59 protein-coding genes and 1 pseudogene (2 of these 60 running past the window's edge) are annotated in these 55,683 nt (G+C 71.5%); 22 read left to right on the forward strand and 38 right to left on the reverse strand.

All coding sequences use genetic code 11. The features are described 5' to 3' along the window. A protein-coding gene (locus AB4039_RS02930; protein WP_442269905.1) for an ATP/GTP-binding protein crosses the window boundary here: on the reverse strand, positions 1-69 show its 5' portion. It extends 2,301 nt beyond the left edge of the window; the window shows 69 of its 2,370 coding nt (coding positions 1-69); the start codon lies at positions 67-69; its stop codon lies beyond the left edge, outside the window. Between the two features lie 237 nt (positions 70-306). Here AB4039_RS02930 and gabT point away from each other — a divergent pair, with 237 nt between their 5' ends. Both gabT and AB4039_RS02940 read left to right on the forward strand, forming a co-directional pair. Continuing rightward, a complete protein-coding gene (gene gabT / locus AB4039_RS02935; protein ID WP_442269906.1) occupies positions 307-1,641 on the forward strand; it encodes a 4-aminobutyrate--2-oxoglutarate transaminase in 1,335 nt (444 codons plus the stop codon). Positions 1,642-2,053: 412 nt separating this feature from the next. Beyond that, the gene (locus tag AB4039_RS02940) at positions 2,054-2,551 is read left to right on the forward strand and encodes a phosphatase PAP2 family protein (protein WP_442269907.1); all 498 of its coding nucleotides are present in this window, start codon (positions 2,054-2,056) and stop codon (positions 2,549-2,551) included. A 57-nt stretch (positions 2,552-2,608) separates the two neighbouring features. Here AB4039_RS02940 and AB4039_RS02945 read toward each other — a convergent pair whose 3' ends face one another. From AB4039_RS02945 to AB4039_RS02975, 7 genes are all read right to left on the reverse strand, one after another. Continuing rightward, on the reverse strand, positions 2,609-3,082 hold the full coding sequence (locus AB4039_RS02945; RefSeq protein ID WP_266842662.1) for a hypothetical protein: 474 nt from the start codon (positions 3,080-3,082) through the stop codon (positions 2,609-2,611). A gap of 133 nt (positions 3,083-3,215) precedes the next feature. Beyond that, on the reverse strand, positions 3,216-4,634 hold the full coding sequence (locus AB4039_RS02950; RefSeq protein ID WP_266842660.1) for an FAD-dependent oxidoreductase: 1,419 nt from the start codon (positions 4,632-4,634) through the stop codon (positions 3,216-3,218). A gap of 30 nt (positions 4,635-4,664) precedes the next feature. Continuing rightward, on the reverse strand, positions 4,665-5,471 hold the full coding sequence (locus tag AB4039_RS02955) for an ABC transporter permease (protein WP_030227511.1): 807 nt from the start codon (positions 5,469-5,471) through the stop codon (positions 4,665-4,667). Next, on the reverse strand, positions 5,471-6,400 hold the full coding sequence (locus AB4039_RS02960; RefSeq protein WP_266842656.1) for an ABC transporter permease: 930 nt from the start codon (positions 6,398-6,400) through the stop codon (positions 5,471-5,473). Before AB4039_RS02960 ends, AB4039_RS02955 begins: the two co-directional genes overlap by 1 nt. Beyond that, entirely contained in the window at positions 6,397-7,545 is a 1,149-nt protein-coding gene (locus tag AB4039_RS02965; RefSeq protein WP_266842654.1) for an ABC transporter ATP-binding protein, read from the reverse strand. Before AB4039_RS02965 ends, AB4039_RS02960 begins: the two co-directional genes overlap by 4 nt. Before the next feature lie 83 nt (positions 7,546-7,628). Next, complete coding sequence (locus AB4039_RS02970; protein WP_266842652.1) at positions 7,629-8,879, reverse strand: polyamine ABC transporter substrate-binding protein; 1,251 nt, start codon at positions 8,877-8,879, stop codon at positions 7,629-7,631. A 46-nt stretch (positions 8,880-8,925) separates the two neighbouring features. Next, entirely contained in the window at positions 8,926-10,440 is a 1,515-nt protein-coding gene (locus AB4039_RS02975; RefSeq protein ID WP_442269937.1) for a gamma-aminobutyraldehyde dehydrogenase, read from the reverse strand. 182 nt (positions 10,441-10,622) lie between these two features. Between AB4039_RS02975 and AB4039_RS02980 the strand changes: the two genes are divergently transcribed. Together AB4039_RS02980 and AB4039_RS02985 are read left to right on the forward strand one after the other, a co-directional pair. Continuing rightward, on the forward strand, positions 10,623-11,180 hold the full coding sequence (locus tag AB4039_RS02980; protein WP_266842650.1) for an NADAR family protein: 558 nt from the start codon (positions 10,623-10,625) through the stop codon (positions 11,178-11,180). After that, entirely contained in the window at positions 11,177-11,596 is a 420-nt protein-coding gene (locus tag AB4039_RS02985) for an NUDIX domain-containing protein (RefSeq protein WP_266842649.1), read from the forward strand. Before AB4039_RS02980 ends, AB4039_RS02985 begins: the two co-directional genes overlap by 4 nt. 96 nt (positions 11,597-11,692) lie before the next feature. Here AB4039_RS02985 and AB4039_RS02990 read toward each other — a convergent pair whose 3' ends face one another. After that, positions 11,693-12,409 (reverse strand): DUF4190 domain-containing protein, encoded by a 717-nt coding sequence (locus AB4039_RS02990; protein ID WP_442269908.1) that lies wholly within the window; start codon positions 12,407-12,409, stop codon positions 11,693-11,695. 109 nt (positions 12,410-12,518) lie between these two features. Between AB4039_RS02990 and AB4039_RS02995 the strand changes: the two genes are divergently transcribed. From AB4039_RS02995 to AB4039_RS03015, 5 genes are all read left to right on the forward strand, one after another. Continuing rightward, the gene (locus AB4039_RS02995) at positions 12,519-13,544 is read left to right on the forward strand and encodes an adenosine deaminase (RefSeq protein ID WP_266842646.1); all 1,026 of its coding nucleotides are present in this window, start codon (positions 12,519-12,521) and stop codon (positions 13,542-13,544) included. 37 nt (positions 13,545-13,581) lie between these two features. Then, complete coding sequence (locus AB4039_RS03000) at positions 13,582-14,271, forward strand: glycerophosphodiester phosphodiesterase (protein ID WP_266842644.1); 690 nt, start codon at positions 13,582-13,584, stop codon at positions 14,269-14,271. Continuing rightward, positions 14,271-15,494: a sensor histidine kinase gene (locus AB4039_RS03005; RefSeq protein WP_442269938.1), complete on the forward strand. Its 1,224-nt coding sequence runs from the start codon at positions 14,271-14,273 to the stop codon at positions 15,492-15,494. The genes AB4039_RS03000 and AB4039_RS03005 overlap by 1 nt, the downstream gene beginning before the upstream one ends. Then, entirely contained in the window at positions 15,491-16,171 is a 681-nt protein-coding gene (locus AB4039_RS03010) for a response regulator (protein ID WP_442269909.1), read from the forward strand. The genes AB4039_RS03005 and AB4039_RS03010 overlap by 4 nt, the downstream gene beginning before the upstream one ends. A 149-nt stretch (positions 16,172-16,320) precedes the next feature. Next, positions 16,321-17,562, forward strand: coding sequence for a serine hydrolase domain-containing protein (locus tag AB4039_RS03015; RefSeq protein WP_442269910.1), 1,242 nt, complete (start codon positions 16,321-16,323; stop codon positions 17,560-17,562). Positions 17,563-17,579: 17 nt separating this feature from the next. On the opposite strand, the gene AB4039_RS03020 is transcribed toward AB4039_RS03015, so the two are convergent. Together AB4039_RS03020 and AB4039_RS03025 are read right to left on the reverse strand one after the other, a co-directional pair. Further along, on the reverse strand, positions 17,580-18,758 hold the full coding sequence (locus tag AB4039_RS03020; RefSeq protein WP_442269911.1) for a polyamine ABC transporter substrate-binding protein: 1,179 nt from the start codon (positions 18,756-18,758) through the stop codon (positions 17,580-17,582). A 115-nt stretch (positions 18,759-18,873) separates the two neighbouring features. Beyond that, positions 18,874-20,313 carry a gamma-aminobutyraldehyde dehydrogenase gene (locus AB4039_RS03025; protein WP_266844072.1) on the reverse strand — a complete coding sequence of 480 codons (1,440 nt, stop codon included), beginning with the start codon at positions 20,311-20,313 and terminating at the stop codon, positions 18,874-18,876. 170 nt (positions 20,314-20,483) lie between these two features. On the opposite strand from AB4039_RS03025, the gene AB4039_RS03030 reads away from it, so the two are divergent. The 12 genes and pseudogenes from AB4039_RS03030 (at position 20,484) to AB4039_RS03085 (ending at position 31,605) form a co-directional block, all read left to right on the forward strand. Beyond that, complete coding sequence (locus AB4039_RS03030) at positions 20,484-20,987, forward strand: Lrp/AsnC family transcriptional regulator (protein ID WP_007266859.1); 504 nt, start codon at positions 20,484-20,486, stop codon at positions 20,985-20,987. After that, positions 20,972-22,351: an aspartate aminotransferase family protein gene (locus AB4039_RS03035; RefSeq protein WP_266842636.1), complete on the forward strand. Its 1,380-nt coding sequence runs from the start codon at positions 20,972-20,974 to the stop codon at positions 22,349-22,351. Before AB4039_RS03030 ends, AB4039_RS03035 begins: the two co-directional genes overlap by 16 nt. Positions 22,352-22,519: 168 nt before the next feature. After that, complete coding sequence (locus AB4039_RS03040; protein ID WP_266842634.1) at positions 22,520-23,275, forward strand: ATP-binding cassette domain-containing protein; 756 nt, start codon at positions 22,520-22,522, stop codon at positions 23,273-23,275. Next, entirely contained in the window at positions 23,257-24,339 is a 1,083-nt protein-coding gene (locus AB4039_RS03045; RefSeq protein ID WP_266842633.1) for a hypothetical protein, read from the forward strand. The genes AB4039_RS03040 and AB4039_RS03045 overlap by 19 nt, the downstream gene beginning before the upstream one ends. 26 nt (positions 24,340-24,365) lie before the next feature. Beyond that, on the forward strand, positions 24,366-25,457 hold the full coding sequence (locus AB4039_RS03050) for an LOG family protein (protein ID WP_442269912.1): 1,092 nt from the start codon (positions 24,366-24,368) through the stop codon (positions 25,455-25,457). A gap of 90 nt (positions 25,458-25,547) precedes the next feature. Continuing rightward, the gene (locus AB4039_RS03055; RefSeq protein ID WP_266842629.1) at positions 25,548-26,453 is read left to right on the forward strand and encodes a hypothetical protein; all 906 of its coding nucleotides are present in this window, start codon (positions 25,548-25,550) and stop codon (positions 26,451-26,453) included. A 37-nt stretch (positions 26,454-26,490) separates the two neighbouring features. Further along, positions 26,491-27,042 (forward strand): hypothetical protein, encoded by a 552-nt coding sequence (locus AB4039_RS03060; protein ID WP_442269913.1) that lies wholly within the window; start codon positions 26,491-26,493, stop codon positions 27,040-27,042. Further along, the gene (locus tag AB4039_RS03065; protein WP_266842626.1) at positions 27,043-27,591 is read left to right on the forward strand and encodes a GNAT family N-acetyltransferase; all 549 of its coding nucleotides are present in this window, start codon (positions 27,043-27,045) and stop codon (positions 27,589-27,591) included. 54 nt (positions 27,592-27,645) lie between these two features. Beyond that, positions 27,646-28,560: pseudogene (locus AB4039_RS03070) on the forward strand (IS982 family transposase). A 112-nt stretch (positions 28,561-28,672) separates the two neighbouring features. Then, complete coding sequence (locus AB4039_RS03075; RefSeq protein ID WP_266842622.1) at positions 28,673-28,918, forward strand: ferredoxin; 246 nt, start codon at positions 28,673-28,675, stop codon at positions 28,916-28,918. After that, on the forward strand, positions 28,915-30,309 hold the full coding sequence (locus AB4039_RS03080; protein WP_266842620.1) for an FAD-dependent oxidoreductase: 1,395 nt from the start codon (positions 28,915-28,917) through the stop codon (positions 30,307-30,309). Before AB4039_RS03075 ends, AB4039_RS03080 begins: the two co-directional genes overlap by 4 nt. A gap of 48 nt (positions 30,310-30,357) precedes the next feature. Continuing rightward, positions 30,358-31,605 (forward strand): cytochrome P450, encoded by a 1,248-nt coding sequence (locus tag AB4039_RS03085; RefSeq protein ID WP_266842618.1) that lies wholly within the window; start codon positions 30,358-30,360, stop codon positions 31,603-31,605. 93 nt (positions 31,606-31,698) lie between these two features. Here AB4039_RS03085 and AB4039_RS03090 read toward each other — a convergent pair whose 3' ends face one another. From AB4039_RS03090 to rpsB, 9 genes are all read right to left on the reverse strand, one after another. Continuing rightward, complete coding sequence (locus AB4039_RS03090) at positions 31,699-32,724, reverse strand: ABC transporter ATP-binding protein (protein WP_442269914.1); 1,026 nt, start codon at positions 32,722-32,724, stop codon at positions 31,699-31,701. Continuing rightward, on the reverse strand, positions 32,724-34,340 hold the full coding sequence (locus AB4039_RS03095; RefSeq protein WP_442269939.1) for an ABC transporter permease: 1,617 nt from the start codon (positions 34,338-34,340) through the stop codon (positions 32,724-32,726). Before AB4039_RS03095 ends, AB4039_RS03090 begins: the two co-directional genes overlap by 1 nt. Before the next feature lie 56 nt (positions 34,341-34,396). Next, complete coding sequence (locus AB4039_RS03100) at positions 34,397-35,497, reverse strand: thiamine ABC transporter substrate-binding protein (RefSeq protein ID WP_266842616.1); 1,101 nt, start codon at positions 35,495-35,497, stop codon at positions 34,397-34,399. 253 nt (positions 35,498-35,750) lie between these two features. Further along, positions 35,751-36,863 (reverse strand): 23S rRNA (adenine(2503)-C(2))-methyltransferase RlmN, encoded by a 1,113-nt coding sequence (gene rlmN, locus AB4039_RS03105; RefSeq protein ID WP_266842615.1) that lies wholly within the window; start codon positions 36,861-36,863, stop codon positions 35,751-35,753. A gap of 93 nt (positions 36,864-36,956) precedes the next feature. Continuing rightward, positions 36,957-38,033, reverse strand: coding sequence for a phosphatidate cytidylyltransferase (locus AB4039_RS03110; RefSeq protein WP_266842613.1), 1,077 nt, complete (start codon positions 38,031-38,033; stop codon positions 36,957-36,959). Continuing rightward, on the reverse strand, positions 38,033-38,590 hold the full coding sequence (frr, locus tag AB4039_RS03115; protein WP_030227444.1) for a ribosome recycling factor: 558 nt from the start codon (positions 38,588-38,590) through the stop codon (positions 38,033-38,035). Before frr ends, AB4039_RS03110 begins: the two co-directional genes overlap by 1 nt. A 96-nt stretch (positions 38,591-38,686) precedes the next feature. Beyond that, positions 38,687-39,466 (reverse strand): UMP kinase, encoded by a 780-nt coding sequence (gene pyrH / locus AB4039_RS03120; protein ID WP_266842611.1) that lies wholly within the window; start codon positions 39,464-39,466, stop codon positions 38,687-38,689. Positions 39,467-39,628: 162 nt separating this feature from the next. Continuing rightward, positions 39,629-40,465 (reverse strand): translation elongation factor Ts, encoded by an 837-nt coding sequence (gene tsf / locus AB4039_RS03125; RefSeq protein ID WP_266842610.1) that lies wholly within the window; start codon positions 40,463-40,465, stop codon positions 39,629-39,631. A gap of 135 nt (positions 40,466-40,600) precedes the next feature. After that, positions 40,601-41,503 carry a 30S ribosomal protein S2 gene (rpsB, locus tag AB4039_RS03130; protein ID WP_442269915.1) on the reverse strand — a complete coding sequence of 301 codons (903 nt, stop codon included), beginning with the start codon at positions 41,501-41,503 and terminating at the stop codon, positions 40,601-40,603. A gap of 250 nt (positions 41,504-41,753) precedes the next feature. Here rpsB and AB4039_RS03135 point away from each other — a divergent pair, with 250 nt between their 5' ends. Next, entirely contained in the window at positions 41,754-42,242 is a 489-nt protein-coding gene (locus tag AB4039_RS03135; RefSeq protein ID WP_442269916.1) for a M23 family metallopeptidase, read from the forward strand. A 36-nt stretch (positions 42,243-42,278) separates the two neighbouring features. Here AB4039_RS03135 and AB4039_RS03140 read toward each other — a convergent pair whose 3' ends face one another. The 18 genes from AB4039_RS03140 to proS all read right to left on the reverse strand — a co-directional run. Further along, positions 42,279-42,836, reverse strand: a complete 558-nt coding sequence (locus tag AB4039_RS03140; RefSeq protein ID WP_266844069.1) for a TetR/AcrR family transcriptional regulator — start codon at positions 42,834-42,836, stop codon at positions 42,279-42,281. A gap of 63 nt (positions 42,837-42,899) precedes the next feature. After that, positions 42,900-43,736, reverse strand: a complete 837-nt coding sequence (gene whiG, locus AB4039_RS03145) for an RNA polymerase sigma factor WhiG (RefSeq protein ID WP_266842606.1) — start codon at positions 43,734-43,736, stop codon at positions 42,900-42,902. A 209-nt stretch (positions 43,737-43,945) separates the two neighbouring features. Then, positions 43,946-45,235, reverse strand: a complete 1,290-nt coding sequence (gene dprA, locus AB4039_RS03150; protein ID WP_442269940.1) for a DNA-processing protein DprA — start codon at positions 45,233-45,235, stop codon at positions 43,946-43,948. A 53-nt stretch (positions 45,236-45,288) separates the two neighbouring features. Next, positions 45,289-46,914: an ATP-binding protein gene (locus AB4039_RS03155; RefSeq protein ID WP_266842605.1), complete on the reverse strand. Its 1,626-nt coding sequence runs from the start codon at positions 46,912-46,914 to the stop codon at positions 45,289-45,291. Further along, positions 46,914-47,285: a YraN family protein gene (locus AB4039_RS03160; RefSeq protein ID WP_266842604.1), complete on the reverse strand. Its 372-nt coding sequence runs from the start codon at positions 47,283-47,285 to the stop codon at positions 46,914-46,916. The genes AB4039_RS03155 and AB4039_RS03160 overlap by 1 nt, the downstream gene beginning before the upstream one ends. A gap of 117 nt (positions 47,286-47,402) precedes the next feature. After that, complete coding sequence (locus tag AB4039_RS03165) at positions 47,403-47,711, reverse strand: DUF2469 domain-containing protein (RefSeq protein WP_003965949.1); 309 nt, start codon at positions 47,709-47,711, stop codon at positions 47,403-47,405. A 55-nt stretch (positions 47,712-47,766) separates the two neighbouring features. Further along, complete coding sequence (locus tag AB4039_RS03170) at positions 47,767-48,285, reverse strand: NUDIX hydrolase (protein WP_266842603.1); 519 nt, start codon at positions 48,283-48,285, stop codon at positions 47,767-47,769. Next, complete coding sequence (gene lepB, locus AB4039_RS03175; RefSeq protein WP_266842601.1) at positions 48,275-49,036, reverse strand: signal peptidase I; 762 nt, start codon at positions 49,034-49,036, stop codon at positions 48,275-48,277. The genes AB4039_RS03170 and lepB (AB4039_RS03175) overlap by 11 nt, the downstream gene beginning before the upstream one ends. A gap of 42 nt (positions 49,037-49,078) precedes the next feature. Beyond that, positions 49,079-49,981 carry a signal peptidase I gene (gene lepB / locus AB4039_RS03180; RefSeq protein ID WP_266842600.1) on the reverse strand — a complete coding sequence of 301 codons (903 nt, stop codon included), beginning with the start codon at positions 49,979-49,981 and terminating at the stop codon, positions 49,079-49,081. Between the two features lie 114 nt (positions 49,982-50,095). Then, a complete protein-coding gene (gene lepB / locus AB4039_RS03185) occupies positions 50,096-51,046 on the reverse strand; it encodes a signal peptidase I (RefSeq protein ID WP_442269917.1) in 951 nt (316 codons plus the stop codon). Then, on the reverse strand, positions 51,039-51,806 hold the full coding sequence (lepB, locus tag AB4039_RS03190) for a signal peptidase I (RefSeq protein WP_266842599.1): 768 nt from the start codon (positions 51,804-51,806) through the stop codon (positions 51,039-51,041). The genes lepB (AB4039_RS03185) and lepB (AB4039_RS03190) overlap by 8 nt, the downstream gene beginning before the upstream one ends. 44 nt (positions 51,807-51,850) lie before the next feature. Beyond that, positions 51,851-52,201: a 50S ribosomal protein L19 gene (rplS, locus tag AB4039_RS03195; RefSeq protein WP_030227407.1), complete on the reverse strand. Its 351-nt coding sequence runs from the start codon at positions 52,199-52,201 to the stop codon at positions 51,851-51,853. A gap of 133 nt (positions 52,202-52,334) precedes the next feature. Next, positions 52,335-53,156 carry a tRNA (guanosine(37)-N1)-methyltransferase TrmD gene (gene trmD / locus AB4039_RS03200; protein WP_280918388.1) on the reverse strand — a complete coding sequence of 274 codons (822 nt, stop codon included), beginning with the start codon at positions 53,154-53,156 and terminating at the stop codon, positions 52,335-52,337. After that, positions 53,156-53,773 carry a ribosome maturation factor RimM gene (gene rimM, locus AB4039_RS03205; RefSeq protein WP_442269918.1) on the reverse strand — a complete coding sequence of 206 codons (618 nt, stop codon included), beginning with the start codon at positions 53,771-53,773 and terminating at the stop codon, positions 53,156-53,158. The genes trmD and rimM overlap by 1 nt, the downstream gene beginning before the upstream one ends. A 167-nt stretch (positions 53,774-53,940) precedes the next feature. Continuing rightward, on the reverse strand, positions 53,941-54,180 hold the full coding sequence (locus tag AB4039_RS03210) for an RNA-binding protein (protein WP_007266827.1): 240 nt from the start codon (positions 54,178-54,180) through the stop codon (positions 53,941-53,943). A 2-nt stretch (positions 54,181-54,182) separates the two neighbouring features. Next, complete coding sequence (gene rpsP, locus AB4039_RS03215; protein ID WP_030162461.1) at positions 54,183-54,623, reverse strand: 30S ribosomal protein S16; 441 nt, start codon at positions 54,621-54,623, stop codon at positions 54,183-54,185. Positions 54,624-54,829: 206 nt separating this feature from the next. Then, a complete protein-coding gene (locus AB4039_RS03220) occupies positions 54,830-55,426 on the reverse strand; it encodes a hypothetical protein (RefSeq protein WP_266842595.1) in 597 nt (198 codons plus the stop codon). 204 nt (positions 55,427-55,630) lie between these two features. Further along, positions 55,631-55,683, reverse strand: the 3' end of a protein-coding gene (gene proS, locus AB4039_RS03225) for a proline--tRNA ligase (RefSeq protein WP_030227399.1). 1,360 nt of this gene lie beyond the right edge of the window; only the last 53 of its 1,413 coding nucleotides appear in the window; its start codon lies beyond the right edge, outside the window; it ends in the stop codon at positions 55,631-55,633.

Consider the following 55,683-nt stretch of genomic DNA (forward strand, 5'->3'; position numbering starts at 1 on the left):
AGGGCCCGCGGGTCTTGGCACGCGGCCCCCCTGGGTCGTCTGTCCGTCGTGCGTGCCCTCGGTGTCCATGAACCCCTGCCCCCTGCCCGTGCCAAGCGCTGCGGCGCTCAATCTAGTGCCCGGTACGGCCCCGCGACCCGTTGCCCACCGGGTTCCGCGGTACGCGTCCCCGTTCCTTCCTATGGCCGCCGCGGACAAGGACACGCGGGCACCACTCCCGAACGGCGCATGCCGTACTCCCTCCCCCGGGCCTAGCCTGCGGACAAAGACACAAGTGCGTCCGAAAACACCCCCCAGGAGCCCCCTATGACCGCTGTCCCGCAGGAGCGCCGCATCGTCACCGCGATCCCCGGCCCCAAGTCGCAGGAGCTGCAGGCCCGCCGCCTTTCGGCGGTGGCCGGCGGCGTGGGCTCCGTGCTGCCCGTCTTCACGGCCCGCGCGGGCGGCGGCATCATCGAGGACGTCGACGGCAACCGCATGATCGACTTCGGTTCCGGCATCGCCGTGACCTCGGTCGGCGCCTCCGCCGAGGCCGTCGTGCGCCGCGCCTCCGCGCAGCTCGCCGACTTCACCCACACCTGCTTCATGGTCACCCCCTACGAGGGCTACGTCGAGGTCTGCGAGGCCCTCGCCGAGCTGACCCCCGGTGACCACGCCAAGAAGTCGGCCCTGTTCAACTCGGGCGCCGAGGCCGTCGAGAACGCCGTCAAGATCGCCCGTTCGTACACCAAGCGCCAGGCCGTCGTCGTCTTCGACCACGGCTACCACGGCCGTACGAACCTCACGATGGCCCTGACCTCGAAGAACATGCCGTACAAGCAGGGCTTCGGTCCGTTCGCCCCCGAGGTCTACCGCGTCCCGGTCGCCTACGGCTACCGCTGGCCGACCGGCGCCGAGAACTGCGGCCCCGAGGCCGCCGCCCAGGCGATCGACCAGATCAGCAAGCAGATCGGCGCGGAGAACGTCGCCGCGATCATCATCGAGCCGGTCCTCGGCGAGGGCGGCTTCATCGAGCCGGCCAAGGGCTTCCTCCCGGCGATCGTGAAGTTCGCCAACGACAACGGCATCGTCTTCGTGGCCGACGAGATCCAGTCCGGCTTCTGCCGCACCGGCCAGTGGTTCGCGTGTGAGGACGAGGGCATCGTCCCGGACCTCATCACCACCGCGAAGGGCATCGCGGGCGGTCTGCCGCTCGCCGCCGTGACCGGCCGCGCCGAGATGATGGACGCCGTGCACGGCGGTGGCCTGGGCGGCACCTACGGCGGCAACCCGGTGGCCTGCGCCGGTGCGCTCGGTTCCATCGAGACCATGAAGGAGCTCGACCTCAACGCCGCGGCGAAGAAGATCGAGTCGGTCATGAAGACCCGCCTGACGGCCATGCAGGAGAAGTACGACATCATCGGCGACATCCGCGGCCGCGGCGCCATGATCGCGATCGAGCTCGTCAAGGACCCGGTCTCCAAGACCCCGTTCCCGGAGGCGGCCGGCGCGCTCGCCAAGGCCTGCCACGCCGAGGGCGTGCTCGTCCTCACCTGCGGCACCTACGGCAACGTGCTCCGCTTCCTGCCCCCGATCGTCATCGGCGAGGACCTGCTGAACGAGGGCCTGGACGTCATCGAGGCCGCTTTCGCGGGCATCTGAGCGAACGCCCGAACACAGGCGCCCGTCCCTACCGCCGGTAACGGTCGGGCACTGTGAAGAAGGTGTGGGGGGCCGATGGCGGGAGCGCGTTCCCGCTGTCGGCCCCCCTCCCGTTGGCGTACGGTTTCTGCAGATGAGTGAGACAGACCGTCCCCGGGCGACCGGGGACGATTCCGGTACCGGGCTTCCCCAGCGCCGTACTGGGCATGCGTTCGCGCACACTCCTCTCAGATCGGACGGCCGTCCGCCCCAAACCCCCCGGGGCGCACGGCAACCCGATCCGGCCGGCCGTCCCGGAACCATCCCCCCTGTTCCGGGACGGCCGGCCATCCTCTCGTCCGCCGCGGCCCTCTCGGCCCTCTGCGCCGCCCTCTTCGCCCTGATCACCTGGCAGGTCCGCACGTCGGGACCGTTGCTGACCCCGGATCACGCACTGAGCCGCGCCGTGGTGCGCACCGTCCCCGACGCCGTCACCGAACGCCTCGCCGACCTCGGGAACATCCCGGTTGCCGTGCCGGTCCTGGTCCTCGCGATGCTCTACGCCGCCCGGCGCGGCCGGGTCCGCGCCGCACTGACGGCCGGCCTGGCGATGGCCGTGGTACCGGCGCTGATCGTGCCGCTCAAGGAGTGGACCGCCCGCCCGGGCCCCCTGGAGCCCTGGGCCGCCGGCTACTTCCCCTCGGGGCACACGGCCACGGCCCTGACGGCCTATGCGGCGGCCGCCCTGCTGCTCACCCCGTACACCCGCCGACGCTGGCCCCCGGCCCTCGCGGCCCTGCTGACGGCCCTCACCGCGACGGGCCTGGTCCTGCGCGGCTTCCACTGGCCCCTGGACGTCCTGGCCAGCCTCCTGCTGTGCACCCCCCTCCTGCTGGCCGTGCGCCGTGCGGCGGGTCAGCCGCCGAAGTAGGCGTCGAAGCGGCAGCTGAACTCCCAGCCGCCGAAGCGGTCCCGACCAATCCTCTGGTCAAGGGGTGCGGTCCTCACCGCCCTCCCCCGCCAGGACCCGCCCCACCGCCTCGTGCATGGCGAGCTCCAGCAGCACGGGGTCGGTGAGCGTCCCCTCCCCGTCCGGAACCACCAGCCAGCGCACTCCGTCCGCCTCCCGGACCGGGTGCGGGACCACGATCCAGGTCCCGCGGCCGGCGCCGCGCACGCCCGTGCCGAGCCAGCGCGACGCCGTTCCCGGGGGCACGAAGAAACCCACCCGGGCGTCGCCGCAGTCCGCGAGCACCGGGCCGGGCCGGGCGGTGAGCAGGTGCAGTACGTCGAGAGTGGCCCGGCCCAGCTCCCCCGGCAGGATCAGCACGTCCCAGCTCCGGCCGGCGGGCAGGAGGGCGACGCCGAGGGGGCCCCGCTCCCATTCCCACCGGCAGGCGTCGGGATCCGGCGCCACCGATACCAGCCATTCCACTGCCGCCTTGGCCCCCGGGAACGTCATCGCCCGGCCTCCGTTCTCTCGTGCGCGGTGAAGGGTTCTCACCGGGAGAGAGCGGGGCCGGGCGACGGTATGACGCGAGTTCCGTTACTCCGTCGTGGTGAAGCGGGCCACACGGACCCGCTCGACGACTCGATCAGGAATCGAAGCCGAGCCCGAAGCGGTCCAGGGTGCGCAGCCAGAGGTTGCGGCGGCCGCCCCGGGCGTCGGACCGGGCCAGCGACCACTTGGTGAGGGTGATCCCGGTCCAGGCGAACGGCTCCGGCGGGAACGGCATCGGCTTGCTGCGCACCATCTCCAGCCGCGTCCGCTCGCTGGACACCCCGTCCAGCAGGTCCAGCATCACGTCGGCCCCGAAGCGGGTGGCGCCGACGCCGAGCCCGGTGAAGCCGGCCGCGTAGGCGACCCTGCCCGAGTGGGCCGTGCCGAAGAAGGCCGAGAAGCGGGAGCAGGTGTCGATGGCCCCGCCCCAGGCGTGGCTGAACTTCAGCCCCTCCAGCTGCGGGAACGCGGTGAAGAAGTGCTCAGCGAGCTTGAGGTAGGTCTCGGGCCGGTGGTCGTACTCGGAGTCGAGCTTCCCCCGGTACGGGTAGATGGCGTCGTAGCCGCCCCAGAGGATCCGGTGGTCCTTGGTGATCCGGAAGTAGTGGAACTGGTTGGCGCTGTCGCCCAGGCCCTGGCGCCGCTTCCAGCCGATGGAGGCCAGCTGCTCCTCGCTCAGCGGCTCCGTCATCAGCGCGTAGTCGTACACCGGGACCGTGAAGGGACGGATCCGCTTGACCAGCGAGGGGAAGATGTTGGTGCCCAGCGCGACCCGGCGGGCGAGGATCGTGCCGTACGGGGTGGTGACGGCCATCCCGGCGCCCACGGAGGACATCTTCAGGCCGCGCGTGTTCTCGTAGATCCGCACGCCCAGCTCCAGGCAGGCCCGCTTGAGGCCCCAGGCGAGCTTCGCCGGGTTGAGCATCGCGACGCCCTCGCGGTCCCACAGGCCCGCGAGGAAGGTCGGGGAGTCGACCTCGGCGCGCAGCGCCTCCCGGTCCAGCCATTCGGAGCCGTCCGCGAGGCCGAGCTTGCGTGCCTCCTCGTGGAGTTCGCGCAGTTCCTCGACCTGGTGGGGCTCGGTGGCCACGTCGATCTCACCGGTGCGCTCGAAGTCGCAGTCGATGCCGTAGCGGGCGACCGCCGCCTCGATCTCGTCGAGGTTGCGGGCGCCCAGCTCCTCCAGCTTGGCGAGTTCGCCGGGCCAGCGGGCCATGCCGTTGGCGAGCCCGTGGGTGAGGGAGGCCGCGCAGAAGCCGCCGTTGCGGCCGGAGGCGGCCCAGCCCGCCTCCTTGCTCTCGATCAGGACCACGTCCCGGCCGGGGTCGCGCTCCTTGGCGATCAGAGCGGTCCACAGCCCGCTGTAGCCTCCGCCGACGACGAGCAGGTCGCAGCGCTCGTCGGAGGTGAGCGCCGGCTGCGCGGCGGGCTTGCCGGGGTCGTCCAGCCAGTACGCGACCGGCTTCGCTTCGGAAAGGGATTTCGCAACACTACGCATGGCGACTGGGGCCATGGCTTCCAACTCCCTACGGAACTGAACTGATTACTTCGGTTGTGCCTTCTTGCGGCGGTTGCCGACCCACTGGCCGGCCAGCACCACCAGGACCGCGATGACGAACATCGCCGTACCGATGACGTTGATCTGGACGGGCGTACCGCGCTGGGCCGATCCCCACACGAACATGGGGAAGGTGACGGTGTTGCCCGAGTTGAAGTTGGTGATGATGAAGTCGTCGAATGAGAGCGCGAAGGACAGCAGCGCACCCGCCGCGATGCCGGGGGCGGCGATCGGCAGGGTGACCCGCAGGAACGTCTGGACCGGTCCGGCGTAGAGGTCGCGCGCGGCCTCCTCCAGCCTCGGGTCCATCGACAGCACGCGCGCCTTGACGGCGGCGACGACGAAGCTGAGGCAGAACATCACGTGGGCGATCAGGATGGTCCAGAAGCCCAGCTGGATGCCCATGTTGAGGAAGAGGGCGAGCAGGGACGCCGCCATCACGATCTCGGGCATGGCCATCGGCAGGAAGATCAGTGAGTTGACCGCGCCGCGCGCCCGGAACCGGTAGCGCACGAGCGCGAAGGCGATCGCGGTGCCGAGCACGGTCGCGCCGATGGTGGCCCAGAAGGCGATCTGGAGGGAGAGCGAGAGGGAGCCGCACAGGTCGGCGACCCCGCAGGGGTCCTTCCAGGCGTCGAGCGAGAACTCCTGCCAGGCGTAGTTGAAGCGCCCGGCGGGGTTGTTGAAGGAGAAGACCGTCACGACGACGTTGGGCAGGATCAGGTACGCGAGCGTGCCGAGTCCCGCGATGACCACGAAGTTGCGGCGGAGCCAGCCAAGGGGCTTGTTCATCAGACCAGGTCCTCCGTCCCCGCACGGCGGATGTAGATGGACACCATGATCAGCACGATGGCCATGAGGATGAAGGACAGCGCGGCCGCCGTCGGGTAGTCGAGGATGCGCAGGTACTGCGACTGGATGACGCTGCCGATCATCCGGGTGTCCGTCGAGCCGAGCAGTTCGGCGTTGACGTAGTCGCCGCTCGCCGGGATGAAGGTGAGCAGGGTCCCGGAGACCACGCCCGGCATCGAGAGCGGGAAGGTCACCTTGCGGAACACCGTGGAGGGGCGGGCGTACAGGTCCCCGGCCGCCTCGTGGAGGCGGGTGTCGATGCGCTCCAGCGAGGTGTAGAGCGGCAGGATCATGAAGGGGAGGAAGTTGTACGTCAGGCCGCAGACCACCGCGAGCGGCGTGGCCAGGACCCGGTCCCCCTCGGTCATGCCGAGCCAGCTGGTGACGTCGAGGAAGCCGACGGCGTTGAGGGCGCCGACCACCGGACCTCCGTCGGCGAGGATCGTCTTCCAGGCCAGGGTACGGATCAGGAAGCTGGTGAAGAACGGGGCGATGACCAGCACCAGCAGGAGGTTGCGCCAGCGGCCGGCCTTGAAGGCGATCAGATAGGCCAGCGGGTACCCGAGCAGCAGGCACAGCGCGGTCGCGGTGCCCGCGTAGAGCAGGGACCTCAGGAACTGCGGGTAGTAGTCGCCGAAGGCCTCCCAGTAGGTCTGGAAGTGCCAGGTGACCTTGAAGCCCTCTTCGAGCGAACCGGTCTGCACCGAGGTGGAGGCCTGGTAGATCATCGGCAGCACGAAGAACACGAGCAGCCACAGGATGCCGGGGAGCAGCAGCCAGTACGGGATCAGGCGCTTGCGCAGGGACGCCCTGTGCACCGGGGGTTCGGCCGGGGCGGCCTCCCGGGGCGGCGCGGAGACGGCGGTCACGCGCTCTCCTCGACGGTCTCGACGCCGGCGTCGATGTCCATGGCGGCGTCCAGGCCGAAGCTGTGCTCCGGGTTCCAGTGGAGTATGACCTCGGCGCCGGGGACGAGGCGGGCGTCGCGCTCGATGTTCTGCGCGTACACCTCCAGCTCCGGGCAGACCTGGCTGTCTATGACGTACTGGGTGGAGACGCCGATGAAGGAGGAGTCGGCGATCCGACCCGTGATCTTGTTCCGGCCGGCCGCGACGGTGTGCTCCTCGTCCGCGTGGACCAGGGAGATCTTCTCGGGGCGCACTCCGACCAGCAGCTTTCCGCCCGCGCGGGGCGTGGTCGAACATCGCTGCCCGGGCAGGCGCAGCGTGGTGCCGGAGGCCGAGACGACGACGTCGGTGCCCGCGGACTCCACCGAGGCCTGGATCAGGTTGGAGGTGCCGAGGAAGTTCGCGACGAAGGTGGTCCGCGGGTTCTCGTACAGCTCGGCGGGGGCGCCCAGCTGCTCGACCCGGCCGCCGTTCATCACCGCGACCGTGTCGGCCATGGTCATGGCCTCCTCCTGGTCGTGCGTGACGTGCACGAAGGTGATGCCGACCTCCGTCTGGATCCGCTTGAGCTCCAGCTGCATCTGGCGGCGCAGCTTGAGGTCCAGGGCGCCCAGCGGCTCGTCGAGGAGGAGCACCTGGGGGTGGTTGATCAGGGCGCGGGCGACGGCGACGCGCTGCTGCTGGCCACCGGAGAGCTGGTGGGGCTTGCGCTGGGCGAACTGGCCGAGCTGCACCAGCTCCAGCATCTCGTCGACCTGCTTCTTGACGGACTTGACGCCGCGGCGGCGCAGCCCGAACGCGATGTTCTCGTAGATGCTCAGGTGCGGGAACAGCGCGTAGCTCTGGAAGACGGTGTTGACCGGGCGCTTGTACGGCGGCAGGTGGGTGACCTCGCGGTCGCCGAGGCTGACCGTGCCGGTGGAGGGCTCCTCCAGGCCGGCGATCATGCGCAGGGTGGTGGTCTTCCCGCAGCCCGAGGCGCCGAGCAGGGCGAAGAAGGAGCCCTGGGGGATGGTGAGGTCCAGCGGGTGCACGGCGGTGAAGGATCCGTAGTGCTTGCTGATCCCGGCGAGGCGGACGTCGCCGCTCGCGGTCTTGTCAGTCATGGGTCGCGGCCTTCGGTGGTGGTGTCGTCGGAAGGGTGCGGGAGCGCGGGGGTGGAGGGGTCTGGCGGGGGGGGAGCGGTGGGTCAGGCGCCGATGAGCCGGGTGAACTTCTCCTCGTACGCCGTCTCTTCCTCGCTGCTGAGGGAGCGGAAGGCGTGGGACTTGGCGGTCATCGCCTTGTCCGGGACGATCAGCGTGTTCTCCGCGAGCGCGGGATCGATCTTGGCGAGCTCGTCCTTGACGCCGTCCACGGGGCAGACGTAGCTGATGAACGCGGCCAGCCGGGCGGCCACCGGGAGCTCGTAGTAGTAGTCGATGAGCTTCTCGGCGTTGGCCTTGTGCCGGGCCTGGGCCGGGACCAGCAGGTTGTCGCTGGAGGTGATGTACCCGGCCGCCGGAACCGCGTACTTGATGTCGGGGTTGCCGGCCTGGAGCTGGATCACGTCGCCCGCCCAGGCCAGGCAGGCCGCGAGGTCCCCCTTGTCGAGGTCGGCGGTGTAGTCGTTGCCGGTGAAGCGGCGGATCTGCTTCGTGTCCACGCCCTTCTGGAGCCGGCCGATGGCGCCGTCGAAGTCCGCGGTGGTGAAGTTCGCCGGGTCCTTGCCCTGGTCGAGCAGGGTCATGCCGACGCTGTCGCGCATCTCGGTGAGGAAGCCGACGCGGCCCTTGAGGGAGGGGTCGTCGAGCAGCTGGGTGACGGAATCGACCTTCCTGCCCTCGGTGGCCTTGGAGTTGTAGGCGATGACGGTCGAGATGCCGGTCCAGGGATAGCTGTAGGAGCGGCCCGGGTCCCAGTCGGGGCTGCGGAACTGCGGGGAGAGGTTGGCGTAGGCGTGCGGCAGGTGGGAGGGGTCCAGCTTCTGCGCCCAGCCGAGCCGGATGATCCGGGCGGCGAGCCAGTCGGTGACGACGATCAGGTCGCGCCCGGTGTCCTGGCCGGCGGCCAGCTGCGGGCGGATCTTGCCGAAGAACTCGACGTTGTCGTTGATGTCCTCGCTGTACTTGACCTCTATGCCGGTGCGCTTGCCGAACTCCTCCAGCGTGGGACGGGACTTCTCGTCCTCGCTGGTGTCCATGTACTCGGTCCAGTTGGAGAAGTTGAGCACCTTCTCCCGGTCCGAGTGATCGGCGGAGGCGGCCGCCGCGCCGCTCTCGCGCCGGGCGGGCGGGATGCCGCAGGAGGTCAGGGCGGACAGGCCGCCGAGGGTGAGCGCCCCGATGCCGGACGCGCGCAGCAGCGAACGGCGGGTGAGGGCGCCCCGCCCGCTGGTGAGACTGCGCCGCATCGCGGCGAGCTGCGCCGCGGAGAGGCGGCCGGGGTCGAGCTGCTCCATTGGCTGTGGCCTTTCGGGAGGTGTGCCGCTGGTCGGGCGGTGGCTGTTATCGGTCCCCGAAGATGGTGCGGTGCCAGTCCTTGGCCGCCACCGCGGTGTTGTCGTACATCACGTGCTTGACCTGCGTGTACTCCTCGAAGGAGTAGGTGGACATGTCCTTTCCGAAGCCGCTGGCCTTGTAGCCGCCGTGGGGCATCTCGCTGATGATCGGGATGTGGTCGTTGACCCACACGCAGCCGGCCTTGAGCTCGCGCGTGGCGCGGTTCGCCCGGTAGAGGTCCCGGCTCCAGGCGGAGGCGGCGAGCCCGTACGGGGTGTCGTTGGCCAGCGCGAGGCCCTCGTCGTCGGTGTCGAAGGGCAGGACGACCAGCACCGGGCCGAAGATCTCGGACTGGACGACCTCGCTGTCCTGCGCGGCGCCGGAGATCAGGGTGGGCCGGTAGTAGGCGCCCCCCTCCAGCTCGCCGCCCGGGATCCCGCCGCCGGTGACGACCGTGGCGTACGCGCGGGCGCGCTCGACGAAGGCGGCGACCCGGTCGCGCTGGGCGTGCGAGACCAGCGGGCCGAGATCGGTGGTGGGCGCGAAGGGGTCACCGAGCCGGACGCTCTCCATCAGCTCGGCGACCCGGGCGACGAAGGCGTCGTGCAGGGGGCGCTGGACGTAGGCGCGGGTGGCCGCGGTGCAGTCCTGGCCGGTGTTGATGAGCGAGGCGGCGACGGCGCCGTGGGCGGCGGCCTCCAGGTCGGCGTCGTCGAAGACGAGGAAGGGGGCCTTGCCGCCGAGCTCCAGGTGGAGCCGCTTGACGGTGGCGGTGGCGATCTCGGCCACCCGCTTGCCGACGGCGGTGGAGCCGGTGAAGGAGGTCATGACCACGTCGGGGTGGCCGACCAGGTGCTCGCCCGCCTCCCGCCCGGCGCCCGTGACGATGTTGACCACGCCGTCGGGGATGCCCGCCTCCTTGGCCGCCTGGGCGAACATCAGGGAGGTCAGGGGGGTGAGCTCGGCGGGCTTGAGGACGATGGTGTTGCCCGCGGCGATGGCCGGGAGGATCTTCCAGGCGGCCATCTGGAGCGGATAGTTCCAGGGGGCGATGGAGCCGACGACGCCGATGGCCTCGCGCCGTACGTACGAGGTGTGGTCCCCGGAGTACTCGCCGGCCGCCTGGCCCTGGAGGTGACGGGCCGCGCCCGCGAAGAAGGCCGTGTTGTCGATGGTCCCCGGCACGTCGAACTCCGTGGACAGCTTGACCGGCTTGCCGCACTGCAGGGACTCGGCGTACGCGAAGTCCTCCGCCTGCTCGGCCAGTACGCCGGCCAGCCGGTGCAGCGCGTCCGAACGCTCCCCGGGGGTCGCGGCCGACCAGGCGGGGAAGGCCCGCTTGGCGGCGGCTACGGCCTCGTCCACGTCCGCCGTGCCCGCCAGTTCGTAGGTGAGCACCTCCTGACCGGTCGCGGGGTCGACCACCGTGTGCGAGCGACCCGACGTACCGGAGCGGAGCCGGCCGTCGATGTACTGCGCGCCGTCTGCGAAGCGGTCCTTAACCTGGAAGCGGTTACCCATCACGCTCTCACGCTCTCCGTAGCTACAGCTCGAATTGAGTGCCGATCCTGACAGAGGTGTTCCCCTCCGCCAAGTGATTCCGTTGTTGCCTTTTGATTACGCGACGGAATCGGTCGACCATGTGTCGAGGCGCGCCCGAAATCCCGTACGAAGTGTCAGTGGTGACTGCCAGACTCGCGTGCATGGAGATGACCGACAAGTTGATCGGGCAGGTCAGCCGTGGTGAGCGGCTGAAGTACCTGCCCTTCTGGGGGCACCGGCCGCAGGCTGACGGACGGCTCGGTCCGAGCTGTCTGAGCCAGTGGTGGCCGTCCGCTTTCACTGTGGGTGATGTCCGGTACGCCACGGCCGAGCACTGGATGATGGCCGGCAAGGCGCGGTTGTTCGGGGACGCGGAGGCGGAGCGGGCGGCGCTGCGGGCCGGGAGTCCGGCGGCCGCGAAGAAGGCCGGACGGCTGGTGCGCGGCTTCGACGAGACCGTGTGGCAGCGGGAGCGGTTCGCGCTGGTCGTGGAGGGCAGCGTCCACAAGTTCGGCTCCGATCCGGCGCTGCGGGCGTACCTGCTCGGTACGGGGAACCGGGTGCTGGTGGAGGCGAGCCCGGTGGACCGGATCTGGGGCATCGGACTGGCCGCCGACGACGAGCGCGCCCTGGACCCGGCGCGCTGGCGGGGGCTGAACCTGCTGGGCTTCGCGCTGATGGAGGCGCGGGAGCGGCTGCGGGAGGGGAACGCCGAGTGAATCCCGCGGAGCGGCGCCGGGTGGCGGCCGTCATCGTGCGGGACGGCAGCGTGCTGATGGTGCGCGAGAGGGGACGGGGGCCGTCCGGCCGGCACGACGGGGCGGAGTACTGGACCCTGCCGGGCGGCGGGGTGGAGCCCGGGGAGGACCTGGAGGCGGCCGTGCGGCGCGAGGTGGCCGAGGAGACGGGGCTGCGGGCCCTGTCGGTGCGCCGCGCGTACGAGGCTCCGTACCCCTCCGGCTGGACCACCTGTTTCCGGGTGGAGGTGGCGGCCGGGGAGCCGGTGCTGGGGGTGGACGCGGAGCTGGAGTGCGACTGCCCCCGGATGGTGGGCCTGACGTGGGTCCCCCTCCCCCGGACCGGCGCGGACGGCCCCTACATGGTCCCCACCCTGCTGTCCGCCGCCGCGCCCTGAGCCCCGTGGCCTCGCCCCCGTGGCCTCACCCGCGCCGGGCGTCACGGACGCGGGCGGCGGCGCGGTACGGGGCCGGGGGTGCGGGCGGGTGGGGCGTCAGACGCGTTCGCGGGGCTGGTCGTCGGTCCGGGAGACCGAGGGACCGTGCCGGCCGCCGCCGGATTCCTCCAGGGTGGGGCCGAGGAAGACCAGCAGGGTCATGCCGATGCCCAGCACGATGCCGACCCCGCCGAGGATGATCCCCGCCAGGGCCATTCCGCCGTTGGTTGATTCGCCGCGGCTCGCCTTGCCCCGGCCCAGCGCGCCGAAGACGACGGCCGCGATGCCGAGGGCGATCGACCCGACCATGGTCACGCAGCCGACCACCGAGAGGATGCCGAGCACCAGGGCGGCGACGCCGAAGCCATTGCCGGCGGGCCGGGCGTAGGGCGGGTACCCGGCATAACCGGGGTAGCCGGCGTAGCCCGGGTAGGCCGGCGGGACGGGGGCCGGCGGCGGGCCGGGGTACGCGTAGGCCGCCGGGTCCGGCTGGGCCGGGTACCCGTACGCGGCCGTGGCCGGGAGCACCGGTGCCGGCGCGGGTATCGGGGGCGGCGCGTACGGAGACGGCGGGGTCGGCGTGCCCTGGACCTCCGGCGCCCGTACGGACGGGTCCTGCTCGTGGACCGGTGGAACGGCGGCGGGCGCGGTCGGGCCGCCGGGCACCGGGTGCACGGAGGGCGTCGGCGCCGCCCCGGCCTGCTTGCCCGGCTCCGCCGCGGACCTCTCGGGCGGGGCCCACGGGTCCCTCGGCTCAGGGCTCTGGTCGGTCATACGGCGCCCCCCTCTCGTACGGCCATGCTAAGCGCTGCCACCGACACGTCCCGGGGCTGCCTACGATGAAGCCGACCTGCCCGCACCCGCGTCCTCCCGGAGGCACCCGATGCCCGACCTGCACCCCTTCATCGCGGGGCTGCCCAAGGCCGAACTCCACGTCCACCACGTCGGTTCGGCGTCGCCGCGGATCGTGGCGGAACTCGCCTCCCGCCACCCCGACTCGAAGGTCCCCACCGACCCCGAAGCCCTCGCCGACTACTTCAGCTTCACGGACTTCGCCCACTTCATCGAGGTCTACCTCTCGGTCGTCGACCTGGTCCGCACCCCCGACGACGTGCGCACGCTGACCTTCGAGGTCGCCCGCGACATGGCCCGGCAGAACATCCGCTACGCCGAACTCACCATCACCCCCTACTCCTCGACGCGCCGCGGCATCGACGAGCACGCCTTCATGGAGGCCATCGAGGACGCCCGCAAGGCGGCCGAGACCGAACTGGGCGTCATCCTGCGCTGGTGCTTCGACATCCCCGGCGAGGCCGGCATGGAAGCCGCCGAGGAGACCCTCCGCCTCGCCGTCGACCTGCGCCCCGAGGGCCTGGTCTCCTTCGGCCTGGGCGGCCCCGAGATCGGCGTGCCGCGCCCGCAGTTCAAGCCGTACTTCGACCGTGCCCGTGCCGCCGGCCTGCGCAGCGTGCCGCACGCCGGCGAGACCACCGGACCGGAGACGGTCTGGGACGCCGTCCGCGAGCTGGGCGCCGAGCGCATCGGCCACGGCACGAGCGCCGCCAAGGACCCGGAGCTGCTGGCGTACCTGGCCGAGCACCGCATCGCGCTGGAGGTGTGCCCGACCTCCAACATCGCGACGCGCGCCGTCGCGGACCTCGACGAGCACCCGGTCAAGGAGATGGTCGCCGCGGGCGTCCTCGTCACCATCAACAGCGACGACCCGCCGATGTTCGGCACCGACCTCAACAACGAGTACGCCGTCGCCGCCCGCCTCCTCGGCCTCGACGAGCGCGGACTGGCGCGACTCGCGAAGAACGCCGTCGAGGCCTCCTTCCTGGACCAGACCGGCAAGGAGAAGCTCAGCGCGGAGATCGACGCGTACACCGCGGACTGGCTCGCCCGCTGACGTCCCGTCGGACCCGGCGTCCCCTGAGAATGGGGGCATGAACACCCTGACTGCCGTCGGTCACCGCGGCGATCCCTACCGAGTCCGCGAGAACACCCTCGCCTCCGTCCGCTCCGCCTTCGCGCGCGGGGCGGACGCGGTGGAGGTCGACGTACGGCTGACCCGTGACGGCGTGCCGGTCCTGCTCCACGACGAGACCCTCCAGCGGCTGTGGGGCCACGACGTGCGGCTGGACGACGTCACCGCCGCACAGCTGAAGGAGCTCGCGCAGGGCGGGATCCCCACCCTGCGCGAGGCCCTGATGGCCGCCGGGGCCGGCCGGCTGATGCTGGACCTGCCGGGCGCCACGGCCGAGACCGTACGGACCGTCGTGGGCCTGGTGCGCGAGTGCGGGGCGCGCGAGCGCACGTACTACTGCGCCGGGCCGGACACCATGCTCGCGGTCCGCGCCGCCGACCCGGGCGCGGAGATCGCCCTGACCTGGACCACCCTCTCGCCGCCGCGCCGGGTGCTGATCGACGCGGTCGCCCCCCGCTGGCTCAACTACCGCTTCGGGCTGGTCGACCGGGAGCTCACGGACGCCCTGCACCGGGACGGGCTGCTGGTGTCGGCCTGGACGGCGGACACCAAGCGGTCGATGCGCGCCCTGGCCGCGGCGGGCGTGGACTCCATCACCACGAACCGGGTGGACGTGCTGACCTCGGTCCGGGCCGGGTCCGGACGGTGATCCGGGCCTGGGGGGAGCGGATCCGGACGGCGGATCCGCGTCGGCGGGACCTGGGGGTGACACTGCTGGTGCAGGTGGCGACGACCATTCCGTTCGTGGTGCCCCGCGACCCCCGGGAGTCGCCCGCGACCTGGGCGGCGTACCTGCTGACCACGCTCGGCAACCTGCCGCTGGTGTGGCGGCGCCGGGCCCCGGTCCTGGTGCTGTTCGGGGTGGTCGCGGCGGGGACGGTGTACCGGCTGGCGCTGGACGGGCCCGGCCAGCCGCTGCCGTACGCCGGGCTGATCGCCCTCTACACGATCGCGCTGCACTGCACGGAGCGGGTGCGGCTGGCCATGGGCGCGGTCGTGACGGTGGTGATCCTCGGTTCGGTCGCGCTCAACACGCAGACGGCCCGGGAGCTGCTGTTCTCGCTGTTCGTGTTCGGGGCGGCGTTCGCGCTGGGGCGGCTGCAGGCGACCCGGCAGGCGTACACCGAGGCGGCCCTGGAGCGGGCGGAGCAGCTGGAGCGGGCGAACCGGATCGAGGCGGAGCAGGCGGCGGCGCGCGAACGGGCCCGTATCGCGCGGGAGATGCACGACATCCTCTCGCACGCGGTCAGCATCATGATCGTGCAGGCGGAGGCGGGTCCGGTGGCGGTGCGCCGGGCCCCGGAACGGGCCGAGGCGGCCTTCGAGGCGATCGCCGAGACGGGCCGGGACGCGATGGCGCAGCTGCGGACGATGCTGGGGGTCCTGCGGACGGACGAGGCGGCTCCGCGTGCGCCGCAGCCCGGGATCGCGGGGCTGCCGGCGCTGTTGGACCGGGTCCGGGCGAGCGGGCCGAAGGTCTCCTACGAGCGGACGGGCGAGGTGCGCGGGCTGCCGGCCGCGCTGGAGGCGACGGTGCACCGGGTGGTGCAGGAGGCGCTGACCAATGTGGTCAGGCACGCCGGGGCCTCGACGGTGGACGTACGCCTGGAGTACGGGGTGGGGGACCTGACGGTGACGGTCACCGACGACGGCCGCGGACCGGCCGGCGCGCGCGGCGGTACGCGCAACGGCGCGGCGGACGGCTTCGCGAACGGCGCCCCGGAGGGCTCCTCGAACGGCGGGCACGGGCTGATCGGGATCCGGGAGCGGGCGGCGGCACACGGCGGGACGGCCTGGTGCGGTCCGGGGCCCGACGGGGGGTTCTCGGTGCGGGTGGTCCTTGTAACCTCGCCGCTGGAGGTGGCGACATGACGATCCGTGTGGTGGTGGCCGACGACCAGGAGCTGGTGCGCAGCGGTTTCGCGATGATCCTGGACGTCCAGGAGGACATCGAGGTCGTGGCGGAGGTGGGGGACGGCGCGGCGGCGGTGGAGGCGGTCGCCCGGCTCGCGCCGGACGTCGTGCTGCTGGACATCCGGATGCCGGTGCTGGACGGGATCGAGGCCTGCCGGAGGATATCGGCGGGCAGCGCCTGCCGGTCGGTGATGCTGACCACCTTCGACTCGGACGAGTACGTGTACGAGGCGCTGCACGCGGGGGCGAGCGGGTTCCTGCTGAAGGACGTGCGGCGGGACGATCTGGTGCACGCGGTACGGGTGGTGGCGGCGGGCGAGTCCCTGCTTGCGCCTTCGGTGGCGCGGCGGCTGATCGAGGAGTACACGGCGGTGACGGCCCGGACGGCGGGTGCGCGGGCCCTGTCGGAGGACCGGCTGGAGGTGCTGACGGCCCGGGAGCGGGAGACGCTGCTGCATCTGGGGCGGGGGCTGTCGAACGCGGAGATCGCGGCGGCGCTGACGGTCAGCGAGCACACGGTGAAGTCGCACGTGGGCAACCTGCTGGGGAAGTTGGGTCTGCGGGACCGGATCCAGGCGGTGATCTGCGCGTACGAGACGGGCCTGATCGCGGCCGGTTCTCCCTCTGGAGAGTGAGGGACGGCGTGTCGGCTCCCCCGCGCCGGTGAGTTGTCGTACCGCGGAAGACCCCTCTCACCGGTGATCCGCAACCACCCCTGTGAACAGCACCATTGAGGACGTCGGGGCAGCGGGCCCCGCGGATCGCACACAGGGGGATCACCATCATGAAGGCACGTACGCGCACGCTGATCGCGGCCACTTTGGTACTGGGCATCGCGTCCGGCCCGGCGGTCGCGGCGCACGCCGCCGACGCCGCCCGGACGCCGGCTCCGGTTGCGGCGGCCTCGGCGGGCCCGGTCCGGGCCGCCGGGGTGGACGCGCCGCTGTTCTCGACCCCGCCCGACGCGGCGGCGCTGGAGCGGGCCATCGCGGGTCTGGGCGCCGATCACCCGGAGGCGACGGCCGCGCTGGTGCGGGTGGGCGGTACGAGTGGTTCCTGGAAGGGAAGTTCCGGGGTCGCGGACATCCGCAGCGGGCGCGCGGCGATCGAGGACGCCCGGTTCCGGGCGGGTTCGGTGACGAAGGCCTTCACCGCGGCCGTGGTGCTGCAGCTGGCCGCCGAGCACAGGCTGGATCTGGACCGGCCGGTGCAGGAGTACCTGCCGGGGCTGCTGCCCGGCGGCCCCGGCGGTTTCGAGCCCGTCTCCGTACGCCAGCTGCTGAACTACACGAGCGGCCTGAGGTCGGCGGACGGGCCGGGGGACGACTTCGCGGACGAGTACGCCCACCGCTTCGACGTGGTGGACCCGCGGGCACTGATCGCCAACGCGGCGGCCAAGGGCCCCGGGTCCCGGCCCGGCGAGAAGCAGCACTACAGCAACATCCACTACACGGTGCTCGGCGTGCTGATCGAGAAGGTGACGGGGACGACGTACGAGAAGGCGGTGTCCCAGCGGATACTCAAGCCGCTGGGTCTGCGTGACACCTCGTTCCCGGCCCGCACCCAGACCCGGATACCGGGCCCCCACAACCACGGCTACCAGGCGGTGCCGCAGCCGGGCGGGGGCAGCTCCCTGGTGGACGTGACGGAGTGGAACTCCTCCTCCAACTGGGCTGCCGGGGACCTCATATCGACCACGGCCGATCTGGAACGGTTCACGGTGGCGCTGTTCGGCGGCAAGGTGGTCCCGCGGCCCCAGCTGGAGGAGATGTTCACCGTCCCCGATGTGCAGGACGCCGAGACCGGCGGGCACGCGGTGCAGACGGCCGGCCTGAAGGAGTTCAGACTGCCGGGCGGTCGCGTGGTCTACGGCAAGACCGGGGGCCGCTTCGGCTACAACACCGTGATCGGCGGCAGCCGCGACCTCTCCCGCACCCTCGTGTACTCGGTGAACTCCACCGATGCCAAGGGCCGGGACATGAACAAGGTGGCCATGGGCATCGTGGGTGCGGCCTTCGCCGGGTAGGGGCGCGGCGGGCCCGGTCAGAGTCCGACGATGGAGTTCCAGCGCTTGGCGAAGGACGAGCGTTCGGCCGAGGAGATGTCCCGGGCGACGACGAGGCGCTTGCGCATCCCTTCGTCGGGGAAGATCAGCGGGTTCTCGGCGAGCTTGGCGGTCTCCTTGTCCGAAGAGGCGGCCAGCACCTCGCGGGCGGCGGGCACCGGGCAGACGTAGTTGACCGCGGCCGCGAGTTCCGCGGCCACCGCGGGGTCGTAGTAGTAGTCGACGAGGGCCTCGGCGTTGGTCTTGTGGCGGGCGAGGTTGGGGACGAGCAGGCTCTCCGCCCAGAGCTCGGCGCCCTCCTCGGGGACCACGAACTCGATGTCGGGGTTGTCGGCCTGGAGCTGGATGACGTCGCCGGAGTAGGCCTGGCAGGCCAGGACGTCTCCCTTGCTGAGGTCGGAGGTGTAGTCGTTGCCGGTGAAGCGGCGGATGTGCCTCTGCTTCACCATGCTCTCGACCTGGTCGCACATCCGGTGGAAGTCGGTTTCGGTCCACCGGGTGACATCGGCGCCGTTGCCCTGCATGAGCAGGGCGAAGGACTCGTCGAGACCGGAGAAGAGCGTCACCTTGCCGGCCAGGTCCGGCTGCCAGAGGTCCCTGACGGACTTGATCTCCCGGCCCAGGGCCTTGCGGTTGTAGGCGATGCCGGTGATCCCCGACTGCCAGGGGACGGTGTGCAGCCGGCCCTCGTCGAAGGCGGGGGAACGCAGTTGGGGGTCGAGGTACCTGGCCACGTTGCCCTGGGCGGAGCGGTCCATCTTCTGGGCCCAGCCCAGGTGGACGAAGCGGGCGGCCATCCAGTCGCTGACGACCACGAGATCGTGACCGGTCGACTGGTGGTTCATCAGGGCCGGGCTGACCTTGCCGAAGAACTCGTCGTTGTCGTTGATCTCCTCGGTGTACCGGACCTCGATGCCGGTCTTCTTCGTGAAGGCCTCCAGCGTCGGGCGGCTCTCTTCGTCCTGGTCGTCGGTGTCGATGTAGAGCGGCCAGTTGGAGAAGGCGACGCTCTGGTCCCGGTCCGAGAGGTCCTGGGCCTGCCGCCGGTCCTCGGGGACGAAGGCGGCGGGCACACCGCATCCGGTGAGGGCGGCCAGCAGGCCCGCGGCACCGAGGCCGCGCAGCGCCGCGCGGCGGGAGAAGGCGAGTTCAGGCATGGGCACAGCCTCGGCGAACGCGAAGAGGCGGGCAATAGACAAGGTGTCTACTGCCCGCCCCTTCAGTGGCCTGCGGTGATCAGTGCGCGCCCGTCACCGCGACGGTCGCGGCGGATCAGCCGTCGAGCGAGGTCATCACGTGCTTGATGCGGGTGTAGTCCTCGAAGCCGTAGGCGGAGAGGTCCTTGCCGTAGCCGGACTTCTTGAAGCCGCCGTGGGGCATCTCGGCGACGAGCGGGATGTGGGTGTTGATCCACACGCAGCCGAAGTCGAGGTTCTTGGACATGCGCATCGCGCGGCCGTGGTCCTTGGTCCACACGGAGGAGGCGAGGGCGAACTCGACTCCGTTCGCGTACTCCAGGGCCTGGGACTCGTCCGTGAAGGACTGGACGGTGATGACGGGGCCGAAGACCTCGTTCTGGATGATCTCGTCGTCCTGCTTGAGGCCCGAGACGACGGTCGGGGCGTAGAAGAAGCCCTGGTCGCCGACCCGGTGGCCGCCCGCCTCGACCTTGGCGTGGGCGGGGAGGCGCTCGATGAAGCCCGCGACCTGCTGGAGCTGGTTGGGGTTGTTCAGCGGGCCGTACAGCACGTCCTCGTCGTCCGGCTGTCCGGTCTTGGTCTCCGCGGCGGCCTTGGCGAGCGCGGCCACGAACTCGTCGTGGATCGACTCGTGGACGAGTACGCGGGTGGCGGCGGTGCAGTCCTGACCGGCGTTGAAGTAGCCGGCGACGGCGATGTCCTCGACGGCCTTGGCCAGGTCGGCGTCCTCGAAGACCACGACCGGGGCCTTGCCGCCGAGCTCCAGGTGGACGCGCTTGACGTCCTTCGAGGCGCTCTCCGCGACCTGCATGCCCGCGCGCACGGAACCGGTGATGGAGGCCATCGCCGGGGTGGAGTGCTCGACCATGGCCTTGCCGGTCTCGCGGTCGCCGCAGACGACGTTGAAGACGCCCTTGGGCAGGACGGAGTCGATGATCTCCGCCATCAGGACGGTGGAGGCCGGGGTGGTGTCCGAGGGCTTCAGGACCACGGTGTTGCCCGCGGCGATCGCCGGGGCGAACTTCCACACGGCCATCATCATCGGGTAGTTCCACGGCGCGACCTGGGCGCACACGCCGACCGGCTCACGGCGGATGATCGAGGTCATCCCGTCCATGTACTCACCGGCCGAACGGCCCTCCAGCAGGCGTGCGGCGCCGGCGAAGAAGCGGATCTGGTCCACCATCGGCGGCAGCTCCTCGCTGGCCGTCAGGCCCAGCGGCTTGCCGGTGTTCTCCGACTCGGCGGCGACGAGCTCGTCAGCGCGGGCCTCGAAGGCGTCCGCGATCTTGAGCAGGGCCTTCTGCCGCTCGGAGGGCGTGGTGTCGCGCCAGCCCGGGAAGGCGGCCGCGGCGGCGGCCATGGCGGCGTCCACGTCGGCCTGGCCGGACAGCGGGGCGGTCGCGTACACCTCTCCGGTGGCGGGGTTGACCACCTCGGTGGTCCGCCCGTCGGCGGCGTCCTTGAACTCCCCGCCGATGTAGTTGCGCAGACGACGCAGTTCGGTGGTCACTACAGCCACTCTCCTGATCACATGTCCAATGATTGAGACGACCCCCAAAGACTAGCCCCTCCGGCGACGCTTTCGACAGAGCCAGACATCACGAACTGCGAAATCCGTGCAATCGGAGACCCGCCACAACGGATTTCATCGATTACGGGTTGCGGAACGGACGACTCCTCGTGCACAGTGAGGTCGTGGTCAGTCGAAGCGCAGATTCCAGGAACAGACAACCGTCCCCTTCGGTCGATGCTGTGTCCCTGGCGATCATCGAGCAACTCCAGGAGGACGGTCGCCGTCCCTACGCGTCGATCGGCAAGGCCGTCGGCCTCTCCGAAGCCGCCGTCCGCCAGCGCGTGCAGAAGCTGCTGGACCAGGGCGTCATGCAGATCGTCGCCGTCACCGACCCGCTCACCGTGGGTCTGAGACGCCAGGCCATGGTCGGCATCAACGTCGAGGGCGATCTCGATCCGGTGGCCGACGCGCTGACCGCGATGGCCGAGTGCGAGTACGTCGTGATGACCGCGGGGTCGTTCGACCTCATGGTGGAAATCGTCTGCGAGGACGACGACCACCTGCTGGAGACGATCAACAAGAAGATCCGCACGCTCCCCGGCGTGCGATCAACCGAGAGCTTCGTTTACCTGAAGCTCAAGAAGCAGACCTACATGTGGGGAACCAGATAACCGTGAGCCAGGACCTCTCCAAGACCGCGTACGACCACCTGTGGATGCACTTCACCCGCATGTCGTCCTACGAGAACTCCCCCGTCCCCACCATCGTCCGGGGCGAGGGCACCTACATCTGGGACGACAAGGGCAAGCGCTACCTGGACGGCCTCGCGGGCCTGTTCGTGGTCAACGCCGGTCACGGCCGCAAGGAACTGGCCGAGGTCGCCTACAAGCAGGCGCAGGAACTCGCGTTCTTCCCCATCTGGTCGTACGCGCACCCCAAGGCCGTGGAGCTGGCCGAGCGCCTCGCCCACTACGCCCCGGGCGACCTGAACAAGGTCTTCTTCACCACCGGTGGCGGCGAGGCCGTCGAGACCGCCTGGAAGCTCGCCAAGCAGTACTTCAAGCTGCAGGGCAAGCACACCAAGTACAAGGTCATCTCCCGCGCGGTCGCCTACCACGGCACCCCGCAGGGCGCCCTGTCCATCACCGGCCTGCCGGCCCTCAAGGCCCCCTTCGAGCCGCTGGTCCCCGGCGCGCACAAGGTGCCGAACACCAACATCTACCGCGCCCCGATCTTCGGCGACGACCCGGAGGCCTACGGCCGCTGGTGCGCCGACCAGATCGAGCAGGAGATCCTGTTCGAGGGCGCCGACACCGTCGCCGCCGTCTTCCTGGAGCCGGTGCAGAACGCCGGTGGCTGCTTCCCGCCGCCGCCCGGGTACTTCCAGCGCGTCCGCGAGATCTGCGACGAGTACGACGTGCTCCTCGTCTCCGACGAGACGATCTGCGCCTTCGGCCGTCTCGGCACGATGTTCGCCTGTGACAAGTTCGACTACGTGCCGGACATGATCACCTGCGCCAAGGGCATGACCTCGGGCTACTCCCCGATCGGTGCCTGCATCATCTCGGACCGCCTCGCGGAACCCTTCTACAAGGGCGACAACACCTTCCTGCACGGCTACACCTTCGGCGGACACCCGGTGTCCTCCGCCGTGGCCCTGGCCAACCTCGACATCTTCGACAAGGAAGGCCTGAACCAGCACGTGCTGGACCAGGAGGGCAACTTCTTCAACACCCTGAAGAAGCTGCACGACCTCCCGATCGTCGGCGACGTCCGCGGCAACGGCTTCTTCTACGGCATCGAGCTCGTCAAGGACAAGGTCACCAAGGAGTCCTTCACGGACGAGGAGACCGAGCGCGTGCTCTACGGCTTCCTCTCCAAGGCGCTCTTCGACAACGGCCTGTACTGCCGCGCCGACGACCGTGGCGACCCGGTCATCCAGCTGGCTCCGCCGCTGATCGCGGACCAGGGCACCTTCGACGAGATCGAAGGCATCCTGCGCTCGGTGCTCACGGAGGCCTGGACCAAGCTGTAACCCCGGCGCGATGGTCCGATCACACGGCCCGGATCCTCCGTTCGAGTGAGAACGCGGGGGTCCGGGCCGTGTGCTGTCACCATCCAAGACGTTCATCTCTTTACATCTCAGTGCGGCGCCAGTGACCGAAGGGGCTCCGCTTCGTTCCCCCGGACGGAGGTGTACGCCATGGTGGCTCCATCGGACAATGCCCCACCGGACAATGACGTGCTCTGGGCACGGGCCCTTCACTACTCCCACGACGGTTCCCCCGGACTCATCGGGGTCACCGCCGGAGTGCGCAAGGGCGAGATCCTGGCCGTGACCGGCCCGCGCGGCAGCGGGAAGACCACGCTGCTGCGCTGCCTGACCGGCCGGCTGCTGCCCGAACAGGGCGAGGTCTGGTTCGACGGCGTCCCCGTCCACACACTGGGCCCCGTCGCCCGCGAGCGGCTGCGCCGCGACCGGTTCGCCTGGATCGGACCCGAGCCCCAGCTGCTGCCGGAGCTCAAGGTGTGGGAGAACACCGCCCTGCCCCTGTTGCTCACCGGCGCCACCCACCGCGCCGCCAAGAACGCCGCCTGCGCCTGGCTGGACCGCCTCGACATCGGCGGATTCGCCCGCAAGCGCCCCGGCGCCCTGACCCGCGCCGAATGCCAGCGGGTCGCCCTCGCCCGGGCCCTGGTCGGGGAGCCCGCCGTGCTCTTCGCCGACGAGCCGACCGCCCCGCTGCACCGTGCAGAGCGCGCCCTGCTGCTGCGGACGCTCACCACCGCCGCCCGTTCCCACGGGATCACCGTGGTGCTGGCCACCCACGACGAGGAGACCGCCGGCCAGGCGGACCACAGGCTGGACCTGCTCGACGGCCGCCCGGCCGGGGCCGCCACGGCGGCCGATTCCCCCCGGACCACGGAGGACCAGGCCGCGTGCTCGCTCTCCGCCTAGCCCGCGGCTCCCGCCCCGCGGTCCAGCTGCGCCGCCTGCTCGTCGCCGCCGCCTCGGCCGGTACCGGGTTCCTGCTGCTGTACGTCCTCGCGGAGGCGATGGCCCGGCCCGCCGGATCGCTGCCCCGGCTGCTGTGGGCCCTCGTGCCGCTCGCCGCCACCGTGCAGTTCGCGGTGGCGGTGGCCCGGACCGACCCGGCGACCCGGCCCCGCGAGGGCCTCGACGCCGTCGGGCTGGGCCCCGTCCGGCTCACCCTGGTCGGCGCGGTCTCCACCGCCGTCGCCTGCGCCGTCGGCAGCGCCCTGGCCCTGGCCGTCTTCCTGCACCTGCGGGGCGAACTGACGGGCCTGCCCTTCGACGGCGCGGGGGCCGGGCTGCTCCACGCCGACCAGCCGCTGCCGGTGGCCGGCGCCCTCACCCTGCTGTCCCTGATCCCCCTCACTGCCTCCGCCGCCACCGTCGTCGCCCTGCGCCCCCGCCCCCCGGCGGCCGGACTCAGTCCCCAGTCGGGAGTGCCCTGGGGCGTGGCGCTCGCCGCCAGCGGGCTCGCCGTCGAGGCCTACGCCGGCCCGCGCGGCGCGGCCGTTCCGGCCGGCTGGGTCCTGATCGCGGTCGGGCTGGCCCTCGCCGGGCCCGGCCTGGCCTACGCCTGCGGCACCCTCGTCCAGGCCGTCCGCCCCGGCGCGCTGCGGCTGCTCGCCGGGCGGGCCCTCCAGGAGGAGGCCCCCCGCCTCGGCCGGCCCCTCGGGGTGCTGTGCGCCGTCGGCGCCGCCGCCCTCACCTCCGTGGCCCTGGGCGACCGGGGCGGGTCCCTCACCCCGCTCGGACCGCTGACCGGTCCGGCCGCCGCCCTCGTGGCCCTCTGCGCGGGCGCGACCCTTCTCACATCGGCCGCCGAATCCCGCCACTCCCGCTCCGCCGCCCGGGCGGCCCTCCTGGACCTCGGAACACCGGGAACGGTGCTGCGTACGGCCGTGACCGTGCGGGCCGCCGCACTCCTCGTCGTGTGCCTCCCGCTCAGCTGGGGTGTGGCGCAGCTGACGTCGCTTGCCTTGACCCGCTGAGCGGACCAGCGCCTAGTGTGGGCCGAATGGTCAACGCAGACATCGAGATCGAGACGCTCGCGGAATTCGACCGGGTCGCAGCCCGGGGCTCACTGAGCGGCTACCGCGTCCAGTCGGTCAACCTGCTGGAGCGGACGTTCGCGCTGCTGTCCGCCGACACCTCCGACGCCGTGTTCCTGGGCTGCGCGATGGAGCCCGACGCCTCGGCGAAGGTCCGCGCGGACGGCGCGCTCGTCTTCCCCCCGGTGCCGGACCTGCCCTTCGACCCCTACCGGGGGCGGCTGTACACGGCCGAAGAGCTCTTCGCCGGCCTCGCCGACGGTTACGGGTCCACCGCGGACGCCCAGGCCTACGCCTGGTTCCAGGAGACCAAGGCCGACGGGGACGTCTTCTCCTCGATGCTCCGCTCCGTCCACGACGACGCGGTCTCCGACGCCCTCGACGAGCACCTCGCGGGTGCCCGCGTGGTCGGCGTGATGGGCGGCCACGCCGTGGACCGCGGCGGCCGCGACTACCGGGGCGCCGCCGAACTCGGCCGGGAGCTCGCCCGGTCGGGCATGACCGTGGCCACCGGCGGCGGGCCGGGTGCGATGGAGGCCGCCAACCTCGGCGCCTACCTGGCGCCGGCCCCCGACGGAGCCCTCACCGAGGCGCTCGACATGCTCGCGAAGGCGCCCTCCTTCGCCCCGTCCGTCTCCGACTGGGCGCGCGCCGCCTTCGCCGTACGGGAGCGGTGGCCCGAGGGCGGCGATTCCGTCGGCATCCCGACGTGGTTCTACGGTCACGAGCCGCCGAACCCCTTCGCCGGCCACATCGCCAAGTACTTCGCGAACGCCACCCGCGAGGACGGCCTGCTCGCCCGGGCGACGGCGGGCGTGGTGTTCCTGCCCGGCGCGGCGGGCACGGTGCAGGAGGTCTTCGACAACGCGACGCCCAACTACTACGCCTCGGAGTCCGCGCCGGCCCCGATGATCCTGGTCGGCCGCGCCCACTGGACCGCGCACCTGCCGGTCTGGCCGCTGCTCCGGGCCCTGGCGCACGGCCGCGCGATGGAGTCCCGGGTCGCGCTGGTGGACTCCGTGGACGAGGTCCCGGACGTCCTCGCCTCGATGCGCTGACTTCTCACCCGCTCCCCAGGCAACTTCCGGGGCCGTTCACACGTCTGGTCTAGGTACCGCAAAACCTGCCAGACGTGAACGGAGCCCTCTGTGCTCATAGGCCTGCTGACCGCTGTCGCGGCGTCCATCTGCTACGGCACGGGATCCGTCCTGCAAGCCGTGGGCTCGCGCCGGGCCGCCCGGACCTCCCCGGCCGCCGCCGGGGTGACGGCGCACGGCGGACCGAACCTCACCTCGACCGCGAAGGCGGCGATGACCTGGGAGTTCATCGTCGGCACGATCCTCGACTTCGTCGGGTTCGGGCTGGGTGCGCTGGCCGCCCGGATGCTGCCGCTGTTCCTGTCCCAGACGGTCATCAGCGCGAACCTGGTCATCACCGCTGTGCTGAGCGTCAAGATGCTGGGCATCCGGCTGACCCGCAAGGAGTGGGCCTCCATCGCAGTGGTGTGCGCGGCGCTGGTGCTGCTCGCCACGGCGGCCGGTCACGAGGGCGGCCACCACGCCCCGATGGCCACGCACTGGTGGCTGCTCGCGGTGACCGCGCTGATCATCGTCGGCGGCACGGTGGCCGTGCGCTTCCTCGGCGCCCGGGCGGCGATCCTGGCGGGGCTGCTCTCGGGCCTGGCCTTCGGCGCGCTGGGCGTCGGGGTGCGGATCCTGGACGGCGTCGAGCCCTACGCCCTGGGGACGATGCTCGCCGACCCGGCCCTCTACGCCATCGTGCTGGCCGGCGCGGGGGGCATGTACCTGCACACCGTCGCCCTCCAGATCGGCTCCGTCAACGGTGCGACGGCGGCGCTGGTCGTCGGCGAGACGGTGCTCCCGGGAGCCATCGGCGTGCTCTGGCTCGGCGACGCCTCCCGGCCGGGACTGGCATGGCTGGCCGTACTGGGCTTCGTCCTGGCGGTCACGGGCGCCGTGGCGGTGGCCTGGTACGGCAACCACGAGGGGGCCGGGGAACCGGCGCCGGAGCCCGTCCCCGAGCCCGTGTCCTGACGCGCGGGCCCCGGCAGCGGCCGCGGGTACGGCCGGGGTGCTCTTCGCGCTGCTGCTGGCGGCCTCGATCGTCCTGATCCGCTACGCGCTCCCGTCGGACGCCGCCCACGCCCCCGTGGATCCCGACCGGCGCTGGGCGGTGAGCACGGCGCTGGAGATCGTCCCGTTCGCGGGGATCTTCTTCCTCTGGTTCATGGGCGCCCTGCGCGCCCACACCGGGGACGCCGAGGACCGGTTCGTCGCCACCGTCTTCCTGGGCAGCGGCTTCGTCTTCGCGGCCACCCTGTTCGTCGCCGCGGCCGCGGCGGGCACCGTCCTCCAGGAGAGCCCGACGCCGTCCGGCTTCGGCCGCTCCTTCGCCTACACGGTGCTGACGACGTACGGGATGCGGATGGCGGCCGTGTTCGTCTTCGCGACCTCGACCATCGGCAGGCGGCTCGGCGTCTTCCCGCGGCCGCTCGTCCTGCTGGGCTTCGCGGCCGGCCTGCTCCTGCTGCTGGTGAGCTCCTCCCTGCCCTGGTCCGAGCTGCTCTTCCCGGTCTGGGCGCTGGCCGTCAGCGGGTACATCCTGCGCGTGAGCAGGCACTAGATGATCAATTCCAAGGGGTCGTTGGACGGTCGTAGGCAGTTTCGCTTCGGCGGATCGGTCTGCGAGAGTTTGGCCATGAGTGACGTTGTTATCCGTCGGGCCGAGTCCGATGACGCGGCCGCGCTGGCAGCCATGCGCTGGCGGTTCAAGGTGGAGGACGGCGGAGATGAAGTCCCGCAGAACGAAGAGGAGTTCACCGCCGAGTGCGAGCAGTGGCTGCGTTCCCGGATGGTCGGGCCGTGGCGTGCCTGGGTTGCGGAAGTGGGCGGTCGGCCCTGTGGTCACGTGTTCGTGTGTCTTGTGGAGAAGGTCCCCAGTCCCTACCCGGGTTCCGACGCCCTGGGTTACGTGACGAACTTCTACGTCGCCCCTGAACAGCGCAATCGCGGTCTGGGCAGGGCCCTTCTCGACGAGGCCACCGGCTATGCGCGCGTTCGCGGCCTGGATACGTTGATCGTGTGGCCGTCTGAGCGCAGTGCGCCGCTGTACCGGCGCTGCGGATTCGACGGACCGGACGAGCTCCTCGAACAGCCTGTCGCGCCCAGCTGAGCGAAGTTCTCGCACTGACTGCGCGGACGATGCGAGGGCGCCCAAGGTCAGTCTGTGACGAACGACCTGGACACCCTCGCGACCGCACTCTATGTGAAGACCGACGACCTGCTGAAGGACTCGCCGCAATTCGCCCCGCAGCGTCCGGCCATGGGCATCGTGCCGCAGCTCAGCGACGCCGAGCTGGTAACGCTGGCGATGATGCAGGCGATGCTCGGTTTCGCCTCCGAGGCCCGCTGGCTGCGCCACGCCGGCGCCCACCCGCGCCACCTCTTTCCGTACCTGCCCCAGCAGCCCGGCTACAACAAACGGCTGCGCAAGGCCGCCGAACTGATCCGCAGGGTCACCTGGGCACTGGCCCGCGACACCACGCTGTGGAGCGACGACGTGTGGGTGGCGGACTCCACGCCCGTCGAGTGCGGGCGCTCCCGAGAGACCGTCAAACGCTCCGACCTGGCCGGATAGGCCCAGTACGGCTACTGCGCCAGCCACTCGCGCTACTTCTGGGGACTGCGGCTGCATCTGGTCTGCACCCTTCACGGCCTGCCGATCGCGTTCGCACTCACCGGGGCCAAGGCAGACGAGCGCGAGACCCTGCTCGACCTTCTCGCCGTCGAACCCCGTCTCACCGCCGAACACCCGGGACAGACACTGATCGGAGACAAGAACTACTTCGGCCGAGAGTTCGAACAGCAGCTCGCCGACCTGGACATCCGCCTCCTGCGGCCAGCCCGCAAGGGCGAGCCACAGCGAGCCGGATCACAGCTGTTCAAGCCACTGCGCCAGGTCATCGAGTCGGTCAACGAGACCTTCAAGGGCCAGCTCGACCTCGAACGACACCGAGGCCGCACCCCCAATGGTGTAACCGTCCGAGTCCTGCAACGCATCCTCGCGCTCACCGCCGCGATCTGGCACAACGACCGCACCGGCCAGCCGACCATGCGCACGCTCACTGCCTACGACCACTAAGCCCCTTGGAATTGATCATCTAGTCATCCCGGCAGGCGACCCGGGGGCGGTACGTGCATTCTGGAGGTCGGGGGTGACGGGGGTGATCGGGCCACGGAAAGGCTGATGCCTCATGAGGCTTGTCGTCGACCTCAACCGCTGCCAGGGATACGCCCAGTGCGCGTTCCTCGCTCCTGAGGTGTTCGCGATGCACGGTGAGGAATCCCTGCTCTACGATCCGAACCCGGTCGCGGACGGGGAAGCGGACGGAGAGCTGCGCGGGAACGTCACCCGGGCGGTGGCCGCCTGCCCGGTGCGGGCGATCCTGCTGGAGCTGGCGGACGGCCCTGCCGGGGACGGACCCGGAGGCGCGTCATGACCGCCGACGGCAGCCTGGAGCGGCTCAAGCGCGAGGGGCGCATCGTCGTCGTCGGCGCTTCGCTGGCGGGCCTGCGGGCCGCCGAGACCATGCGGGAGAAGGGTTTCACCGGCTCCCTCACGATGATCGGCGACGAACCGTACGAGCCCTACGACCGGCCCCCGCTGTCCAAGCAGGTGCTGCTGGGCCGGGCCGGCCCGGAGCGCACCGCGCTCCCCCGCCGCCGGGACATCGGGGCCGAGTGGCGTCTCGGCGTCCCCGCGACCGGCCTGGACATGGCGGCCCGCCGGGTCCGCCTCGGCGACGGGAACGAGGTGGAGTACGACCGGCTCCTGATCGCCACCGGCGTGCGGGCCCGGCCCTGGCCCCAGGCGGACGAGGCCGCGCTCGACGGGGTCTTCGTACTGCGCACCCGTGACGACGCGGCCGCCCTGGAGCAGAAGCTCGCCGCCGGACCGCGCCGGGTGCTGGTGATCGGTGCCGGGTTCACCGGCTCCGAGATCGCCTCCGCCTGCCGGGAACGCGGGCTGCCCGTCACGGTCGCCGAACGGGGCGCCGCACCGCTGGTCGGCGCACTGGGCGGGGTGATCGGCGAGGTGGCTGCCGAGATGCAGCGCGAGCACGGGGTGGACCTGCGCACCGGGATCATGGTGACGGGGCTGGAGGGCGACTCCACCGGGCGGGTCCGCGCGGCGCACCTGTCCGACGGCACCACCCTGGAGGCGGACGTGGTGGTCGTCTCCCTCGGGGCCATGCGCAACACCGAGTGGCTGGCCGGGTCCGGGCTGGGCGCGGGCCCCCGCGGCATCGCGTGCGACGCGGGCTGCCGGGCCTTCGACATCCGGGGCATCGTCACCGACGACATCTACGTGGCGGGTGACGTGGCACGTTCCCCGCACGCCCTGTTCGGGTACCAGTTCCTGTCCCTGGAGCACTGGGGCAACGCGGTCGCGCAGGCGGAGACGGCCGCGCACAACATGCTCAGCGAGAGCGCGGACCGCCGCCCCCACCTGTGGGTGCCGGCGTTCTGGTCCTCCCAGTTCGGCGTGAACATCAAGTCGGTCGGGGTGCCCTCCATGGGCACGGAGATCCTGATCACCCAGGGCTCGCGCGGCGAGCGCCGGTTCACGGGCGTGTACGGGTACCAGGGCCGCGTGATCGGCGCCGTCACCTTCGACCAGTCGCGGTGGCTGCAGTTCTACGAGCGGCTCATCGAGGAGACCGCGCCCTTCCCGCCGCCGTTCACCACCGTGGACCGCAGGCCGGAGGGCAACCGGCCGGTGCCCGCGGACTTCCCCGACCCGTCGGTGCCCACGCACGGCCCGACCATCACCCTCAGCGGCTATTCGCCGGCCGACCGGCGGATGACGTTCACCCCCGCGCACCACTGACCCGGACGCGCCCTCCCCGGAGGAGCGCGAGGAGCACGAGGACCCCTCATGACCCAAGACATCCTGCGTCAGATCCTGGACTACTCCAACCGGGCCGACCCGTACCCGCTCTACAAGGAGCTCCGCCGCACGCCGGTCCACCACGACGGCAGCGGCCCGTTCGTCGTCAGCACCTACTACGAGATCCAGGCCCTGCTGCACGATCCACGGATCAGCTCCGACGCCCGCAACCTGGCGTCGGCGGCCGCCGACCCGCTGGCCGAGCCGGGCGAGCAGGAGGAGACGGTCCTGCCGCCGTCCTTCCTGAAGCTCGACCCGCCCGAGCACGACCGGCTCCGCCGCATGGCCAACCGGCCCTTCGGCCCGCCGCACTCCCCGCACCGCGTCCACGACATGCGGGGCGACCTGCACGACATCGTCAAGGGCCTGATCGACAAGATCGCGGAGAACGGCAACGCCGAACGGATCGACCTGGTCGAGGAGTTCTCCTACCCCTTCCCGGTGACCGTGATCTGCCGGCTGCTGGGCGTGCCGCCGCAGGACGAGGCGCGCTTCCACGTCTGGGCGGACACCCTCGCGGCGAGTCTGGACCCCGACCCGGACGCGGACCCCAAGGAACGCGAGAGGCGTACGCACGACTCCCGCATGGAACTCGGCATGTACCTGTCCGGGCTGATCGAGGAGCGGCGCAAGAACCCGACCGGCGACATGCTCTCCGAGCTGGCCACCGGGAACGGCCCGGACGGCACCATGACGACGATGGAGGTGCTGAGCACCGCGGCGCTGCTGCTGATCGCCGGTCACGAGACCACCGTCAACCTCATCACCAACGGGATGCTCACGCTGCTGCGCCACCCGGAGGTCCTCGACCGGCTGCGCTCCGATCCTGAGCTCTCCGTCAACCTCGTGGAGGAACTGCTGCGCTACGAGCCCCCGGTGCAGCTGGTCCCCCAGCGCAGCACCCTCGCCGACATCGAGGTGGCGGGCGTGTCCATCCCCAAGGGCGCCTCGCTGTGGCTGGTCCTGGCCGCCGGGAACCGTGACCCCTTGCGGTTCGAGGACCCGGACCGATTCGACCCGGACCGCGAGGACATCCAGCACCTGGGCCTGGGCAGCGGCATCCACAGCTGCTTCGGGGCACCGCTGGCCCGGCAGGAGGGCCAGCTGGCCCTGAGCGAGCTGGCCCGCAGGCTGGAGAACCCCCGGCTGCTGGCCGACCCGCCCCCGTACCGCCAGAACGCGGTGCTGCGCGGCCCCCGCCACCTGCCGATCGCGGTGGACGGCATCCGGCCCTGAGGGCACTGAGGAATCAGAGGGATCAAAGGGATCAAAGGGACCAGAGGGCGCCGAGGGATCAGAGCGCCGGGCGGGCCCTGCGGGCCACGGCCCTCAGGGGCCGCCCTCCAGGACGACGACCTCGGACGGGGTGAAGGTCACCCGGACCCGGTCTCCCACGGCCGGAGCCCCCGCGAGGCCGCACTCGGCCTCCAGCACCGGCCCCTCCTCGGGCCTCAGCAGCAGGGCCACATGGGTGCCCCGGAAGGTGCGCGAGGCCACCTCGCAGCTCAGGCCGTCCGCCCCCAGACGTACGCCGACGGGCCGGATCAGCAGCCGCCGCTCGCCCTCCGGCGCCCCGGCCGGGACCGGGACCTTCCCCCACGGGGTCGTGGCCGCGCCCCCGGAGACCGTGGCCGGGACCACGTTCTCGAAGCCGAGGAAGCGCGCCACGAACTCGGACGCCGGCCGCTCCCAGACCTCCAGCGGGGTCCCGGCCTGCGCGATGCGCCCGTCCCGCATGACCACGACCCGGTCGGCCAGCGCGAAGGCCTCGCCCTGGTCGTGGGTGACGGCGAGCACGGTGGTGCCGAGGCGGGAGAACAGGGAGCGCAGTTCCACGACGAGCCGTTCCCGCAGCCCCCGGTCGAGCTGGCCCAGCGGCTCGTCCAGCATCAGCAGCCGCGGTGCGGGGGCGAGGGCCCGGGCCAGGGCCACCCGCTGCTGCTCACCGCCCGACAGCGAGGCCACCGCCCGGCGCTCGGCGCCCGGAAGGCCGACCAGCTCCAGCAGTTCCGCGACCCGGGCGGCCGAGGACCCGCCGGAGGCGCCCCGCATCCGCAGTCCGAAGGCGACGTTCCCGCCGACGTCCCGGTGCGGGAACAGCTGGTGGTCCTGGAACATGAGACCGACCCCGCGCCGGTGCACCGGGACCGCCGCCTGGTCCGCGTCACCGAGCAGCACCCGCCCGCCGGACACGGGCTGCAGCCCGGCGACCACCCGCAGCAGGGTGGACTTGCCGCTGCCGCTCGGCCCCAGCACACAGACGATCTCGTGCTCGGCGACCTCCAGGTCCACCGCGTCCACGACGGCCCGGTCGCCGAAGCGGACCGATACGCCGTCGAGCCGGAGCAGGGTCATCAGAACTCTCCCGAGGTCGTGGCGGGTCGCAGCCGTTCCAGCAACAGCAGGGACACCGCGCACACCAGCATCAAAATCGTGCTCAGGGCCATCGCCTGCCCGTAGTTCATCTCCCCGGCCCGCCCGAGCAGCCGGGCCACCGCCACAGGCAGCGTCGGGTGGTCCGGCCGTGCGATGAACACCGTCGCCCCGAACTCCCCGAGCGAGACGGCGAAGGCGAAGCCCGCCGCGATCAGCAGCGCCCGCCGCACCAGCGGCAGGTCCACCTCACGCCAGGCCCGCAGCGGCGACGCCCCGAGCACGGCCGCCGCCTCCCGCAGCCGGCCGTCCACGGCCCGCAGCACGGGCAGCATGGTCCGTACGACGAACGGCACGCCGACCAGCGCCTGCGCCAGGGGCACCAGGATCCACGAGGTCCGCAGGTCCAGCGGCGGCTCGTCCAGCGTGATCAGGAAGCCGAAGCCCACCGTCACGGCGGACACGCCGAGGGGGAGCATCAGCAGCGCGTCGAAGCCCCGCACGAACGACCCGCCGCGACGGGTCAGCGCCGCGGCCGCGAGCCCTCCGACGAACAGGGCGATGGCGGTGGCGGCCAGCGCGTACTGCAGGGAGTTCCAGATGGCCTCCAGCGGCGGCACCAGAAACGTTCCGCCCCCGGCGCCCGCGTCCTGCAGCGCCCGGTAGAAGCCCAGCCCGTACCCGCCGGGCGCGTCGAAGGACCGCTCCACCAGCACGGCCAGCGGGGCCACGATCAGCAGTGCCACGGTCAGCAGCACCCCGCCGAGGAGGCTCCGCTGGGCCCAGCCGCGCGGGCGGTGCGCGGTGTGCGCGGGGTCCACGAGCCGCAGCGCGGTCTCGCGACGGCGCACGGTCCGGGCGTGCACGGCGAGGATCAGGCCGACGGCGGCGAACTGGACCATCGTCAGCACCGCGGCCGTCGGCAGGTCCAGGAGCTGCGCGGTCTGCCGGTAGACCTCCACCTCCAGCGTGGAGTACGCGGGGCCGCCCAGGATCTGCACGACGCCGAAGGAGGTGAAGGTGAACAGGAACACCATCAGCGAGGCCGCTGCCACCGCCGGACCCAGCGCGGGCAGCGTCACCCGTCGCCAGGCGGCGAACCGCCCGGCGCCCAGGACCCGGGCGGCCTCCTCCTGGCGCGGGTCCAGCTGGGCCCACAGCCCGCCGACGGTCCGGACCACGACGGCGTAGTTGAAGAAGACGTGGGCGAGCAGGATCGCCCAGACGGTGGTGTCCAGCCGGACGCCCCACAGTTCGTCGAGCAGTCCGCCCCGCCCCACCAGGGCCAGGAAGGCCGATCCGACCACCACGGTCGGCAGCACGAACGGCACGGTGACCAGGGCCCGCAACGGTTGTTTGCCGGGGAAGTCGAAGCGCGCGAAGACGTACGCGCCGGGAAGGGCGATCAGCAGGGTGAGGACGGTGGAGGCGAAGGCCTGCCACGTGGTGAACCAGAGGACGTCCACGATGTCGGGCTGTGCCAGGACCTCGCCGACGCGCCCGAACTGCCAGCCCTCGTCCGTCTTGAGCCCCCGCCCCACGATCGCGGCGACGGGATAGGCGAAGAACAGCCCGAAGAAGGCGAGCGGCACCGCCATCAGGGCGAACCTGACGGCGGTGGCGCGCCCGCCTGCCTTCGGGGAGGCGTCCCGCACTACTTCACGACGAGCGAGGACCATGCCTTGACCCACTGGTCACGGTTCTTGGCGATGGCGTCGGGGGCGACCGTTTCCGGCTTCTCGACGACCACGCCGTGCTTCGTGAACACCTCCGGCAGCTTCGCGTCCTTGACCACCGGGTTCACGAACATCTGGAGCGGCATGTCCTCCTGGAACTTCTTGCTCACCAGGAAGTCGATGAGCGCCTTGCCGCCCTCCTCGTTCTTCGCGCCCTTGAGCAGGCCCGCGAACTCGACCTGGCGGAAGCAGGTGCCGGTGGCCACGCCCGTGGGGGCCTCGGTCGGCTGCGGCTCGCCGTAGAGGACCTCGACCGGCGGGCTGGAGGCGTAGGAGACGACCAGCGGACGGTCGCCCTTGGCCTTCTTGCCGCCCGCGGAGCCGGAGAAGCGCTCGTTGTAGGCCTGCTCCCAGCCGTCGACGACCTCGACGCCGTTGGCCTTGAGCTTGCTCCAGTAGTCCTTCCAGCCGTCCTCGCCGTACTTGCCGACGGAGGCGAGCAGGAAGCCGAGGCCGGGCGAGGAGGTCGCGGCGTTCTCGGTGACCAGCAGGTTCTTGTACTCCGGCTTGGTCAGGTCGTCCAGCGTCTGCGGCGGGGCGATCTTCTTGTCGGCGAAGTAGGCCTTGTCGTAGTTGACGCAGATGTCGCCGGAGTCGACCGGGGTGACACGGTGCTGCTGGTCGAGCACGAACTCCGGCTTGACCTGGTCCAGGCCCTTGGCCTGGTACGGGGTGAAGATCCCGTTGTCGAGGGCGCGCGAGAGGAGCGTGTTGTCGACGCCGAAGAAGACGTCGCCGCGCGGGGAGCCCTTGGTGAGGATCTCCTGGTTCAGGGCGGCGCCGGCGTCGCCGGACTTCAGGACCTTGACGGTGTAGCCGCTCTGCTGCTCGAACTCCTTGAGGACCGTGTCGGTCACGTTGAAGGAGTCGTGGGAGACCAGGGTGATCGTCTTGGACTTCGGGGCGTCGCTCGCGCCCGCCGGCTTGTCCTTGGCGTCGCCGCCGCCGCAGGCGCTGAGCGTGCCGACGCCCAGCGCGGCCACGAGCGCGGCGCCCGCGATCTTCTTGGTGGTGCTCACTGGTGAATTCCTCCTGGGATGTCCAGGAGAAGACGCGGCCCTGCCCGGCGCTCTGTGGGAGCGGACGCCGGGCAGGGCGCAACAGCTTGAGTGATGACCGAACTTCCTACCCCGAATGACCGGGGCGAGGTTCAGAGGGTCTGCGGATGACGGTTACCGCACTCTCAGCGCTGTGGCGCTCCCCTGTCGGAATGATGAAGTTGTCCGGCCACAGGGTACCCCGTGGCCGATTACGGGCGGTCGCGGCCGGAATCTAGCGCTCGGAGGCGGCCAGCTGGCCGCACGCGCCGTCAATCTCCTGGCCACGGGTGTCGCGTACGGTCACGGGCACGCCGTGCCGGGCGATGGCCTCCACGAAGGCCTTCTCGTCCTCGGGACGCGAGGCGGTCCACTTCGAGCCCGGGGTCGGGTTCAGCGGGATCAGGTTGACGTGCACGCGCTTGCCCTTGAGCAGGCGGCCGAGGAGGTCACCGCGCCAGGCCTGGTCGTTGATGTCGCGGATCAGCGCGTACTCGATGGAGATGCGCCGGCCGGACTTCTCGGCGTACTCCCAGGCCGCGTCGAGCACCTCGCGGACCTTCCAGCGGGTGTTCACCGGGACCAGGGTGTCGCGCAGCTCGTCGTCCGGCGCGTGCAGCGAGACGGCGAGGCGGCACTTGAAGCCCTCGTCGGCGAAGCGCAGCATGGCCGGGACCAGGCCGACGGTGGAGACGGTGATGCCGCGCTGCGACAGGCCCAGGCCGTCGGGCTCCGGGTCGGTGAGGCGGCGGATGGCGCCGACGACCCGCTTGTAGTTGGCCAGCGGCTCGCCCATGCCCATGAAGACGATGTTGGAGAGCCGGGCCGGGCCGCCGGGGACCTCGCCGTCGCGCAGCGCGCGCATGCCGTCGACGATCTGGTGCACGATCTCGGCGGTGGACAGGTTGCGGTCCAGGCCCGCCTGGCCGGTGGCGCAGAACGGGCAGTTCATGCCGCAGCCGGCCTGCGAGGAGATGCACATGGTGACCCGGTCGGGGTAGCGCATCAGCACGGACTCGACGAGCGTGCCGTCGTGCAGCTTCCACAGGGTCTTGCGGGTGGTGTCGTCGTCGCAGCTGATGTGCCGGACGACGTTCATCAGCTCCGGCAGCAGCTCCTGCTGGAGCTTCTCGCGCGACGCGGCGGGGATGTCGGTCCACTCGGCCGGGTCGTGCGCGTACCGGGCGAAGTAGTGCTGGGAGAGCTGCTTGGCCCGGAACGGCTTCTCACCGATCGCGGCCACGGCCTCCCGGCGCTCGGCCGGGGTCAGGTCGGCGAGGTGCCGGGGCGGCTTCTTGGCCCCACGAGGGGCGACGAAGGTGAGCTCTCCCGGAACGGGGCGGGCCATGGCGGGTACTCCTTGTAAGACGAAAGGCGCGCCGCAGAAGCAGCGCGCCCTCCAAGAGTAACCGCCCGGCGTATCGCCCGGCTTTTCCGCAGGTCAGCCCGTACCCACGAAGGCCGCCAGCAGCAGCCAGACCACCGGAGCGGTCGGCAGCAGCGAGTCGAGCCGGTCCATGATGCCGCCGTGCCCCGGGAGCAGGGTGCCCATGTCCTTGATGCCGAGGTCCCGCTTGATCATCGACTCGCCCAGGTCACCCAGGGTGGCGCTGACCGCGACCGCCAGGCCCAGCAGCAGGCCCTGCCACCAGGAGCCCCCGTCGATCAGGAACTCCATGCACAGCGCGCCGGCCGCCATCGCGAAGGCCACCGCCCCGAAGAGTCCCTCGCGGGTCTTGCCGGGGCTGATGCGCGGGGCGAGCTTGGTCTTGCCGAAGCGCCAGCCGACCGCGTAGGCCCCCGTGTCGCTGACCACCGTCAGGACCAGGAAGGTCACCACCCGCTGGGGGCCGTCATCGGCTGTGAGCAGCATCGCGACGAACGTGGCCAGGAAGGGCACGTAGAACGCCGCGAAGACGCCCGCCGTCACGTCCTTGAGGTAGTCCTCGGGCGCTTCGGTCATCCGCCAGACGAGCACGGCCAGCGCCGTGAGCGCCATGGCCACCCAGGCGCCCTCGGCCCCCCGGACGTATCCGGCGATCACCATGGCCGCGCCGCCGACCGCGAGCGGGACGAGCGGGGCCTTGATGCCCTTCTTCTCCTGGAGCCGGGAGGTGAGCTCCCACAGGCCGACGACGACGGCGACGACGATCACACCGACGAAGACGGCCTTGACGATGAACAGCGAAGCGAAGATCACCGCGCCGAGGCCGACGCCGACCCCTATGGCGGCACGCAGATCCCGCCCCGCGCGCTTCTTCTGCGGCGGCGGGGAGGCGTCCTGCGGTACCTGCGAAGGCGGAGGCGGGGGGCTGGGCATGGGCTCCTGCGGCGGCGTCTCGGTGCGGAACGGGGGGCCGCCGAAGGCGGCGGCCCCCCGATCGCGTGCTTCCCGGTCGTCGAAATCACGGCCGGCGGCATCGGGCACGATGGACATGGGCCGAGTCTGAGGGCCCACCAGCGCATCGTATGCGGGACCCGCCGCCACCGGCTCGGCGGCCCAGGGAGAGTCGTTCATCAGACCTCGAGCAGCTCGGATTCCTTGTGCTTGAGCAGCTCGTCCACCTGCGCGACGTACTTCGCGGTGGTGTCGTCGAGCTCCTTCTCCGCGCGGCGCACCTCGTCCTCGCCGGCTTCCTTGTCCTTGACGAGCTTGTCGAGGGCGTCCTTGGCCTTGCGGCGCACGGAACGGATGGAGACCTTGGAGTCCTCGGCCTTGGTGCGCGCGACCTTGATGTACTCCTTGCGGCGCTCACCGGTGAGCTCCGGGAAGGTCACCCGGATGATGCGGCCGTCGTTGCTCGGGTTGACACCGAGGTCGGAGTCGCGGATCGCCTGCTCGATGTTGCGCAGCGCCGACGCGTCGAACGGCGTCACGATCGCCATGCGCGGCTCGGGAACCGCGAAGGAGGCGAGCTGGTTGATGGGCGTGATGGCGCCGTAGTAGTCCGCCACGATCTTGTTGAACATCGCCGGGTGCGCACGGCCCGTGCGAATCGCGGCGAAGTCTTCCTTGGCGACGACGACGGCCTTCTCCATCTTCTCCTCGGCCTCGAGGAGGATTTCTTCGATCACCACGTGCTCCTGCATGTCAGATTTGGATGGTTCAGGCGGGCGGGGCGGTACGAGCCGCCCGGACCGGGCCCGGCCGAAGCCGGGCCGCGGTGGGGCTCAGGCCCGGGTGCCCTGGTCGCTCACGAGCGTGCCGATCTTCTCACCCTTGACGGCGCGGGCGATATTGCCCTCGGCGAGGAGTTCGAAGACCAGGATCGGAAGCGTGTTGTCGCGGCACAGCGTGATGGCCGTGGCGTCGGCGACCTTGAGGTCCCGGGACAGCACCTCGCTGTACTCCAGCGCGTCGAACTTCACCGCGTCCGGGTTGGTCTTCGGGTCGGAGTCGTAGACCCCGTCGACACCGTTCTTGCCCATGAGGAGGGCTTCGGCGTCGATCTCCAGGGCACGCTGGGCGGCCGTGGTGTCGGTGGAGAAGTACGGCATGCCCATGCCGGCGCCGAAGATCACGACGCGGCCCTTCTCCAGGTGCCGGACGGCGCGCAGCGGGATGTACGGCTCCGCGACCTGGCCCATGGTGATGGCGGTCTGGACACGGCTGTCGATGCCTTCCTTCTCCAGGAAGTCCTGGAGGGCGAGGCAGTTCATGACGGTGCCGAGCATGCCCATGTAGTCGGACCGGGCCCGGTCCATACCGCGCTGCTGCAGCTCGGCGCCGCGGAAGAAGTTGCCGCCGCCGATGACGATCGCGATCTCGGCGCCGTCTCGGACCACGGCCGCGATCTCGCGGGCGATGGCGTGCACGACGTCAGGGTCGACACCCAGCCCGCCGCCGCCTGAGAAGGCTTCGCCGGAGAGCTTCAGCATGAAGCGGCGACCCTTCTTCTCGTGGTCGCTCTTGTCGTCGGAAGCGGTGTGGGTGTCCACGCCCTGATTCATGGAGATCTCCTCGTGCACATACGAAGAAGGCCATTGCCGGTGGGTCCTTGCGGTTCCCTCTACGGCAATGGCCTCCTCGTCAGATCTGCGGTCGCCTCGCGCGAGCGCGGACGACTGCTTCAGACCCTACCGGGGTCCGGTGTCCGTCGCGTACGGACGGACTCAGATGCCGACCTTGATGCGGGTGAAGCGCTTCAGGGTGACACCGGCCTCGTCCAGAACCTTCTGGACGGACTTCTTGTTGTCCAGGGCGTACGGCTGGCCGAGCAGCGTGGCGTCCTTGAAGAAACCGTTGACGCGACCCTCGACGATCTTGGCGATCGCGGCCTCGGGCTTGCCCTCGGCGCGGGTGGTCTCCTCGGCGACGCGGCGCTCGGACTCGACGATCTCGGCCGGGACGTCCTCGGCGGTCAGGTACTTCGGCGCGAACGCGGCGATGTGCTGGGCGATGCCCTTGGCCAGGTCGGCGTCGGCCTTGTCCAGCTCGACCAGGACACCGATCTGCGGGGGCAGGTCGGGCATGGTGCGGTGCATGTAGGAGGCCACGAAGGCACCCTCGTACGCCGCGAAGCGGTCGAGGACGATCTTCTCGCCGAGGTTGGCGTTGGCCTCGTCCACGAACGCCTGGACGGTCTTGCCGGCCTCGATCTCGGACGCCAGCAGCGCCTCGATGTCCGCCGGGGAGGTGGCGGCCACGTGGGCGGCGAGCTGGTCGGCGACGGCCAGGAACTTCGGGCTCTTCGCGACGAAGTCGGTCTCGCACTTGAGCTCGACGAGGACACCGGAGGTGCCGTCGGCGGCGATCAGGGAGGTGACGGCACCGTTCTCGGCGGAACGGCCCTCGCGCTTGGCGACACCCTTCAGGCCCTTGACGCGCAGGATCTCGTTGGCCTTGGTGACGTCACCGTCGGCCTCGACGAGCGCGTTCTTGCAGTCCAGCATGCCGGCGCCGGTGAGCTCGCGGAGCTTCTTGACGTCAGCGGCGGTGTAGTTCGCCATGAGTCTGTGATTCTCTCTCGAAGTCGTAGATCTACGGGTGAACGGCGGAGGCGCCGCGCTCGTGGCGCGGCTCCCCCGCCGTCATCGTCCGTGCTGCGAGTGCCCGGCGGATGAACGCCGGGCCCACTCAGTGGGTCAGGCCTGCTCGGCGTCGGCGGCCGGAGCCTCGACAGCGTCGGCGGCCGGAGCCTCGACGGCCTCGGCGGCCGGGGCCTCGACGGCGGCGTCGGCCGCGGGGGCCTCGGCGTCGTCGGCCTTCTTCTCACCCTCGAGCAGGTCGCGCTCCCACTCGGCGAGCGGCTCGGCGGCGGCCTTCTCGCCCGGCTTCGAGTCACCGGTCGCAGCGCCGGAGCGGGCGATGAGGCCCTCGGCGACGGCGTCGGCGATCACGCGGGTGAGCAGGGTGACGGAGCGGATCGCGTCGTCGTTGCCCGGGATCTTGTAGTCGACCTCGTCGGGGTCGCAGTTGGTGTCGAGGATCGCGACCACGGGGATGTGCAGCTTGCGCGCCTCACCGACCGCGATGTGCTCCTTCTTGGTGTCGACGATCCAGACGGCGCTGGGAACCTTCGACATCTCGCGGATACCACCGAGGGTCTTCTCCAGCTTGGTCTTCTCGCGGGAGAGGACCAGGAGCTCCTTCTTGGTGAGACCCGAGGCGGCGACGTCCTCGAAGTCGATCGCCTCAAGCTCCTTCAGACGCTGGAGGCGCTTGTAGACGGTGGAGAAGTTGGTGAGCATGCCACCGAGCCAACGCTGGTTGACGTACGGCATGCCGACGCGCGTCGCCTGCTCGGCGATGGCCTCCTGCGCCTGCTTCTTCGTACCGACGAACATGATGGAGCCACCGTGCGCGACGGTCTCCTTCACGAACTCGTAGGCGCGGTCGATGTACGACAGCGACTGGAGCAGGTCGATGATGTAGATGCCGTTGCGCTCGGTGAAGATGAAGCGCTTCATCTTCGGGTTCCAGCGACGGGTCTGGTGACCGAAGTGGACGCCGCTTTCCAGCAGCTCCCGCATCGTTACGACGGCCATGGCCATCTCCTTGTTTTCTCGGTTTGGTTCCTGACGCCCCGCCGCGCCCTGCCCCGAAGAGGGACCGAGAGACGCTGTTCACCAGGCCGGATCCGGCCGATGCTGGGGCGTGCGAAGTCGACCCGGTGACCCGGATCGCCACAAGAAGTGTACGGGACCCGGCGGTATGCCGGGTGACGCCGTTGTCCACACCCTTTCGGCCATCCACAGGCACGGCCGCCCGCGGCCGTGCGCGCGGGAGCCTGGGGGCATGACGACACTGCTGCTCACCCTGCTGCTGGCGCTGGCCCCCGCCCTGCCCCGGACCCTCGTCCCGAACCCCGTCCCGGCGGTGCGGCCACTGCCCCCGCCGCTGTCCGTGGCGCGCTGGTGGGATCCGCCGCCGACGCCCTACGCGGCCGGCCACCGCGGGGTGGACCTGGCCGCTCCGGTGGGGGCGCGGGTACGGGCCGTCGGACCGGGGCGGGTGCACTACGCCGGGCAGGTCGCGGGCCGCGGGGTGCTCTCGCTCACCCTCCCCGGGGGCCGGCGCACGACCTACGAGCCGGTGCGGCCGCTGGTCGCGGAGGGGGAGGAGGTCGCGGCGGGGCAGGAGGTCGCGGTCCTCACGGCGGGCTCGCACTGCCCGGGCCCGTGCCTGCACTGGGGCCTGCTGACCGGCGAGAACACCTACCTCGACCCGCTGACCCTGCTCCCCCGCCCCATGCCCCGCCTCCTGCCGACGGCCTGGCCCTCGTAGGGCGCCGCGGGCCAGGCAAGATCCGGAAGAGACGGCCTAGCCGCGCACGCCCCGCAGGGCCATGGCGACGGCGGCCTCGGTCACCACCCCGGGCTCCTCGGCCGCGCCGAGCTCGATCCGGCGCACCGCGGCGTCCACGACGCCCTGCAGCAGCATCGCGGCCAGCCGCGGCTCCGTGTGGCCCAGGGCCCCGAGGGCCTCGACGACCATCGCGACCAGGCCGCCGTGCGCGGCGCGGATCTTCTCCCGCGCGCCCGCGTCCAGCTCGCTGGCGGAAATCGCCACCACCGCCCGGTGCCGGCGGTCCCCCACCAGCCCGAGCTGGCTGCGCACGTACGCCTCGATCTTCGCCTCGGGCGTCTGCGCCGCCTCCATGGCGGCCTCGATCTCGGCGGCCCACACGGGGAAGTCCACCGCGCACAGCTCTTCGACCACGGCCGCGCGCGACCGGAAGTACTCGTACACGGACGACCGGGCGAGCCCGGTCCGCTCCGCGAGGGCGGGGAAGGTCAGGGCTTCCGTCCCGCCTTCGGACAGCAGGGAGCGCGCCGCGTCCAACAGGGCGCCGCGCTGCATCGACCGGTGCTCGGCCACGGAGGCCGCTCGAATCCTGGGCACGTCACCACTGTACGGAGGGTGTGCAAGGCCGGTTCCGGGTCAGCGGCCGACGTCGGCGAGCTTGGCCCTCAGCTGGAGCACGGACTTGGTGTGGATCTGGCTGACGCGGCTCTCGGTCACGCCCAGCACGTTGCCGATCTCGGCGAGGGTGAGGCCCTCGTAGTAGTAGAGGGTCACGACCGTCTTCTCCCGCTCGGGGAGCGTGTTGATGGCCCGTGCGAGCAGTCGGCGCAGTTCCCGGTCCTCGGCCACCTCGACCGGGTCGTCGGCGGCGTGGTCCTCCAGGGTGTCCATCAGGGAGAGCCGGTCGCCGCCCTCCCCGCCGGCGTGCAGCAGCTCTTCGAGGGCGACCACGTTGGCCAGGGACAACTGGCTGAAAACCGTGTGGAGTTCCTCGACCCCGATCCCCATCTCACCCGCGACCTCGCCCTCCGTCGGGGTCCGCCGCAGCTGGGCCTCCAGGGTGGCGTAGGCGCGCTCCACGGCACGCGCCTTCTGCCGCACGGAGCGCGGGATCCAGTCGAGCGCCCGCAGCTCGTCGATCATCGCGCCGCGGATCCGGGTGATGGCGTACGTCTCGAACTTGATGGACCGTTCGATGTCGAACTTCTCGATCGCGTCGATCAGGCCGAAGACCCCGGAGGAGACGAAGTCGGCCTGTTCCACGTTGGGCGGCAGGCCGACGCTGACCCGGCCCGCCACGTACTTCACCAGCGGCGAGTAGTGCAGGATCAGCTGCTCCCGCAGCCGTTCGTCGCCCGACTCCTTGTATGAGCGCCAGAGCACCTCCAGGGACGAGGGCGCGGTGGACCGCACGCTGCCGCGGGCAGCGGGGGGCACCGCAGCGCGGTCGGACCCTGAGGTGTGCTGGGGCATGCTTCGCCTTTGCCGGAGCCGGATTCCTTGGGAGCGTAGCGTGACGGAAGTGTCGCGGTGCGCGAAGAGTACGGGATGGCGCGGGGGCGCAGCGGCGCCCGGACTCGCACGGGCGGCCCGGGACCGGCGCCTGGCGCTCGGCCCCGGCGGCTGCCACCGGGAAGACCGCGTCTCTCATCGCCTTCACTCTTTCACCGGAACGCCCCAGGTCAATGACCGCCTCGCCGGGTGGCCCGGGATTGCGCCCCCTCTCGTGGCGGGCGCGGGGTCAACCGCCAGTCGTCGCCCTGCCGTTCGACGAACCCCAGAGAGTGAAGTTCGTACAGTCTGCCGATGACTTCATCGGTGCCGGTGGCCGCGGCGAGGGAGATCTCCTCCAGCCGCGCGGGCCGGCCGGCGGGAAGCGCGTCGAGCACGCGCACGGTGTCCGGGGGCAGGAGGTCGCGGGCGAGCACCGGTCCGCGGCGCACGGGTGCCAGCTCGCCGATGTCGCCGACCAGTTCCACCACCTCGGCGGCGTCCGTGACGAGCTGTGCCTCGCCGCGCAGCAGCTCGTGCACTCCGGCGGAGAGGCCGCTGGTGGCGGGGCCGGGGACGCCCATGGTGAGGCGGCCGAGCCGCTGGGCCCGGCGGGCGGTGACCAGGGAGCCGCTGCGGTGGGCCGCCTCGACGACCACGGTGCCCCGGGTGAGGGCCGCGATGACCCGGTTGCGCAGGACGAAGCGGCTCGGGGTGGGGTTGCAGCCGGGCGGCAGCTCCCCCAGCACCAGCCCCTGACGGGCGATCCGGCCGAGGAGCCCGGCGTGGCCACGGGGGTAGCTCACGTCCACTCCGCAGGCCAGCACCGCGACGGTGGCGCCGCCGGTGCCGAGGGCGCCCCGGTGCGCGGCGCCGTCGATCCCGTACGCGGCGCCGGAGACCACCACCCAGCCGCGCTCGGCGAGCCCGGCGGCGAGGGTCTGCGCCATGTGGGCCCCGTAGGGGGTGCACGCGCGGGCCCCCACCACGGCGACCGAGCGCAGGGCCCAGGTCCGCAGGTCGGCGCCGCCCCGCAGCCACAGCCCGACGGGCCGGGCGTCCCCGAGGTCGTCCAGCTGGGTCGGCCACTCCGCCGAACCCGGCGGGACGAACCGGCACCCCGCCGCGGCGGCCTGCGCGAGGTCCCGCCGGGGCTCGGCGAGGGCGGCCCGTCTGCGGTACCCGTCGATCCGCTCGGGTCCGACCCCGGTCAGCGCGCCGGGCTCCGGGCCGTCGCCGGTCAGGAGCCGCATCAGCCCGACGGCCCCGTGCTCGCGCAGCCACCGGCCCCCGCACTCGTCCCCGGGTTCCAGCACCCGGGTCAGCGCGACCCGTGCCAGCGTCTCCGCCCCGGCCTCGCCTCCCTCCGTGCCGTCCTGCCCCTGCCGGGTCCCGGCCCGCGCCGCGCCGTCCCGTTCCCACCCCCCGCCGGAAGCCGGGCCCGCCGGGCCGCCACGGCCACCGGGGTACGGGACCTGCACGTCGGGCGGGCCGCCGCACTGCGGGACCTCCGCGTCCCCCGCCCCGCCGGCGGTCACCGCCGCACCCCCGCGTCCATGGCCGCCCCGCGGGCGATCCCGGTGCGCAGTTCCAGCGCGACGGCCACGTCCAGCGCGTCGGGGCGGTCGCGTCCGCGCAGGTCGGCCACGGTCCAGGCGACCCGTAACACCCGGTCCAGGCCCCGCGCGGTCAGCAGTCCGCGCTCCATGTCCCGCTCGGCCCGGGCCAGCGCCCCGGGGCCGGCCGGCCAGCGGGTGCGCAGCTCGTGCCCGGGCACCTCGGAGTTCAGCCGCCAGGGCGTGTCGGCGAGCCGGGCGGCGGCCCGGTCTCGGGCCTCGCGGACCCGGGCGGCAACGGTCGCGGTGGTCTCCCCCCTGCCGCCCTGCCCGAGGAGGTCGGAGCGGGTCACGGGCTCGACCTCGACCCGCAGGTCGACCCGGTCCAGCAGCGGCCCCGACAACCGGGCCTGGTAGCGCCGGATCACGGCGGCCGGGCATTCGCAGCCGGCGCCGTGCAGGGTGTGCCGCCCGCACGGGCAGGGGTTCGCGGCGAGGACCATCAGGAAGCGGGCCGGCAACCGCACCACCCCGGCGGCACGCGCGATGACCACGTGCCCCGCTTCGAGGGGCTGCCGCAGGGCGTCCAGCACCTTCCCGCTGAACTCCGCGGCCTCGTCCAGGAACAGCACCCCCCGGTGGGCCAGCGAGACCGCCCCGGGCCGGGGGATCCCGGCGCCGCCGCCGACCAGGGACTGCATCGTCGCGGAGTGGTGCGGGGCGCAGTACGGGGGCCGCCCGACCAGGGGTTCGCCGGGCGGCAGGATCCCCGCGACGGAGTGGACGGCGGTCACCTCCAGGGAGTCCTGCCGGTCGAGCGGGGGCAGGAGCCAGGGCAGCCGCTCGGCCAGCATCGTCTTGCCCGCGCCGGGCGGCCCGCTGAGGAAGAGGTGGTGGCCCCCGGAGGCGGCCACCTCCAGGGCCCGGCGGGCCGCGTACTGGCCGGCGACGTCGGCGAGGTCGGGAACCTCCGCGGCGTCACCCCCGCCCCGGGCCAGGCCCGTACCCAGTCCGGCGCCCGGCACCACCAGCCCCGCCAGCATCGGGTCGGGGCGTCCCGGCCGGTCCGGCGGCTCCTCATCGGGCACCGCCTCGTCGGTCAGGACGGCGATCAGCTGCCGCAGGCTGCGCACCCCGAGCACCGCGACGTCCGGGACCAGCCCGGCCTCGCCGGCGCACTGCTCGGGCACCACCACCTGCCGGTACCCGGCCTCGGCGGCGGCGAGCACCGCGGGCAGGATCCCCCGCACCGGGCGGACCCGGCCGTCGAGGCCCAGCTCCCCGATGAGCACGAGGTCGGCGATCGCCCCGGGGTCGACCACCTCGGCGGCGCCCAGCACCGCGACGGCGACGGCGAGGTCGAAATGGGCGCCCGCCTTCGGGACGGACGCCGGGCTGAGCCCGACCGTGAGCTTCTTCTGCGGCCACTGGGCTCCGGAGTTCACCACGGCGGCCCGCACCCGGTCCCGGCTCTCGACCAGGGTCTTGTCGGGCAGCCCCACCAGGGTGAAGGCGGCGACCCCCGGCTCCAGGTCTGCCTGGACCTCGACCAGTACGCCCTCGACGCCCACCAGGGCCACCGAGCAGGCCCGCGCGAAACCCATCAGGCCACCCCCCTGACGTGCTCCACCTGCGGCGCCCCACGGCGCGGCAGCAGCACTCCGACGAGGTCGATCCGCACCCCGCCCGGGGGCGGTCCGCCGTGATCGGCGAGCCAGCGCCCGGCGAGCCGTCGCAGCCGCTCGGCCTTGGCGGCCCGGACCGCGGCCATGGGGTGCTCGAAGACCCCCTGGCGGCGCGTCTTGACCTCGCACAGGACGAGGGCGTCCCCGTCCCGCGCGACGATGTCGACCTCCCCGCCCCGGCACCGCCAGTTCCGGGCGATCACAGTCATCCCCGACTCGGTCAGCCTCCGCACGGCGAGATCCTCGCCGTACCGTCCCAGCGCCTGTCGTGCCACGCCCTTCGCGTTCATCCGGCACCACCTCCGGCACCGAGGTTCCCGTGTCCGGACGCACCGAGTGGATCTTGGTGGACAACCGGGGCGTTGTGGAAAACCCGCTCACCCCCAGGGGTGAGCGGGCGGGGCGGATCAGCCGCCCGGGAGTTCGAGGTCGCTCTTGTTGAGCTCCTCGATGTTCACGTCCTTGAAGGTCAGCACCCGTACCTGCTTGACGAAGCGCGCGGGCCGGTACATGTCCCAGACCCAGGCGTCCGCCATCGAGACCTCGAAGAAGACCTCCCCCTGGACCGAGTGCACCTGCATCTCGTAGTCGTTGGTGAGGTAGAAACGGCGTTCGGTCTCGATCACGTACTTGAACAGCCCGACGACGTCGCGGTACTCCCGATAGAGCTTCAGCTCCATCTCGGTCTCGTACTTTTCGAGGTCCTCGGCACTCATGGCATGTTCCCCTTCAGCCGTGCGTCCCCCTATTGTGCGCCAGCGCCACGGGCCCCTAAACGATTTCCGGGGCCAGGACCACCGGAGCACCCGGAGGACCGTCGTCGAGCAGCGTGCGCAGCAGCTCGGCGAGTCTGGTCGGGTACACCGTCTCATGGGCCGCCAGCAGTTCCTCGGAGGTCCACCATCTCGCTCCCGCGACGCTGCGCCGCTCCAGCTCGGTGAGCCCGCCCATCTCGATCGCCGTCCGGTCGGTTCGGGCGAGGAAGTACCACTCGTCCTGTTCCCAGCGCCTCCCGTCGAAGGGGAAAGCGCAGTACCGCTGCCACAGGACCGGTCCCAGCTCGACCTCTGTGATCCCCGTCTCCTCGGCGAGTTCCCGCAGCGCCGCCTGCTCCCGGCTCTCGTCGCCCTCCAGCCCGCCGCCGGGCGTGAACCACCAGTCGGCGCCGGGATCGTCCGGTTCGAAACCGTGCAGCAGCAGGATCCGGTCCTCGGGGTCCAGCAGGATCACCCGGGCGACCTTCCGCGGCTCCGGGTCCGGCTGCCCGCCGGCGCCCGGCTCAGCGGGCACCGGCGGTCTCCCGCCGCCCGCGCCCCAGGATCCGTACGAGGGGTCCGTAGGCGGCACCCAGCACCACCAGGACGGCTCCGGCCACCACCGCCGCCACCTGGAGCCGCAGCGGTCCCGGCGCGGAGATCCCACCGGGCAGCGAGGCGTACGCCCGAGGCCGCTCCACCATGGTCATCGACGGCCAGGCCAGCGCGTCGACCCGGGCCGACACGGCCGACCGGGGCACGGTGCCCTGGCCGGCCTCCTGGAGGTGCGCGCGGGAGTCGAGCGAGGAACCGCGGTGGTCACCGAGCAGGAAGAGGTTGCCCTCGGGCACCTTCACCTCGTACGGGGCGCCGGCCGTCCCGAGGGCCGCCCCGGCGCTGCCCGCCCGGTCGAGGTAGGGCTCGTCGAGTTCCTTGCCGTTCACGGTCAGCCGACCGCCCTGGTCGCAGCAGCGGACGGTGTCGCCGCCCACGGCCACGACCCGCTTGACCATCGGCGAGCCGCTCCACTCGGTGTCGGTGAAGACGACGATGTCGCCGCGGCGCACCTGATCGCCGTCGATCCGCTGGGCCAGCACCCGGTCGTTCGGCCGCACCGTCGGCACCATCGAGTCGGTCGGCACCGTGTACGGCTGGTACACCAGGGCCCCCCAGACGAAGCCGCCGAGGAAAAGCACGAAACCGATGGCCACGGCGAGCCCCGACAACACGTTGCCGAGGCCGCCGCGGCCACCGGTGGTCCCGCGTCTTGCCTGTGTTCCGCCCATTGCAGCGCCCCCGCCTCGGAGATCGTCGACCTGGGCGGCACCCTACCGGGCGGTACGCCCGGTAGTCAGCCTCCGCCTGCGCCACAGCACCACGGGCACCGCGCCCGTGAGGCCCAGCGCCGCCGGGCCGAGCCCGACCGGGGCGAGGCCGGAGGCCCCGAGGCCGAGGGCGGTCGCCGCCGCCTGGTGGTTGATGCCGGGCTGGTCGAAGGTGTCCGGAACCGGGAGGGTGGCCCAGCGGGTGAGCGGCCACGCGACCACCACGGCCCGCCCGACGACCTTGTCGACCGGCACGAAGCCCTGGGTGGAGTCCTGCATGTGGTAGCGGGAGTCCTGGGAGTTCTGGCGGTGGTCGCCCATCACCCAGATCTTGCCCTTGGGCACGGTGATCGGGCCGAAGGGGGCGTCGTCGCAGGCGGTGTTGCCGGGGTAGATGTACGGCTCGTCCAGCGCCTTGCCATTGACGACGACCGGTCCCCCCTTCTTGCACTCCACTGTGTCCCCGCCGATGGCGATGGTCCGCTTGATCAGGTCCTTCTCCTCGGCGGACGGCATCAGGCCGATCCAGCTGAGGGCCTTCTGCACGATGTTCGGCTCCGGGGTGGGCTCCCCCGCCAGCCAGCTCGCCGGGTCGTGGAAGACGACGACCTCGCCGCGCTCGGGCTCCGAACCGAACCACGGGGTCAGCTTGTCCACCAGCACCCGGTCGCCGCGCTGCAGGGTGTTCTGCATCGAATCGGACGGGATCGAGAACGCCTGTACCAGGAAGGTCTTGATCAGCAGGGCCAGCAGGAGGGCGATACCGATGAGGAGCGGGAGCTCCTTCCAGAAGGACCGCTGCGGCCGCGCGTCCGCATCGCCCGTCTCGGCACCGGTCTCGCGCTCGACGGCATCGTCCGGCCGCTCCTCGCCCTCATCGCGTCCGGACCGCGCGCCTACCGCCACGTCCCCCACATCCACTCCTCGTTCGGATTTCGCGTCCCGCGCCGGATCGGTCGACGGGCCCTCCCCTCCCTTAACGAGCGGGAGTTCCCTAAGGCGCGGGAGACCGAGGACACACTATGCGAACGCCGTGCCCCGACGGCGCCCAAGGCGCCCGCGCCGCCGACCGGTTCGCGCCGGATCCGGCACCGACAGGAAGGTCGCCGGCTGCTCCAGCCTGCGCCAGTGGTCGAAGGGCCAGGCGATCACCACCGCCTGCCCGACCACGCCGTTCTCGTCGATCGTGCCGTCGAAGGCCTCGTCGAGGTGGTAACGGGAGTCGGCCGAATTGGCGCGGTGGTCACCCATCACGAAGAGACGTCCCTTCGGCACGTGCACCTCGAAACGGATCTCGGACGGGGCGTTGCCCGGTGACACGTACGGCTCATCGAGCGGCGCGCCGTTGACGGTCACCCGGCCCCGCGCGTCGCAGCACTTCACGGTGTCCCCGCCGACGCCCACGACCCGCTTGATGAGGTCCTGCTCGTCGGCGGACGGCAGCAGGCCGATGAAGGTCAGGGCCTCCTTGATCTGCTTGATCCCGGCAGGGTCCTGGTCCGGCTGGGCGGCCTCGCCCTTGAGCCAGCCTCCCGGGTCCTTGAACACGACGACGTCGCCGCGTTCGACCTTGGAGCCGAACCACGGGGTGAGCTTGTCCACCAGGACCCGGTCGCCGATCCGGATCGTCTGCTCCATCGAGCCGGACGGGATGAAGAACGCCTGTACCAGGAAGGTCTTGAGCAGCAGCGCGATGCACAGGGCGACGACCACCAGCAGCGGCAGCTCGCCCGCCCGCCGGGTGCGCCGGCGCCGCTTGACCCGGCGCGCCAGCCGGCGCCGCTCGGCCCGGCCACCGGGCTCCGGCGCGGCGGGTTCCTCCTCGGAACGCCCGGAGGAAGCGGACCCGGAAGCGGCCCCCGACGCCGGGGAAGGAGCGGGAGCGGGCTCAGGAGTGGGCCGCGCCGCCGGATCCGGTTCCGCCTCGCGCCCCTTGTCCCGCCCGCCCCTCGGGCGTCCCCGGCTACCCATGGGAGCCGCCACCGACCCGCGACCACGCCCCCGCGCCGTCGGGCAGGGAGCCCCAGCGCGTCACCGGCCAGCCGAGCCAGTCGGCCCGTCCGATCACCTTCTCCACCGGCACCATTCCGCCGCCCGGCTCCCCCAGGTGGTCGCGGGAGTCACGGGACTGGGAGCGGTGGTCGCCCATGACCCACAGGGTCCCCAGCGGGACCACGATCCGGAAGGGCACCGCAGAGGGCGCGTCACCGGGGTGGAGATAGGGCTCGTCGACCGCGACCCCGTTGACCTTGATCCGGCCGGCCACGTCGCAGCACACCACGTCGTCCCCGCCGACGCCCACGACCCGCTTCACGAAGTCCGTCTCCGAGGGCTCCGCGAGCCCGAGCGCCGAGAACGCGCCGTGGACGGCCTCGCCGACCGGGTTGCCCGCAGGACGTTCGCGCACGAAGGAGCCGGTCCCGTCGAAGACGACCACGTCCCCGCGCTTCGGCTCCTGGCCGAAACGGTACGCCAGCTTGTTGACCAGGACCCGGTCCCCGACCTTCAGGGTCGGCTCCATCGAGCGGCTGGGGATCAGGAACGGCTGGACCACGAAGTCGGCGAACAGCAGCAGGAAGACGGTGCAGGCCACGCCGAGCAGCCCCGCCCGCCGCCAGGACGAGCGTCCGCCCCATCCGGAAAACCATCCGGAAAACGCAGAACGCGGCCCCTCCTCCCCCTGCTCGGGGGAGGAGTGGCCGCGCTGTGTGAGCTCTGCTTCGGTGTCCATCGGGGGCGAGCCTATCCGGCCTTCCCGTGGACCCGGAGAGGAGATCAGCGGTCGCGCTTCTCCTTGATCTTCGCGGCCTTGCCGCGGAGCTCACGGAGGAAGTACAGCTTGGCGCGACGCACGTCACCGCGGGTGACGAGCTCGATCTTCTCGAAGATCGGGGAGTGCACGGGGAAGGTGCGCTCGACGCCGACGCTGAAGGAGACCTTGCGAACGGTGAAGGTCTCGGAGACGCCAGAGCCCTGGCGACGGATGACAACGCCCTTGAACTGCTGGATACGGGAGCGGTTGCCCTCGATCACGCGGACGTGCACGTTGATCGTGTCACCCGGGCGGAAGGCCGGGACGTCCGTGCGCAGGGAGGCGGCGTTGACGCCATCGAGCAGGTGGGACATGTTCTTCGTCTGCTTTCTTCGCACGACGCCACAGGTCGCCGGTGCGGATTTCCGTAGAGAATTCGGGAGCCGTGACACTTCGCGGACGACGGTCCCCCTGTGGCAGGGGCGTACGCGAGCACACAGCAGCCGCCTATTCTTCCACGGCCTGCGGCCTGCGCCAAAATCGGCCGTCGGCGGTCGGCTTCCAGCCCAGGATGCTCAGGATCTCCCGGTCCTTCTTGTCGAAGGCGGAGGCCTCGCAGCGCTCGATCAGGTCCGGCCGGTTGCGCGCCGTCCGGCGGAAGGCCTCGTCCCGGCGCCACCGCGCGATCTTCCCGTGGTGGCCGCTGAGCAGCACCTCGGGGATCCCGCGCCCGCGCCACTGCGGGGGCTTGGTGTAGACGGGGCCCTCCAGCAGGTTGGCCATCTCGCCGGGCGCGAAGGAGTCGTCGCGGTGCGATTCCGCGTTGCCGAGCACCCCCGGCAGGAGCCGGGCCACGGCCTCCGTGACGACCAGGACGGCGGCCTCGCCGCCCGCCAGGACGTAATCGCCGATGGAGACCTCGTAGACCGGCATCCGCGTCGCGTACTCGTCGATGACGCGGCGGTCGATGCCCTCGTACCGGGCCGGGGTGAAGATGAGCCACGGGCGCTCGGAGAGCTCGACGGCCAGTTCCTGGGTGAAGGGACGGCCGCTGGGCGTCGGGACGACCAGGACCGGGCCGCGGGCTCCGGACTCGTAGCCGTCGGCCAGTGCCGAATCCAGGGCCTCGCCCCACGGATCGGTCTTCATGACCATGCCCGGTCCGCCGCCGTACGGGGTGTCGTCGACCGTGTTGTGCCGGTCGTACGTCCAGTCCCGCAGGTCGTGAACGTGCACGTCGAGCTGGCCGCGCGCCCGCGCCTTGCCGACGAGGGAGACGTTCAGCGGCTCCAGGTACTCGGGGAAGATCGTGACGACGTCCAGCCGCATCAGGCGTCGTCCCCGCCCTCGGCCCCGGCCCCGGCCCCGGCCCCGGCGTCGGCGTCGGCGTCGGCGTCGGCGTCGGCGTCGGCGTCGCGCGTCGACACGATCTCGGCGCGGTCATCGATCAGCCCGGGCGGCGGGGTGATGACGCAGCGCTGCTCCTCCAGGTCGATCTCGGCGACGATCTCCGCGACGAAGGGGATCATGACCTCACTGCCGTCCGGACGCTCGACGATGAAGAGGTCCTGGGAGGGCAGGTGGGAGATCTCCGTGATCCGGCCGACCTCCGTGCCGTCCTCCAGCACCACGTCCAGGTCCATCAGCTGGTGGTCGTAGTACTCGTCGGGCTCCTCCGGCAGCTCCGCCGGGTCGACGTCGGCGATCAGCAGGATGTTGCGCAGTGCCTCGGCGCCGGTGCGGTCCTTGACGCCCGCGAAGCGGAGCAGGAGCCGGCTGCTGTGCACCCGGCCCGCCTCGATGGTCAGCGGACCCGCCGACGCCGGTTCGGTCCGCAGGACGGCACCGGGGCTGAGCCGGAGCTCCGGCTCGTCCGTCCGCACCTCGACGGTGACCTCACCCTTGATCCCGTGGGCGCGGCCGATCCGCGCGACTACCAGCTCCACTGTGCGTCTCTTCCCCTTTTCACGGCCGGACCGCCGCCGCTCTCGCGGAGGTGGTACCTCTGCGTCGTGGTTTCTCAATCAATGGTCGCTCTGCTCACGCGCAGAAACGACTCGGGCCGGGGAAGGCGACGAACGCCCTCCCCGGCCCGTGCCGGTGATTCAAATCCTCAGCGGACCTGGTCCACGTCGACGAGGTCGACGCGGATCCCACGGCCGCCGATGGCGCCCACGACGGTACGCAGCGCACGTGCGGTGCGGCCGTTGCGGCCGATCACCTTCCCGAGGTCATCCGGGTGGACCCGGACCTCGAGCACCTGTCCGCGGCGCAGGTTGCGCGAGGCGACCTGCACGTCGTCGGGGTTGTCCACAATGCCCTTCACGAGGTGCTCAAGAGCCTCCTCGAGCATGATCAGGCCTCGGTCGACTCGGCGGCGGCCTCAGCCTCGTCCGCCTTCTTGTCGGCCTTCTTGGCCTTCTGGGTGATGGCCTCGCCCTTGGTCTCGCCGATGCCCTCGAGGGCCTTGGCGAACTCGTCGAAGGAGCGACGCTTGCTCTCCTTCGTCTCCGGCTGGAGCAGCGGCGCGGGGGCCGGGAGGCCCTTGTGCGCCTGCCAGTCACCGGTCAGCTTCAGGATGGCGAGAACGGCCTCGGTCGGCTGGGCGCCAACGGACAGCCAGTACTGCGCACGCTCGGCGTTGACCTCGATGCGCGACGGGTTGTACGTCGGGTGGTAGATACCGATCTCTTCGATCGCGCGACCGTCACGGCGGGTGCGGGCGTCGGCGACGACGATGCGGTAGTGCGGCTGGCGAATCTTGCCGAGGCGCTTGAGCTTGATCTTGACTGCCACTGGAGTGGTGTCTCCTGAACTTGACGTGGTTGGGCACATGAGATGCCACGTGGGGTTGCGGTACTCGGGTGCCCGATGGACGCGTCAGCCGGAGGAGAGAGGGGTCCTATGCGACTGTCGAGTACAGCTGTCCATTGTGCCATACGCCTGCGGCACGCTCGGCCGGGAGGGGCCCCACCCCGGCCCCCTCCCCCGGCCGCACCGCGTCAGGACGCCGCCGCGATGGTGACCTCCGGAATGCGGAACGGCTTCATGCAGCCCCCGCACACGATCGGCGCCTGGGCCAGCACGGACGGGACCACCCGGACGTTGCGCCCGCAGTCGCAGACCGCCTTGACCCGTACGCCGCCGCCGGAGGAGCCGTGCCGGGCGGCCGGACCGCGGAAGCTGCGCTTGGTGTCGGCGGCCGTGGCCGCCGTGTGCGCCTTCAGTGCGCGCTGGAGCCGCTCCATGGTGGGGCGGTAGCGCTTCTTGGCCTCGGGGTTGAGGGAGACCAGCGAGAACCCGCTGCTGGCGTGCGGCTCCTCCGAGTGGTCCAGCCCCATCTCCTCGGCGATCGCCAGGAATCTGCGGTTGTGGTAGCGGCCGGCTCGCGAGGTGTCACGGACACCGCGGGCGGCCGCGATGCCGTGGACTGCCTCGTGCAGCAGTCGCTCGAAGGAGAGTTCCGCGCCGCAGGCGGACGAGGACTCTCCGATCAGGGACTCGGGCGCGGCAAGGTCAGGCAGCTCGGGGTGGTACCGCTGAATGTCGGCCCACGCCTGCGCCAGCTCTGCGGCGAGAACAGGTGGTGTCGTGCTCACGTCGTGACAACGAGCCGGGGTGCCCCGGTGTTCCGATTCCGGGCCATTCCAAATTTTTTGCACGTACCAGTCAGTTCACTCTGATGCGTCCCGACGAGGACGGGTGCGTAGATCTCAGGAGGAGTCGGTACGTAACGAAGACCGGCAACGGCCACGCCCCCGGCGCGCGGCCGAAGCCGCACGCCGGGGGCGCGATGCCGTGCGTCAGTACGAGCGCGCGACGATGGCGAGGGTACCGGGAGCGTCGTCCGCCTCCG

The organism is Streptomyces sp. M-16, from assembly GCF_052114405.1.
Lineage (GTDB): Bacteria > Actinomycetota > Actinomycetes > Streptomycetales > Streptomycetaceae > Streptomyces.

Bases quoted from the DNA above. Each gene is read 5' to 3' on its own strand.
- AB4039_RS02950 (WP_266842660.1), bottom strand. From the start codon at position 4,634: ATGGCCCCAGTCGCCATGCGTAGTGTTGCGAAATCCCTTTCCGAAGCG.
- AB4039_RS03065 (WP_266842626.1), top strand. From the start codon at position 27,043: ATGATCAATTCCAAGGGGTCGTTGGACGGTCGTAGGCAGTTTCGCTTC.
- AB4039_RS03110 (WP_266842613.1), bottom strand. From the start codon at position 38,033: ATGAACGACTCTCCCTGGGCCGCCGAGCCGGTGGCGGCGGGTCCCGCA.
- AB4039_RS02945 (WP_266842662.1), bottom strand. From the start codon at position 3,082: ATGACGTTCCCGGGGGCCAAGGCGGCAGTGGAATGGCTGGTATCGGTG.
- AB4039_RS03090 (WP_442269914.1), bottom strand. From the start codon at position 32,724: ATGACCCTGCTCCGGCTCGACGGCGTATCGGTCCGCTTCGGCGACCGG.
- tsf (WP_266842610.1), bottom strand. From the start codon at position 40,465: ATGGCGAACTACACCGCCGCTGACGTCAAGAAGCTCCGCGAGCTCACC.
- trmD (WP_280918388.1), bottom strand. From the start codon at position 53,156: ATGCGGCTGGACGTCGTCACGATCTTCCCCGAGTACCTGGAGCCGCTG.
- lepB (WP_442269917.1), bottom strand. From the start codon at position 51,046: ATGGGTAGCCGGGGACGCCCGAGGGGCGGGCGGGACAAGGGGCGCGAG.
- rplS (WP_030227407.1), bottom strand. From the start codon at position 52,201: ATGTCCCACCTGCTCGATGGCGTCAACGCCGCCTCCCTGCGCACGGAC.
- AB4039_RS02965 (WP_266842654.1), bottom strand. From the start codon at position 7,545: ATGACTGACAAGACCGCGAGCGGCGACGTCCGCCTCGCCGGGATCAGC.
- AB4039_RS02995 (WP_266842646.1), top strand. From the start codon at position 12,519: ATGCCCGACCTGCACCCCTTCATCGCGGGGCTGCCCAAGGCCGAACTC.
- AB4039_RS03075 (WP_266842622.1), top strand. From the start codon at position 28,673: ATGAGGCTTGTCGTCGACCTCAACCGCTGCCAGGGATACGCCCAGTGC.
- AB4039_RS03000 (WP_266842644.1), top strand. From the start codon at position 13,582: ATGAACACCCTGACTGCCGTCGGTCACCGCGGCGATCCCTACCGAGTC.
- AB4039_RS02975 (WP_442269937.1), bottom strand. From the start codon at position 10,440: ATGGGTAACCGCTTCCAGGTTAAGGACCGCTTCGCAGACGGCGCGCAG.
- AB4039_RS03050 (WP_442269912.1), top strand. From the start codon at position 24,366: ATGGTCAACGCAGACATCGAGATCGAGACGCTCGCGGAATTCGACCGG.
- AB4039_RS03010 (WP_442269909.1), top strand. From the start codon at position 15,491: ATGACGATCCGTGTGGTGGTGGCCGACGACCAGGAGCTGGTGCGCAGC.
- AB4039_RS03040 (WP_266842634.1), top strand. From the start codon at position 22,520: ATGGTGGCTCCATCGGACAATGCCCCACCGGACAATGACGTGCTCTGG.
- AB4039_RS03085 (WP_266842618.1), top strand. From the start codon at position 30,358: ATGACCCAAGACATCCTGCGTCAGATCCTGGACTACTCCAACCGGGCC.
- AB4039_RS03095 (WP_442269939.1), bottom strand. From the start codon at position 34,340: ATGGCGGTGCCGCTCGCCTTCTTCGGGCTGTTCTTCGCCTATCCCGTC.
- AB4039_RS03160 (WP_266842604.1), bottom strand. From the start codon at position 47,285: ATGAACGCGAAGGGCGTGGCACGACAGGCGCTGGGACGGTACGGCGAG.
- AB4039_RS02990 (WP_442269908.1), bottom strand. From the start codon at position 12,409: ATGACCGACCAGAGCCCTGAGCCGAGGGACCCGTGGGCCCCGCCCGAG.
- AB4039_RS03015 (WP_442269910.1), top strand. From the start codon at position 16,321: ATGAAGGCACGTACGCGCACGCTGATCGCGGCCACTTTGGTACTGGGC.
- AB4039_RS02970 (WP_266842652.1), bottom strand. From the start codon at position 8,879: ATGGAGCAGCTCGACCCCGGCCGCCTCTCCGCGGCGCAGCTCGCCGCG.
- pyrH (WP_266842611.1), bottom strand. From the start codon at position 39,466: ATGAATCAGGGCGTGGACACCCACACCGCTTCCGACGACAAGAGCGAC.
- gabT (WP_442269906.1), top strand. From the start codon at position 307: ATGACCGCTGTCCCGCAGGAGCGCCGCATCGTCACCGCGATCCCCGGC.
- lepB (WP_266842601.1), bottom strand. From the start codon at position 49,036: ATGGGCGGAACACAGGCAAGACGCGGGACCACCGGTGGCCGCGGCGGC.
- AB4039_RS03080 (WP_266842620.1), top strand. From the start codon at position 28,915: ATGACCGCCGACGGCAGCCTGGAGCGGCTCAAGCGCGAGGGGCGCATC.
- AB4039_RS03210 (WP_007266827.1), bottom strand. From the start codon at position 54,180: ATGCTCGAGGAGGCTCTTGAGCACCTCGTGAAGGGCATTGTGGACAAC.
- AB4039_RS02980 (WP_266842650.1), top strand. From the start codon at position 10,623: ATGGAGATGACCGACAAGTTGATCGGGCAGGTCAGCCGTGGTGAGCGG.
- AB4039_RS03135 (WP_442269916.1), top strand. From the start codon at position 41,754: ATGACGACACTGCTGCTCACCCTGCTGCTGGCGCTGGCCCCCGCCCTG.
- whiG (WP_266842606.1), bottom strand. From the start codon at position 43,736: ATGCCCCAGCACACCTCAGGGTCCGACCGCGCTGCGGTGCCCCCCGCT.
- AB4039_RS03155 (WP_266842605.1), bottom strand. From the start codon at position 46,914: ATGGGTTTCGCGCGGGCCTGCTCGGTGGCCCTGGTGGGCGTCGAGGGC.
- lepB (WP_266842599.1), bottom strand. From the start codon at position 51,806: ATGGACACCGAAGCAGAGCTCACACAGCGCGGCCACTCCTCCCCCGAG.
- AB4039_RS03165 (WP_003965949.1), bottom strand. From the start codon at position 47,711: ATGAGTGCCGAGGACCTCGAAAAGTACGAGACCGAGATGGAGCTGAAG.
- rlmN (WP_266842615.1), bottom strand. From the start codon at position 36,863: ATGGCCCGCCCCGTTCCGGGAGAGCTCACCTTCGTCGCCCCTCGTGGG.
- rpsB (WP_442269915.1), bottom strand. From the start codon at position 41,503: ATGGCCGTCGTAACGATGCGGGAGCTGCTGGAAAGCGGCGTCCACTTC.
- AB4039_RS03020 (WP_442269911.1), bottom strand. From the start codon at position 18,758: ATGCCTGAACTCGCCTTCTCCCGCCGCGCGGCGCTGCGCGGCCTCGGT.
- AB4039_RS02955 (WP_030227511.1), bottom strand. From the start codon at position 5,471: ATGAACAAGCCCCTTGGCTGGCTCCGCCGCAACTTCGTGGTCATCGCG.